This is a genomic window from Candidatus Mycoplasma haematohominis (genome assembly GCF_902712995.1).
Taxonomy (GTDB): Bacteria; Bacillota_I; Bacilli_A; order Mycoplasmatales; family Mycoplasmoidaceae; genus Eperythrozoon_B; species Eperythrozoon_B haematohominis.
Genome location: NZ_CACTIB010000008.1, coordinates 230,686 through 273,969 on the forward strand (window position 1 = coordinate 230,686; position 43,284 = coordinate 273,969).

General features: G+C 31.6%; 46 protein-coding genes, 5 tRNA genes and 1 pseudogene (1 of these 52 only partly in view). 28 read left to right on the forward strand and 24 right to left on the reverse strand.

Annotated features, from left to right (window positions below):
* Both H6411_RS01890 and H6411_RS01895 read right to left on the reverse strand, forming a co-directional pair.
* A protein-coding gene (locus H6411_RS01890) for a DHH family phosphoesterase (protein WP_216082943.1) crosses the window boundary here: on the reverse strand, nucleotides 1–527 show its 5' portion. It extends 532 nt beyond the left edge of the window; 527 of the gene's 1,059 nt are visible here — the first part of the coding sequence; it begins with the start codon at nucleotides 525–527; its stop codon lies beyond the left edge, outside the window.
* Nucleotides 527–1,423, reverse strand: a complete 897-nt coding sequence (locus H6411_RS01895; protein ID WP_216082944.1) for an MPN551 family DNA-binding protein — start codon at nucleotides 1,421–1,423, stop codon at nucleotides 527–529. The genes H6411_RS01890 and H6411_RS01895 overlap by 1 nt, the downstream gene beginning before the upstream one ends.
* 33 nt (nucleotides 1,424–1,456) lie before the next feature.
* Between H6411_RS01895 and H6411_RS01900 the strand changes: the two genes are divergently transcribed.
* Together H6411_RS01900 and H6411_RS01905 are read left to right on the forward strand one after the other, a co-directional pair.
* Complete coding sequence (locus H6411_RS01900; RefSeq protein ID WP_216082945.1) at nucleotides 1,457–2,002, forward strand: hypothetical protein; 546 nt, start codon at nucleotides 1,457–1,459, stop codon at nucleotides 2,000–2,002.
* A 16-nt stretch (nucleotides 2,003–2,018) separates the two neighbouring features.
* Entirely contained in the window at nucleotides 2,019–2,579 is a 561-nt protein-coding gene (locus tag H6411_RS01905) for a hypothetical protein (RefSeq protein ID WP_216082946.1), read from the forward strand.
* Here the strand turns inward: H6411_RS01905 and H6411_RS01910 are convergent.
* The 4 genes and pseudogenes from H6411_RS01910 to H6411_RS01925 form a co-directional block, all read right to left on the reverse strand.
* A complete protein-coding gene (locus H6411_RS01910) occupies nucleotides 2,532–4,784 on the reverse strand; it encodes a class I tRNA ligase family protein (RefSeq protein ID WP_246307729.1) in 2,253 nt (750 codons plus the stop codon). The genes H6411_RS01905 and H6411_RS01910 overlap by 48 nt on opposite strands.
* Nucleotides 4,785–4,797: 13 nt before the next feature.
* Nucleotides 4,798–6,498: pseudogene (aspS, locus tag H6411_RS01915) on the reverse strand (aspartate--tRNA ligase).
* Nucleotides 6,488–8,275, reverse strand: a complete 1,788-nt coding sequence (locus H6411_RS01920; protein WP_216082947.1) for a UvrD-helicase domain-containing protein — start codon at nucleotides 8,273–8,275, stop codon at nucleotides 6,488–6,490. The pseudogene aspS and the gene H6411_RS01920 overlap by 11 nt, the downstream one beginning before the upstream one ends.
* A complete protein-coding gene (locus tag H6411_RS01925) occupies nucleotides 8,276–9,145 on the reverse strand; it encodes a hypothetical protein (protein ID WP_216082948.1) in 870 nt (289 codons plus the stop codon).
* 122 nt (nucleotides 9,146–9,267) lie between these two features.
* On the opposite strand from H6411_RS01925, the gene H6411_RS01930 reads away from it, so the two are divergent.
* From H6411_RS01930 to H6411_RS01950, 5 genes are all read left to right on the forward strand, one after another.
* Nucleotides 9,268–9,341: transfer RNA gene (locus H6411_RS01930), tRNA-Cys, on the forward strand.
* 2 nt (nucleotides 9,342–9,343) lie between these two features.
* Nucleotides 9,344–9,419: transfer RNA gene (locus H6411_RS01935), tRNA-Arg, on the forward strand.
* Nucleotides 9,420–9,439: 20 nt separating this feature from the next.
* Nucleotides 9,440–9,516, forward strand: a tRNA-Pro gene (locus H6411_RS01940).
* 4 nt (nucleotides 9,517–9,520) lie between these two features.
* Nucleotides 9,521–9,597, forward strand: a tRNA-Met gene (locus H6411_RS01945).
* Between the two features lies 1 nt (nucleotide 9,598).
* Nucleotides 9,599–9,688 (forward strand) — tRNA-Ser (locus H6411_RS01950).
* Nucleotides 9,689–9,707: 19 nt separating this feature from the next.
* Here the strand turns inward: H6411_RS01950 and H6411_RS01955 are convergent.
* Entirely contained in the window at nucleotides 9,708–10,766 is a 1,059-nt protein-coding gene (locus H6411_RS01955; RefSeq protein WP_216082949.1) for a hypothetical protein, read from the reverse strand.
* A gap of 868 nt (nucleotides 10,767–11,634) precedes the next feature.
* On the opposite strand from H6411_RS01955, the gene H6411_RS01960 reads away from it, so the two are divergent.
* Both H6411_RS01960 and H6411_RS01965 read left to right on the forward strand, forming a co-directional pair.
* Nucleotides 11,635–12,144: a hypothetical protein gene (locus tag H6411_RS01960; protein WP_216082950.1), complete on the forward strand. Its 510-nt coding sequence runs from the start codon at nucleotides 11,635–11,637 to the stop codon at nucleotides 12,142–12,144.
* A 38-nt stretch (nucleotides 12,145–12,182) separates the two neighbouring features.
* On the forward strand, nucleotides 12,183–12,626 hold the full coding sequence (locus tag H6411_RS01965; protein ID WP_216082951.1) for a hypothetical protein: 444 nt from the start codon (nucleotides 12,183–12,185) through the stop codon (nucleotides 12,624–12,626).
* A gap of 2 nt (nucleotides 12,627–12,628) precedes the next feature.
* Here the strand turns inward: H6411_RS01965 and H6411_RS01970 are convergent, their stop codons facing one another.
* The 4 genes from H6411_RS01970 to H6411_RS01985 are packed head-to-tail and all read right to left on the reverse strand — an operon-like array spanning nucleotide 12,629 to nucleotide 17,094.
* Nucleotides 12,629–13,777: a hypothetical protein gene (locus H6411_RS01970; RefSeq protein WP_216082952.1), complete on the reverse strand. Its 1,149-nt coding sequence runs from the start codon at nucleotides 13,775–13,777 to the stop codon at nucleotides 12,629–12,631.
* Nucleotides 13,778–13,794: 17 nt separating this feature from the next.
* The gene (locus H6411_RS01975) at nucleotides 13,795–15,012 is read right to left on the reverse strand and encodes a hypothetical protein (protein WP_216082953.1); all 1,218 of its coding nucleotides are present in this window, start codon (nucleotides 15,010–15,012) and stop codon (nucleotides 13,795–13,797) included.
* A gap of 41 nt (nucleotides 15,013–15,053) precedes the next feature.
* Nucleotides 15,054–16,280: a hypothetical protein gene (locus H6411_RS01980; RefSeq protein ID WP_216082954.1), complete on the reverse strand. Its 1,227-nt coding sequence runs from the start codon at nucleotides 16,278–16,280 to the stop codon at nucleotides 15,054–15,056.
* 7 nt (nucleotides 16,281–16,287) lie between these two features.
* Nucleotides 16,288–17,094 (reverse strand): DUF6856 family protein, encoded by an 807-nt coding sequence (locus H6411_RS01985; protein ID WP_216082955.1) that lies wholly within the window; start codon nucleotides 17,092–17,094, stop codon nucleotides 16,288–16,290.
* Between the two features lie 58 nt (nucleotides 17,095–17,152).
* On the opposite strand from H6411_RS01985, the gene H6411_RS01990 reads away from it, so the two are divergent.
* Complete coding sequence (locus H6411_RS01990; protein WP_216082956.1) at nucleotides 17,153–17,659, forward strand: inorganic diphosphatase; 507 nt, start codon at nucleotides 17,153–17,155, stop codon at nucleotides 17,657–17,659.
* On the opposite strand, the gene H6411_RS01995 is transcribed toward H6411_RS01990, so the two are convergent.
* A complete protein-coding gene (locus tag H6411_RS01995) occupies nucleotides 17,601–18,305 on the reverse strand; it encodes a hypothetical protein (protein ID WP_216082957.1) in 705 nt (234 codons plus the stop codon). The genes H6411_RS01990 and H6411_RS01995 overlap by 59 nt on opposite strands.
* 135 nt (nucleotides 18,306–18,440) lie before the next feature.
* Here H6411_RS01995 and H6411_RS02000 point away from each other — a divergent pair, with 135 nt between their 5' ends.
* Nucleotides 18,441–18,821 carry a hypothetical protein gene (locus tag H6411_RS02000; RefSeq protein WP_216082958.1) on the forward strand — a complete coding sequence of 127 codons (381 nt, stop codon included), beginning with the start codon at nucleotides 18,441–18,443 and terminating at the stop codon, nucleotides 18,819–18,821.
* 196 nt (nucleotides 18,822–19,017) lie between these two features.
* On the opposite strand, the gene H6411_RS02005 is transcribed toward H6411_RS02000, so the two are convergent.
* On the reverse strand, nucleotides 19,018–20,247 hold the full coding sequence (locus H6411_RS02005) for a DUF31 family putative serine protease (RefSeq protein WP_216082959.1): 1,230 nt from the start codon (nucleotides 20,245–20,247) through the stop codon (nucleotides 19,018–19,020).
* Between the two features lie 259 nt (nucleotides 20,248–20,506).
* On the opposite strand from H6411_RS02005, the gene H6411_RS02010 reads away from it, so the two are divergent.
* The 5 genes from H6411_RS02010 to H6411_RS02030 all read left to right on the forward strand — a co-directional run bounded on the left by H6411_RS02010 (nucleotide 20,507) and on the right by H6411_RS02030 (nucleotide 25,760).
* The gene (locus tag H6411_RS02010) at nucleotides 20,507–21,028 is read left to right on the forward strand and encodes a hypothetical protein (RefSeq protein ID WP_216082960.1); all 522 of its coding nucleotides are present in this window, start codon (nucleotides 20,507–20,509) and stop codon (nucleotides 21,026–21,028) included.
* 197 nt (nucleotides 21,029–21,225) lie between these two features.
* Nucleotides 21,226–22,131 carry a hypothetical protein gene (locus tag H6411_RS02015; protein WP_216082961.1) on the forward strand — a complete coding sequence of 302 codons (906 nt, stop codon included), beginning with the start codon at nucleotides 21,226–21,228 and terminating at the stop codon, nucleotides 22,129–22,131.
* A gap of 378 nt (nucleotides 22,132–22,509) precedes the next feature.
* A complete protein-coding gene (locus H6411_RS02020; protein ID WP_216082962.1) occupies nucleotides 22,510–24,105 on the forward strand; it encodes an APC family permease in 1,596 nt (531 codons plus the stop codon).
* A 90-nt stretch (nucleotides 24,106–24,195) separates the two neighbouring features.
* A complete protein-coding gene (locus H6411_RS02025) occupies nucleotides 24,196–24,471 on the forward strand; it encodes a hypothetical protein (protein ID WP_216082963.1) in 276 nt (91 codons plus the stop codon).
* A gap of 149 nt (nucleotides 24,472–24,620) precedes the next feature.
* Nucleotides 24,621–25,760, forward strand: coding sequence for a hypothetical protein (locus tag H6411_RS02030; protein ID WP_216082964.1), 1,140 nt, complete (start codon nucleotides 24,621–24,623; stop codon nucleotides 25,758–25,760).
* Between the two features lie 19 nt (nucleotides 25,761–25,779).
* On the opposite strand, the gene H6411_RS02035 is transcribed toward H6411_RS02030, so the two are convergent.
* Genes H6411_RS02035 through H6411_RS02045 form a run of 3 tightly spaced genes read right to left on the reverse strand, consistent with a single transcriptional unit; the run spans nucleotide 25,780 to nucleotide 26,482 of the window.
* Complete coding sequence (locus H6411_RS02035) at nucleotides 25,780–26,103, reverse strand: hypothetical protein (RefSeq protein ID WP_216082965.1); 324 nt, start codon at nucleotides 26,101–26,103, stop codon at nucleotides 25,780–25,782.
* A gap of 3 nt (nucleotides 26,104–26,106) precedes the next feature.
* A complete protein-coding gene (locus tag H6411_RS02040) occupies nucleotides 26,107–26,376 on the reverse strand; it encodes a hypothetical protein (protein WP_216082966.1) in 270 nt (89 codons plus the stop codon).
* Nucleotides 26,336–26,482 carry a hypothetical protein gene (locus H6411_RS02045; protein WP_216082967.1) on the reverse strand — a complete coding sequence of 49 codons (147 nt, stop codon included), beginning with the start codon at nucleotides 26,480–26,482 and terminating at the stop codon, nucleotides 26,336–26,338. Before H6411_RS02045 ends, H6411_RS02040 begins: the two co-directional genes overlap by 41 nt.
* Before the next feature lie 212 nt (nucleotides 26,483–26,694).
* Here H6411_RS02045 and H6411_RS02050 point away from each other — a divergent pair, with 212 nt between their 5' ends.
* The 6 genes from H6411_RS02050 to H6411_RS02075 all read left to right on the forward strand — a co-directional run bounded on the left by H6411_RS02050 (nucleotide 26,695) and on the right by H6411_RS02075 (nucleotide 30,717).
* Nucleotides 26,695–27,714: a DNA cytosine methyltransferase gene (locus H6411_RS02050; protein WP_216082968.1), complete on the forward strand. Its 1,020-nt coding sequence runs from the start codon at nucleotides 26,695–26,697 to the stop codon at nucleotides 27,712–27,714.
* Nucleotides 27,705–28,445, forward strand: coding sequence for an Eco47II family restriction endonuclease (locus tag H6411_RS02055; protein WP_216082969.1), 741 nt, complete (start codon nucleotides 27,705–27,707; stop codon nucleotides 28,443–28,445). The genes H6411_RS02050 and H6411_RS02055 overlap by 10 nt, the downstream gene beginning before the upstream one ends.
* A 61-nt stretch (nucleotides 28,446–28,506) precedes the next feature.
* Nucleotides 28,507–29,004: a hypothetical protein gene (locus tag H6411_RS02060; RefSeq protein ID WP_216082970.1), complete on the forward strand. Its 498-nt coding sequence runs from the start codon at nucleotides 28,507–28,509 to the stop codon at nucleotides 29,002–29,004.
* Nucleotides 29,005–29,123: 119 nt separating this feature from the next.
* Nucleotides 29,124–29,618 carry a hypothetical protein gene (locus H6411_RS02065; RefSeq protein WP_216082971.1) on the forward strand — a complete coding sequence of 165 codons (495 nt, stop codon included), beginning with the start codon at nucleotides 29,124–29,126 and terminating at the stop codon, nucleotides 29,616–29,618.
* A gap of 120 nt (nucleotides 29,619–29,738) precedes the next feature.
* Entirely contained in the window at nucleotides 29,739–30,218 is a 480-nt protein-coding gene (locus H6411_RS02070; protein WP_216082972.1) for a hypothetical protein, read from the forward strand.
* Nucleotides 30,219–30,363: 145 nt separating this feature from the next.
* The gene (locus H6411_RS02075; RefSeq protein WP_216082973.1) at nucleotides 30,364–30,717 is read left to right on the forward strand and encodes a hypothetical protein; all 354 of its coding nucleotides are present in this window, start codon (nucleotides 30,364–30,366) and stop codon (nucleotides 30,715–30,717) included.
* Here the strand turns inward: H6411_RS02075 and H6411_RS02080 are convergent.
* The 7 genes from H6411_RS02080 to H6411_RS02110 all read right to left on the reverse strand — a co-directional run bounded on the left by H6411_RS02080 (nucleotide 30,688) and on the right by H6411_RS02110 (nucleotide 35,997).
* A complete protein-coding gene (locus tag H6411_RS02080) occupies nucleotides 30,688–31,356 on the reverse strand; it encodes a hypothetical protein (RefSeq protein WP_216082974.1) in 669 nt (222 codons plus the stop codon). The two genes, H6411_RS02075 and H6411_RS02080, sit on opposite strands and share 30 nt — an antisense overlap.
* A 95-nt stretch (nucleotides 31,357–31,451) precedes the next feature.
* Entirely contained in the window at nucleotides 31,452–32,033 is a 582-nt protein-coding gene (locus H6411_RS02085) for a hypothetical protein (RefSeq protein WP_216082975.1), read from the reverse strand.
* 95 nt (nucleotides 32,034–32,128) lie between these two features.
* Complete coding sequence (locus H6411_RS02090; protein WP_216082976.1) at nucleotides 32,129–32,776, reverse strand: hypothetical protein; 648 nt, start codon at nucleotides 32,774–32,776, stop codon at nucleotides 32,129–32,131.
* A 62-nt stretch (nucleotides 32,777–32,838) separates the two neighbouring features.
* The gene (locus H6411_RS02095; protein ID WP_216082977.1) at nucleotides 32,839–33,507 is read right to left on the reverse strand and encodes a hypothetical protein; all 669 of its coding nucleotides are present in this window, start codon (nucleotides 33,505–33,507) and stop codon (nucleotides 32,839–32,841) included.
* 14 nt (nucleotides 33,508–33,521) lie between these two features.
* Nucleotides 33,522–34,181, reverse strand: coding sequence for a hypothetical protein (locus tag H6411_RS02100; protein WP_216082978.1), 660 nt, complete (start codon nucleotides 34,179–34,181; stop codon nucleotides 33,522–33,524).
* A 228-nt stretch (nucleotides 34,182–34,409) separates the two neighbouring features.
* Nucleotides 34,410–35,162: a hypothetical protein gene (locus H6411_RS02105; protein ID WP_216082979.1), complete on the reverse strand. Its 753-nt coding sequence runs from the start codon at nucleotides 35,160–35,162 to the stop codon at nucleotides 34,410–34,412.
* A 196-nt stretch (nucleotides 35,163–35,358) separates the two neighbouring features.
* Nucleotides 35,359–35,997, reverse strand: a complete 639-nt coding sequence (locus H6411_RS02110; RefSeq protein ID WP_216082980.1) for a hypothetical protein — start codon at nucleotides 35,995–35,997, stop codon at nucleotides 35,359–35,361.
* A gap of 892 nt (nucleotides 35,998–36,889) precedes the next feature.
* Between H6411_RS02110 and H6411_RS02115 the strand changes: the two genes are divergently transcribed.
* The 6 genes from H6411_RS02115 (at nucleotide 36,890) to H6411_RS02140 (ending at nucleotide 42,844) form a co-directional block, all read left to right on the forward strand.
* Nucleotides 36,890–38,305: a hypothetical protein gene (locus H6411_RS02115; protein ID WP_216082981.1), complete on the forward strand. Its 1,416-nt coding sequence runs from the start codon at nucleotides 36,890–36,892 to the stop codon at nucleotides 38,303–38,305.
* A gap of 97 nt (nucleotides 38,306–38,402) precedes the next feature.
* A complete protein-coding gene (locus tag H6411_RS02120; RefSeq protein ID WP_216082982.1) occupies nucleotides 38,403–39,512 on the forward strand; it encodes a hypothetical protein in 1,110 nt (369 codons plus the stop codon).
* 103 nt (nucleotides 39,513–39,615) lie between these two features.
* Nucleotides 39,616–40,785: a hypothetical protein gene (locus H6411_RS02125; protein WP_216082983.1), complete on the forward strand. Its 1,170-nt coding sequence runs from the start codon at nucleotides 39,616–39,618 to the stop codon at nucleotides 40,783–40,785.
* A 94-nt stretch (nucleotides 40,786–40,879) separates the two neighbouring features.
* Complete coding sequence (locus H6411_RS02130; RefSeq protein ID WP_216082963.1) at nucleotides 40,880–41,155, forward strand: hypothetical protein; 276 nt, start codon at nucleotides 40,880–40,882, stop codon at nucleotides 41,153–41,155.
* Between the two features lie 149 nt (nucleotides 41,156–41,304).
* Nucleotides 41,305–42,468 (forward strand): hypothetical protein, encoded by a 1,164-nt coding sequence (locus H6411_RS02135; RefSeq protein ID WP_216082984.1) that lies wholly within the window; start codon nucleotides 41,305–41,307, stop codon nucleotides 42,466–42,468.
* Between the two features lie 100 nt (nucleotides 42,469–42,568).
* Complete coding sequence (locus H6411_RS02140; protein ID WP_216082963.1) at nucleotides 42,569–42,844, forward strand: hypothetical protein; 276 nt, start codon at nucleotides 42,569–42,571, stop codon at nucleotides 42,842–42,844.
* Here H6411_RS02140 and H6411_RS02145 read toward each other — a convergent pair.
* On the reverse strand, nucleotides 42,829–43,284 hold a 456-nt coding region (locus H6411_RS02145), incomplete at its 5' end, for a restriction endonuclease subunit S (protein WP_216082985.1). The two genes, H6411_RS02140 and H6411_RS02145, sit on opposite strands and share 16 nt — an antisense overlap.

Here is a 43,284-nt window from a genome sequence, read left to right on the forward strand (position 1 = left end):
GATAAGCTTAAAAAATTGTTTGTATCTGTGATTATCCCTGCGTATAAATATTGAGCTATTTTTTCTTTAAAGGCATATTTTCCTCCTTCTTCGCTTTCTCAATATATGAACATTTCAGATAGTATTTGTGCAGTTGCAGGATAAGTAGGATCTATAAATTCCAGATCTGAAAAGGGTTTTGATTTAGGGTGGTGATCTATAACTACTAATTCTTTGCAGTATTTATATAAATCAGTCAATATTCTTTCTTGATTGGGAGTGTCTACAACAATCCCTAGGCATTTTTTTAATTCTTCTTCAGAAGGCAATTCATCTTCATGTTGAAATAGAAATTGTTCTTCTGGTTTTATTACCCTAGGAGGTATTATCAAATAGACAACTTTTCCTGGAAAGTTATCTTTTAATCAACCCTTTAAACTGAACGCTGATGCGAAAGCATCAAAATCTGGTTGCACATGCACAAACAGTGCTATACAGTGATACTCTCGAAATTTACTTAGTAACTTAGTAGCAAATAATTTGAGCATTATCCAAGTTCTGGATAACCGTATCTAAATCAAGTTAGATCTTTTTCATCAAGTTCAGGACTTACACCTTTTAATACGTGATCTTCATATCATTTTTTTGCGTAATCTATTGTTTTTTGAAATTCTTCAAGGTTTATATTGTGTTCTTTTCAAATCAAAATATGTTCATTTCTAGGTAGAGATATTTCTTTGTCTACATCATAATTTTTGTAGCTGTTGAATTCGGAAGTAAATTGAACTTTTCTTGGGTCTTCATAATCCTCGTTTTTTATGAATGCAACACAGAAAAAACCCTTATTTATTTTTCTTAGATAAAGGTATAGAGAGAGTTGATCTTGATAGTTTTTGGGAATTATTACTTCTCCGTTTTTGAATCACTTAACTAGCCCACCTCCGTTTGTTTTTACTGTTGGCTTTCCATCTGTTAAATCTAGCATGTATTGATTGTTTTTGAAAGTTCAGTTGTATTTATCTAATTGAGCAGTTTTAATCTCCAATATTGAGACAACTTTGCCCTGAGAATCTATTTCTTCTCCGTCTGGTATTCCTCCGAATATCTCATTGTCTGAAAAAAGATCAAACTTTATTTCTCTGGGATTGTAAGATATGAATTTCTTGCCTATTTTTTTCTCAGCATAATCCTTTAATTTCGGCTCTATTATTTGCCCTGCATCTAGAAAATATCTGTCTGATTCATCTTGATACATTCCTAAAATATCGCATCAAAGTTGAAAAGGGGATTTAAAATCATCGTTACCTAGAGCGGCGCCTAGTCTGGAACCAGTTAATTTCTTTAATTTTTTAATTTTTGACTTTCCTGACGGGGTTATATGTATTCGGTTATTCTTAAATATGAAGTCTTGATTGAAAATGAATTTATCTGTATTAAATTTCATTTTTAGTTTAGGATAAAGAAAATAGATTTTACTATGTCAGATATTTATACCAATTTAGGGAAAGGCGAGTTGAACAGGCTTGCGGTTTTAAAAAGATATGCTGTTGTTGCTTATGAGTTGCCTTTGTGAGCTAGAACTGCGTTGGAATCTAGAATGGGCTCAGTAGAGGTTAGTGTTAAGGATAGTTTTGAGCTTTATCTTATTAGTTTAAAGGGAGCTGTTCCAAGATTTGATTACGTAAGTTTTCAGAAGAAGTTTGTTGAAATATTTCAGAGAAGAGCTTTTAAAGTTCTTCAAACAATAATCGATAACAGAGAGAAGCGTCAGGATTATTTTGTTTCAAATGATTATTTTTGGCAAGAGTTCAGAGAATTATTTGATGTTAATCCGAAGACTAGTGGAAACACTTTTTTAAGTAATCTAGAGAGTACTGTTTGAAATGCTTGGAATAAGTATGTTAAGGGAGTGTTTGGATTCCAGAAAAATGTTGCTAAAGTTGGAGTTTCAGGTTTACCTAAAGGAAGATGATTGGTTAGTCCAAAGAGCAAGACTCAGGTTCAAGAAGTAAAATGAAATTAATTCTTAGTTGTCTTAGATGGTTGAAGACATTAGAGAAGAAGATTTAGAAGATCCGATACAGAAGGGGAAGAAGAGTCCCGTAAACCTTAAAAGGTTTGCTTTTTATCTGAATCCTGTTTGTTGTTTTTTTACAGCTTACTTCTATGTAAGAAGAAATATCTTTTCTTATAACTGAGACAAAGCTATTGAAATGAGTGGAGTTGTTGATACTTTGCCTCCTGAAATTAGAAGAAAATTAACTGTTTGCATAAATTCACATTTAATTCTTCCTCAGCAAAGTTTTATTTATTATTTCAACGGATTTAATTTGTCTAAAGTTGATATAGATGCTTTTAAGTCTAGGTTTGTTGAACGATGGTGTTCTAGAGGAGATGAATTTTTAAAGACTTTTGAAGAAGCAGAAGAGAAGAATGAAGATACAATTTTGAATTTTTGAAGGAACTTTGAACCTATTTTGCAGGCTCCTCCATCTTTAAATTCAATTCATTCAATGCGTTCTCAGATATTTTGAGTTTCTTTTTTCCAAAAACTAAGAAGGTTCAAGAGAACTATCTTCAGCGGTTCTGGGATGTACTAATATTATTTTCTTATCTTGCATTATTGTTAAATCTAAGTCGGGAATATTTAATCTTGAAGAGATAATATTTTTTATTTCTTGTTCTTCCATTTCTGAATGATGTAGTTTTAAGGAGAATTTGAATTTTCCGTTTAGGAATGTTCTAAATTCTAAAGCTGAGTCCTCTCCTATTTCGTTGATTGTAGGCCATTTTGATTTGTAAAGGCTTTCAGTATTGTGCAGTTTGGTGGTTCATATTTCTTCTGCTAATGCTGGAGCGTATAAGCTTAGTATTTTTATGAAGCTGTTTAGAGATTTAGTGTTGTATTTTTTTACGCTTTGTATGCTATTCATGAATATCATCATTTCTGAGATACCCAGGTTTATTTTTAGATTGGGAATGGCGTTTTCTACATTTTTAATAAGCTTATTTTCTATTTCTGCAACAACTCTATTTCTTATTGTTACTTCTTCTAATTCATCTAGATTTGAGAAAAATATGAAGATTTTGTGTAATCATTTATGGCTGCTTTTTAATCCTGAATCTTCTCATTTGAAAGATAATTGAGTCGGACCTGAGAAAGCTTCATAAACTCTTAAAGAATCTGCTCCGTATTTATCTACTATTTCATCTATGCATACATAATTTCCTTTAGATTTAGACATTTTTGTTCCATCAGCACCTAATACCATTCCCTGATTCAGTAAAGTTCTAAATGGTTCTGGAGTGTCTACTACTCCTATCTTCAATAAAAATTTGTGCCAGAAACGAGCGTATAAAAGGTGAAGCGCTGCATGTTCCTGACCTCCTACATATATATCTACAGGCAATCATCTTTTAAGTATTTTTTTTGCTTCTGGAGAATTTAAATGGTGGTACGTTCCATCTGGTTTTTTTAGAAGATAGGCTATAAAGTATCAGGAAGATCCTGCTCAATTGGGCATGGTATTTGTTTCTCTTGTATATTGTTTTCCATCTTTTTTTATGTTTAGTCACTCGGCATCATTTGCTAAAGGAGATTTTCCATTTCTTTTGGTGTTGTAATCTACTTTTGTAGGAAGAACAACTGGCAGATCCTTGTCTAAATATGGAATTCCTTCAGAATCGAAATAGATAGGTATTGGTTCTCCTCAGAATCTTTGTCTAGAGAAAACTCAATCTTTTAGCTTGTATACTGTCTTTTTTTCTTCTAGTCTTTTGTTTTTTGTATACTGTCTTTCTAATTCTTCATCATAGAAATCTTCTTCTGGTTGGTCAAAAATGGGAATTAATTCATCAGCTCTAAAGTCTATGTCTCATAGATAGAAAACATCTACTTTTTTGTAGTCATCTAAATTTACTAATTCAATTCCTTTAACTAATTCTTTATTTCCGATTGTTAGGTTGCTTATTTCTAGATCTTTACTTATTTGTGAGAACTGATGAATTCCTATTCCTTTTAGTTTTCTTATGCTGGAAGCATATTTCAAATATAGGGAATAAGTTTTTCCTGCTCATTCGAATTTATATTCATATTTAGTTGATTTTCCGATTCAAGATTGTTGTATTTTTTTAACGTTATCCGGCCATGACAAACTTGCTATGTCTTCCAGTAATTGATCTGCATATTTAGTTATTTTTAGGATTCATTGTTTCATTATTTTTTTCTCTACTGGATGATGACCTCTCTCAGAGTAAAGCTTTGTTCCTTCTTCTACTAATTCTTCGTCACTTAATACTGTGTTTAACTCTTCGCATCAATTAACTTGCGTGTCTTGTAGTACAGCCAAACCTCTTTCATACATTTCAGAGAAAATTCATTGTGTATGTTTGTAATAGTTTGGATCAGAGGTGTCTATTTCCCTGTCAAAGTCATAAGTAAGCATTAATTTCTTTAATTGTTTTCTGAAGGAATCAATGTTTTTCTTGGTAAATTCTGCTGGAGAATTTCCTGTTTTTATAGCGTATTGTTCGGCTGGTAAGCCAAAAGCATCTCAACCCATAGGATGAAATACTAAATATCCTTTCATTGTGTAGAACCTAGTTAGGATATCTGTAGACAAATATCCTTTTAAGTGTCCTACATGTAGCCCTGCTCCTGATGGATAGGGAAACATGTCAAGAATATATAGTTTTTTTGGATTATCGTCATCTTCAAATTTGTAAGTTCCTTCTTTTTCCCATATATCTATTCATTTCTTTTCTACGTCCTGAGGGACATAGTAATCCATTTCTTTTCTTTGCATAATTCCTTTCTATTTATATTTTCTCAGATGAGTTAACAGGAGTAGGAGAATTGGTTAGTGGACAAAATCCGCTGTTGTTTTTAGGAAAAGCAATCACATCTCTTATGCTGGAATAGCCAAGTAAAGTTTGTATTAATCTGTCTACACCTATAGCTATTCCCATGTGCGGAGGAACTCCATAATTCAAAGCTTCTAAGAATCAACCAAAGTTATCCTCTGTATCTTTTGGTGTTAAACCTGCTACTTCAAAAACATATTGTTGAACAGATAAGTCATAATTTCTTTGAGAACCGGAGCCTAACTCAACACCATTTAGAACTAAGTCATATCCTAAACTTCTTTCTGTTTCTTTATCGAAACCTACTTTATTGCTTTTAGGTCTAGTGAATAAATGATGTGCTATATCTCATTTGTTTTGTGTTTCATTTCATTCAAATAAAGGCCATTCAACTACTCATAAAAATTCAAAAGAATCTCTTAGTTCTGGTTTTGTTTTTTTTGTGAAGAATGGTCTTAAGTTTCCGAGAGTTGTTAAAGCATTTTTTTTAGTTTTCGGACATGTAGTTAGTACTATTCAAACTCCTTCTCCTTGCTTTCCTTTATTTATCGATTTAGATTTAATTTGTTCATAAGCGGGCATATTGGGACTCATTAAGTTTGTTTTTGTGATGTTGTCTTGATTTGCGTGAATTATGTAGATTTGGTTTTTGGTTTGCAAGGATTTAAGTCATTTTTCTTCAACTGTTTTTATTTCGCATTTTTCTATGTAGAAGCCATAAGCTTCTGTGTGATTATTGGCTGTTACTAAGTCTGATAGAGAATCTGTCAGTTTTTCTATTTCTAGTTCGTATCTAATGTCTGGTTTATCGCTTCCGTATTTTTCTAAACATTCATCGTATGGAATTCTTTTGAAGGGAGTTGTTAAATCTTTATTTAAGACTTCTTTGAACATTTTTTAAAAAGCTGCTTCTATTGTTGCGAAAAATTTTTCTTGATTAGAGAAAGCTGTTTCTATGTCTAGTTGTAAGAATTCATATTGTCTATCTGCTCTTAAATCTTCTAGTCTGAAGCAATTGGCAAATTGAAAGTATTTTTCTAATCCACTCATCATTAATAGTTGTTTGTATAGTTGAGGAGATTGAGCGAGTGAAAATTTAAGTTTTTTTTGATCTTTTTCAATGAAAGCATCAAACGTATTGGCTCCTTCTTTTGAGGAGACAGATAATATGGGCGTATTTACTTCTGTGTATCCATCTTGTAGAAGGTAGTTCCTTAAAGAGTTAATTATTTTTGATTTGATTATTAAAGATGCACAGTTGGTTCTTCTTAAATCTAAATACCTATATTTAAGTCGTGTTGGTTCGGATGCTGTATCAGCAACATCTATTAATTCGAAAGGTAGAGATTTAGTTGCTTCATTTAATAGTTCATATTTAGAAGCTATTAATTCTCATTCTCCTAGAGGTATTTCAGTATTAGGGTTTTTTCTTCTTACTAATTGACCTTCTATAAGTAAGATTGATTCTTTTTTGAAAGGGATCTCTTCTTTAAAGAGAACTTGTATTTTTCCTGAGGAATCTGAAATAGTTGTGAAGAATAGTTTTCCTACCTTTTTAGATACTCTTAAAAAACCTCCTATGACTCAAGTTTCACCCTCTTCTAATTTGTGATTAGAAATAAGCTTTCTTTGGTTTAATAAGGAATTACTTGTCACTGTTTTTAATTAGGAGTAGTTTGTTTCTTGCTCTAGTGTATGCAACATATGGAAGATTTTTATCCTTTTTTCTGTTTTTGGTTCATTCGTCAATCACTATTAAATTATCTCACTCTAGTCCTTTTGCTTTGTGGACAGTGCTTATTATTAATTGATTCTCATTGGATTCAGCTAATTTAGCAGTTTCTTTATTTCCTGGATTGATAAGGAACATGATGTTAGCTGCTAATTCTTCTGAAGTTAGATTATTTTGTTTTTGCGTGCAGTCTATTCAATACATTAGAAGCATTATTTCTTCTGAGAATTCTGGTTCATAGGATTTGTTTCTGAAATAAGGGAATATATGTTTTTCTATGAATTCTTTTAAATTGGTTTTTTCGGCCATTTTTAGACTTTGTATAAAAGCTAGGTGTTGATAGAAAAAATTTCTATCTTCATACGGTATCGAAATTTCTTGTATGTCTATATCTCTGTCCAATAAAGCTTGCAAAACTGTTTTGTTTTTTATATTTTTTGATAAGTCTTGGATTCCTTGTACTAATTGTCAAGTGGTATCTTTTTTTCCGGTAGGAAAGTCTAAAGTTCGTATTATTTCATAGAGTATTTTTTTGTCATCAAAAAAACTTATTTGAGTAAATAGGATTATTAATTTAGGTTCTTTTTTTATTCTTTTGTATTTCGTGGGGTCTCTTAATAAATCGTGGAATTTGGTTAATTGGAAAGGGATTTTTTTCTTCATTGCTGAAATTAGAAAAGATACTGTAGGTTTGTTGATACTTCTTGTTAAACATGCTCATTTTCCTAGATTGCTGTTTTCTGATTCTTTTTTCAGTATTTCCAATACTTGTTCTTTAGAGATCTCTCTAATTTCTCCTTTTTTTTGGCTATGTGAAATAGATAGGGGTATACCTTCTTTTATGCTTCTTACGTCATTTCCGTAACCAACTATAAGCTGATCTGATCTGTAATTTACGTTTAGGTTTACTTTTGTTGGTTGTACTTTCAATTCTTGCTCAAAAAAATTATCTAGTTCTTCGAAGGTGTTTTCTTTGGCGTATGCGAATTGGAAAATGCATTGATTGGGATCTCCTACTGCAAAAAAGTTAATGTTCGGTTGTCCTTTCAATATTTTTTTGATTATTTGAAATTGAACTTCTGTTATGTCTTGTACTTCATCTATGAAAATGGCTTTGTATTTATTTTGAATTTGTTTTAGAAAATCTGGCCTTGTTTCTAATAATTCAAGAGTGTTAGTCAGGATATCGTTGAAACTAAGTTTTCCATGCGCTGACATTATTTCTTTGTAGTTTTTGAATAATTCATCGTCTTGCTTGTCTCATTCTGTATCTATTCTTAGCTTCTTTTTGTTGAATCTTTTTATTGTTTTGTTAGGACTTTCTTGTTCCTTTTTTAATTTTCTTTTGCATTTATTTAGTAGTCTGATTTCATCTTCTTCGTCGATTAGTTCTATGTAGTTTGAGTTGAGATTCAGATGAGGTTTAATTCATGATTCCAATATTGAGTGTATGGTTCCTACGTATGGAATAGACTCGTTTAGTTCCTTGTAGATTTTTTGTTTCATGTGTTCTGCAGCTTTGTTTGTGTATGTGAAAGCAAGTATTTGGTTTAAGGGGATTCCGGATTCCCTCAGATATTTAATTCTTTCTACTAAGATGGTTGTTTTTCCTGTACCTGCAGCAGCTTTAACTATTACTGGTTTATCTATTGGGGCTTTTATTGCTTTTATTTGTTCTTTGTCTAAGTTAATCTGCCCCATTTAAATGATGTCGACCTTTTCTATGTAATTTATTATCTCCTCTATTTGTTTTTCATTCATTTCTGGGCTTTTGGAGTATTTTAGGCATGATAGGTAGTCGCTTATTTCCCTCATCATGCTTAAAAAATAGTCTTTATCTATTTGTATTTTGAATAGAGATATTTTGTCGCTGGGCAATCCATTATTGTCTCAGTGTTCTAGTATTCGATATTTGTAGGTATATTCCTTATTGCTTAGTCAACATACTATTTTTTCTTCTTTTCAGGAGTCATCTATTTCTTTTTTTGTTAGTGAGCCAGTAGGGTTTAGTTTCTCTGTTTTTTTGGTGTATTTAGGATATCTACATAGGCATAAATATCCTGTATCTATCCCTCTTAGGGACATGTAAAGAGATAATTGTAATTGGTGATTTATATAAGGTTTAGAAGGATAGAAATTATCTTCTTCAAAGATGGTTGTTTTTATTTCTAGAGTATTTATTACTTTATTGCCTATTGCTTCTTCTCCGTCTGGAACTCCTCCTAAGTTAGGTTCGTTTATGAAAACATCGAATACATCTACATTGTGTCATTTAAAGTTTTTGTTTAATTGAGAGTTTATGTATTCAATTATTGGAATCTCTTTATTCTCAAGGTTCAATATTTTTTGTTTGTAGACATCCTTATTCGGTTTAGTTTCAAATCTAAAGACTTTAGCTCATTTTTCGTATTGATCTTTGAATTTTGGTTTAGGAGAAAGAGAAGAAGGGTTTATGTTGAAGAAATAGGGAACAATGGAACCAGTTATTTTGTGTAAACCCAATAATCATCTTCTTGTTAAAGAGATATTTTTTCCTTGTATGAAGAAATCTCTTATCGGTCGAAATATCACTGATTTTTAAGTGCGAGAAAAAGAAAATACAAATTAAACACAAGCATTACAAATATTATCATTTATAGGTGTAAACTCATATAATGTTCTCAAGATAAGCTGGAATATTAGCATATAAGATTGGTGTCTTAGCCAAGAGGAAAGGCCTGGAGCTGCAACCTCCATATCGTCAGTTCGATTCTGACAGACACCTCCAATCTGTCTATAGCTCAATGGATAGAGCATTAGCTTGCGGAGCTAAAGGTTATAAGTTCGAATCTTATTAGACAGGCCATAATTAAATTTATATATATTCGGGATATAGCTTAGCTTGGAAGAGCGCCTGGTTTGGGACCAGGAGGTCACAGGTTCAAATCCTGTTATCCCGACCATGAAGGCAGGATACCTCAGCTGGCTAGAGGGCTCGGCTCATACCCGAGATGTCGTGGGTTCGAGCCCCACTCCTGCTACCAAGGAAGCTTACCCAAGTGGTTGTAAGGGGTCAGTCTTGAAAACTGAGAGGCATTAACGTGCGCGGGGGTTCGAATCCCTCAGCTTCCACCATTTTTTATTTTTCTGAACCTTAATTAGGTTCAGATGTTTCTTCTTGTTTTGCTGTTTCCTCTTTTTCTTTTTTGTCGCTTGAACTTATTGGTTTTTCATCATCATAAGGATCAATAACTAGGTCTCCAAAGTTTTTTCAGAATGTGTATCTAGCATCTACTTGCATCACTAGAGGAATTGAAGTTAGGAATCCGATTGCTAGGTAAACATATTTAAGCTCTTTTTCAGGAAATTCTCCTAATAACCAAATAGAAAGAATTTCTGCTGTTATCAGAACAAGATTTAGCAGACAAAAAGAAAGTATTTTCTTAGTTTGTCTAATGATTTTTGCTCTTGTGCCATCATCTACCTCTAACTCAGGGTCATTTATCGGTCTTCAAATATTGAAATAGTGAATGTATAGGTCTATTAATAGGAATATCAATACTACTCCTAGAGGGGACAGTAATATTCAAATAGATACATTCTCTAACCCATTTTTAATAATAGATGCAACAACTAGTATTAGGGATATCAGCTTACTTAGGGAAGCAAGAGGAACTAATGCATTGAATAATTTAGATCAGACACTTTCTATTCCTCCTTTAACTTGCTTGAAAACACTTACTACTTCTTGAATGTTTTCTTTCTTGGTGATATCAGTTACTTTTTTCTGAGAAAGCAGTTTAAGAACGAAGGCACTTACGCCTGTAGTTAATTCAGAATAACGAAGTACACTTTTCAAGACTTCATGATCATAAACAGTAGCTCATATGTATCCTAGAAGTGCTAAACAGCAAAAGATTTCTAGTCCGGCAATTATGGTTGCATTTTTCTTAATATCTCTAAGGTTTAGTATCGGTTTTAGAACAATAGCTTTATCTACTCTTTTTCTTACAGATGTTGAATAGATGAAGATATCTAATAGATAACACATCATTAGCAGGAAAGCTGCCATTCCTACTACTGCAACTTCGGGAACCTTTAACGCATGAGCAATTAGTTGGCTAAATCCAAATATAGGTATAAAAATTGCTGAAAAAATCAGCCAATGCAAGGGAATAGTGGTTGCTCTACTGCTAGAGTTTCGTATGAACATTTAAAACTGTTTAGCTTTTAAATCATCTTTTTAAATTCATGAGATATTATTTATTGGCTTTTTGATAAGTATACGAAATTCTTCTCTTATTAATTGATTGTGTTTTCTTTCCTATAAGTTTTTAGTGGTTACTTTTAGTTTGGCTCCTTATATTTATGTGACTGATATTATTTCAAAGAAAATAGAAATGAATGAGCCGATCTAGGTTATTTTTTTATATAGAAAATTATATGTTTTGAAGATATGTAATGAATTGGAAGATCGTATAGCAAAAAATATTGGATATTACTTATATTTATGCAGGAGAATATTAGTTTTTACTAGTTTTTTTCTGTTTGGATTTCCTTCTTTAATACTTATAAGTCTTTCTTTAAAGAGTCATGGATTGTGACTTGTGCCTTTTTTGCTAGTAATTTCTGTCTGAATTTTTTTTCAGACAAGAGCAATAAATAGAAGTTATTCGTTTCTTCTGAGCTTTATTGATACTGTTGATAGGAAAAAGGACGAAGATCTTTTTTTTGTTTTGAAGAACATGAAAACTTGTTCTTATTGGCAAGTGGTAGCTTTTTATACTTTTATTTTGTTTCCTTTTGGGTTATCTGCTACTTTCTATTTTGGTTTTTTGTATCACAAGTTGAGAGCTATCTATAATCGAGATGTTTCTTCCGGGAAAGAGGGGTTTGATATTGAAAACAGTTTATTTAAGGATTACGAGAATTCAGGCAGATTAGTTAAGGATTAAAAAAAGATTTGTTTGTTTTTTGGAGTTTTTCTTTTTAGGCTTGTTTTTGTTTTTTCTAAACTGTGCAAGAATAGCTAGAAAATTTGGAAAAATCAAAATAATAGGATGATATAAATTTGCTAAATTGTGGATGATATAGGTGTCAGATATATAAACCAATATCTGAAAAATAGTGGTTGAATGATTCTCGTTTGAGGGATTGATATTCTCCTAGCGATTGTGAAGATGGTTGCTATTTATCGTTTTTCTTATTTTGAGCCAGAACAGATCATGTCTAAATTGTTTGACGGGTCAAGTGTAACTAAGATTTTTATTTTTTTAATTCTATTTTTCTTTATTTGAAAATTAATCTATATTTCCGTGGATGGTTTCAATATTTATTCTTCTTCTAGATTGCATTCTTATTTAATTTTTTTAGATGCATCAGATTCACATTTTTTAACTACAAAAGTAAAACAGGCAAAATGGTTAGTAATAGCCGATTTAATCCTTAGCATAGTTTTTTTAAATTCTCCCATTTTTAATGTAATCTTGATGGTAATTGGTTGAGCAGTTAAGGTTGTTTTTGTGATTAGTTATTTCCACTTGAAAAAGTTACTGCATTGAAAAAATAATGATGATTCAATTGTTGAGTAAATAGTTAAGATGATTTTTCTATTGGATTCTTAAGAACAGTGGTTTTAAGTAAGGAGATTAAAGATCGAGTAGTCAAATACATGAACTTGAGTAATTATTTACTTATGTTTTGATGATTTATCTTGATCTTTATTTTTATGTTTCCTGTTGTAATAATGATGTTCTGAAAAGATGTAAACGAAACCGCTAATTTTATTTACCCTTGAATCATATGTTTACTTATTTTTATAGTTATTTTCTTGCTTGCTACTATTCATAATTGTTTTGCGGCATGGAAGTGTTATTCGGGTTTGAGAGCGGAAGATAAGCAATTTAGACATCCTTTCACTGTTAAGTTGAGACAAATGAAGTGGTGTGTTTTAATAACAGTTCTTTTTCCTATTTCTGTGCTTACTATGTTTTTGTTTACCTTCTTGTTCTTTGATCTAAAGAAAATTAATGATTTGGAGAATAAGGGTCTTTTGGATAGTCCAACTGAATAGATTTATTTAGTTTTATTTGGGCAAGTTTTTGAATCTTTGATTTTGGAAGCTATTTGTTCTAAACCATTATCTTTTTCTTCTGCGAAAACATAGTTTCTTTTTATTAGGCAGTTAAGAAAATTATCTTTATCTGTTGTAGTGCTAGTATCACATAAACAACAATTCTTCAAGGGTTTATCTTGATTTTCTTTGAGCCACTTAGTTTTTTCTATTCTTACTTGTTTTTTTTCAATTGTTTTTAAGATTTTGTTTATGTGATCTTCTGGTTCGTTGCTATCTTCTTTAGGTGAGTTAGATTGTTTTTTGTAGGTAAATTTAAATTTGTTAGGGATATTTGCGAAATATTGTTTTTTGTTTAAGTCGTTATTGTTGGTTGCTGATGTTCCACTGCTTTCTTTAATTAATTGGGTTATTTCTTCTTTGTATTCAACTGGTTTATAGGAGTAATCTATGAATCCATAGATAAGAGTTCCTGTAAATGATTTGTATTCTGCATTAGTGCTTGTTGTATTGTTTTCTAATTCTGTGAAGGTGTTGTCTTCTAATTTGATGTGAGCTTGAACAGGGCTTAAATAGATATTTTTTTGCGCGGAGTATATGTTTTTTATTAGGTAGGAGAAGTTAGTTTGGGTTTGTTTTAGTGTTTCAAATTGACAATTGTTTTGTGTACAGCAACAATCTTGGTTTGTGCTTTGATTATCAGAGTAGCAACATATACAGGAAGAAGAGCATGTTTGTGGTTTAGTGCAGGTTGTGGAAGAAAAGTTTGAATTGAATTTACTTGCATCTCAACTTAGACTTCTTATTACGTTTAATCCGTGTTGTACTAATAGAAATTTCTTGGCTATCTCGTAAAGAGCGTTGTGCTTAGTATTGCTTTTGTCGAAAGGTTTTCATGTTTCTTTTTCTTCTTTTGAAGAAGAGGTTGAAGCTTTAGTGGGAGTAGATGTTTTTTCTCAGAACTTAACTTTATGTGATTGTGATAAGTCATCTATAGCTAATTGAATTTTTTCGTTGTTGTTTCCATCTTTGTCATAGAAATAGACCTCTATGTACTGTAGGTATGGATAACTGTTAGATAGAGTTATTGATGCGCCTCCGGCAGTTAATAGGGTAGTAGTTCCTAAAACTAGTAATTCTCTGTAATTCAATAAATTTAATTTTTTATTTAAGGAGGAGAGGCGCTACAACACCCTTCAGCTTCTTTTATTTTTTTTGAAATATTTGTTAGTCCATTACTTTTCTCTTCTGCAAAAAAGTAATTCCTTTTAATTATGCAATCTAGATTGTTTTTCCCTGGGGATGCGGGATCGCAACAACAACAATCATCTATATTGGCTTCATTTTTCAATAAGTCAATTTTGTTTTTTAAATCTTGAGTTGTTTCCAGAGCTTTAAATACTTTATTTATGTGATCTTCTGGTTCAGAGGTTGTATTAGTTGTTTTAGCATCTGATTTAGTTTTGAGAGTGAATTTAAATCTATTTGGGATGTTAGAAAAGTATGCTTTGCTGTTATCTGTTTTAGGATCCAATAATTGAACAGATATTCCTGGATTTTGTTTATTTATGAAATTTTTTATGTCGTCGATGTAGTCTACTTCTTTATATTGATAGTCTACAAAGCCATAGGTCATTGTTCCAATAAAGGATTTGTATTGATCTGTTGAAGCTCCGCTGCTTCCGGATGATCCAGATTCATTTGTCGGTTTTAATTTTGCGAATTCAACATCTTCTAATTTGATGTGAACCTGTATGGGATTGAAATAAATGTTTGTATGTGGAGAATATCCTCCGCCTTTTCAATAGCTGACGCTTATTTGTACTTTTTTGAAGTCATCAAAATTACAGTTGTTTCCGTTTTGGCAGCAGCATTGATTGTTTGCATTGTTGACATAACAACATAGGCAGGTTGCGCATTTTTCTGGCGTACATGACCCCCCCTTCGCTGTACAACAACATTTATTTCCTTTAGAACAATTTGGAATTGTTACGTTGGTTGTGCTATTGTTCTCTAGAATGCTAAGAACCCTAATTAGATTTAGTTTGTGTTGAACTTGTATATATTGTCTGGCTATTTCATAAAGTGCAGTATATTTCTCTTGTTCGCTAATATCTGTTTCATATTTGATGTATTTTCATTCTCCATTTTCCGTAGAAGGAGTAGATGTTTTTGCGGGCGCTTTTTTTCAAAATTCAGCTTTGCTTATTTGAGATAGATCTTCTATATCTAGTCTTATTTTTTCTGTGGTATTTTTATTTTGATCATAAAAATGAACTTCTATTAGTTTTAAATAGGGTCATTTATTAAGCAGAGTAATAGAAGTTGCGGCAGTAGCAACAGATGACGTTAATAAAACCCCTAAAATTTCCTGCGTTTGATTCATTTTTAAAGGTGTTTTTTATTTAATTTTTTCGTCTTTTATTTTTAAGGAGGGGTAGCGCAACAGGTTTTAGAGTTTTCTAATTTTTTAGAGATATCTGACAGTTTGTCTTTTCCAACCATAAATACTAGATTTCTTTTGATAGTGCAATTTAAGAAATCTTCTTGAGTGCCGTTGTTATTGTCGCAACAACAACATTTGTCTATTGCTGAATTGTTAGTTAACCAATCGACTTTCTCAGTAACTTTCTTTTTATCTTTTATTTCATCTCATACTTTCTTTATGTGATCGTTTGGCAGTGCAGAATCACTTCCTGAGCTAGTGCCATTTTTCTTTTTGGTTGTGAATTTGAATTTGTGCGGGATATTTGCAAAGAATGTTTTGCCATTATTATCAGGTTCTATTAATTCATTATTCGAATCTTTATACCCCCCCTTTATGTCAGAAGAATAATCTTGTGGTTTATATTGATAATCTATAAAGCCATAAGCTGTTGATGCAGTGAACGATTTGTATTCAACTGATGCATTGTTTGAATCTGCATTTGTTTCTAAATCCGAAAAATTAGTGTCATCTAGTTTTATGTGTATCTGTACAGGACTTAGATATCTATTTACTTGAGATGAAGAAATGTTTTTGAAGTAATAGCTGAATCCGTTTTGTATTTTTTTAAATTCATCAAATTTACAATCAGTTCCATTTTTACAGCAGCAATCATTGCCATTTGCACTATTTTTATCTGCATAGCAACATAGACATGTTGCACATGTTCCATTAGTGCAAGTTGATCCCGCCGTTTGACAACAACATTTTCCATTTTTACAAATGTTTTCTATCTTTAGATAATCAGTTGTTCCGCTTTGTTTAGCTTTACTTCAACTGAAACTTCTTATTAGGTTTAGGTAATGTTGTACTTCTAAATATTGTTTTGCTATTTCATGAAGTTTTAGATATTTAGATTTTTTTGTTGCTTCTTTTTCTTCGGTGATGGATTTTCATTTTTCTGGTTGAGGGTTTGTATCGGTAGCAGTCAACAAAAGTGTAGTTGTGACAGCAGATGAAGTAGCAGAAGTTGTTTCCTGAAATTCTACTTTGTTGACTTGAGAAAGATCATCTATAGGTATTTTTATTTTTGTAGTTGCATTACTACTATCAGTAAAGTGAACTTCTATCATTCTTAGATAGGGCTCTTTGGTTGGTAAAGAGGCAAAAACTGCTGTAGTAAGAGCAGGAGGAACTAATAAGCTTAGAATCCCTTTTTGACTAGCCAACTAAAAATTATTCGAGTCCTGTGAAGTAGTATTTAATGTATCTTTTTAATTCGATTTCATTAGATAGAGACTCATCTTGTTCTTTGTCTTTTAAACCAGGCAACTTATCTTTATAAAAAATTTTTGGTACTCCATTCTTGTAGATCAAGATAGTTGGAGTACCGGAAACATTTTCTCCAAATCTTTCTATAGCTGCTTGAAATACTTTTCTGAAATCTCTTGCAGATTTATCGTTTCTTATATATGTTCCTGCAATTCTTCCTTTTGTAAAATCATCCGCTTCCCATCTAGCTCAAGGTAGAGTTCAAAATTCATCGCTTGTTGAATCTTTTGTGGCTTCTGGTTCGTCTTCAAACATTAAAAATTTGATGTTCAGGTTTTTTAGTTCCTCATCATTTCTTGTAAATTCAAAAGCTGACATTCAAGCTCCATTGCTCATCTTGTCTCTTTTCAATCATAAGTTTCCCCTTGCGATTGTTTGGTCTCCGAATAAGAATCCTGTACAGTGTGGACAGGCTTCAGAGCCGTAATAAATTAAGTAGTTCCCTTCGTTATATGACTTGTCTCCATGTATAAGTTTTTTGTAAGAATGCGCCACCAATGTTGCATCATGAAATCTTTTTCCATCCATTACTTCAGATCATCTCATATTTTCTGCTTTACCACTTTCAGGAACAGCTCTTAATAGATAATGACTTTCGTTTACACCTGCATCGCTTGCATAAACTATTCCACTAACAGAAACACCTATCCCGACTGCCCCTAAACCACAGGTAACTCCTGGATTAGCAACTAGTAAATCTATTAATGACATTTAATTTTTGTTTAATATTTGATTAAGTAATATATATTTATTTATATTTAATCCTAATATGTCTTCCAATAACGAATTGATAGCAATAGTAGAAATTTCTAAGAATAGTAGATTGAAATATGAAATTAATAAAGATACTGGCAGACTTTACTTAGACAGAATAGTTAGTGGTGCATGTGTTTATCCACATAACTATGGTTATATTGAGGAGACTTTGGATGGAGATGGAGACGCGCTTGATGTAATGGTTGTTTCTCAAGAAGCTTTACATCCTGGAGTAGAGGTTCCTGTGAGAATATTAGGAGCTTTGAGAATGATAGATGGAGGAGAAAGAGATACTAAGTTGATTGGTGTAATTTCAGTTGATGCTAGATATAACTCTTTAAAAACATTTAAAGATTTACCTACAGGTATGGCAAATGAGATAGTTGACTTTTTTAATAATTACAAAAAACTTGATAATAAAGAAGTTGTTACAAATGGTTTTGTTGAAGATCCTGTTGAGATTAGCAAGATCATCCAAGACGCGAAAAAACTTTATTTGGAAAGTTGCGGTAAAAAATAGATAATTTATCAGCTATTAGTCTTCATATGCCGATAGATGATTTAAGTTCTACAGAGTTGTCTATATTTCTTATTACATCTTCATTTACGCTTTTGAATACCAACAAAGGCAATGAAGATTTTCTTGTTACAGAATCAGCTATTCTTCAATTTTTAGGATAGTCTTCGTTTTCGCCTATCAATACAACTCCCGCTATATTTCTAGTTAGGTATTGAATTCTTTCTCTTGGCGCTTGGATTAGAAATTCGTGTATTTGATCATTTGTTTTTAGAAAATCTTTATTTTTAATTTGAACAAAGAAGTCTTTATAGTCTTGATATAGATCCGTATATTTTGGAATCATTGCAACGTCTATATTGGACTTTCTCAGCTTATCCCTTATCCATATAAACTCTGCTATCTTTTTTGCGTGAATAGGAGGAAAATAGAACTCTTCTTCTAGCAGATTTTTTATATTTCTAACTGTATATTCTTGTCTTTTTATTAAGTCTTGTAAAGGAGGATTCAGATAAGATCAGTCGTCAATTGTTTGTATTTTTTTATTTAATTTTTTAGAAAGCTCGGCAAACTCCTTTATTTTTTCCGGATTCGCTATAAGAATTAGCTTCTTTTTCTTTCAACATGGAATGTATTTTTGATTATTCATTAATCACAATTTAATTTTGACATGTTTTTGATGTAATTGTTTAAAAAATTGAATTGTTTTGATAAATTTTTCATCTAATCAATTTTTAAAAATGTTGAATTCTGTTAAAATCTGTAATTCTTTCCTGGTTAGATATTGTCGTGAATCATGGAGATAAGTGCAAAAAATAGAGAGGAATTTTTGTCTTATTTCGATGATTCTCAAAGAAAATTTATTTCTTTTATTTTTGATTATCCTGAGAGGGAACGACCAATAAATAGTTTTTTGTTTAATTTTTCTAAAGATTTGTTTGCTAAAGAGTTCGGTTTAGAGGAAGAAGAGAAAGTTAAAGAAGAATATAAGAGAATTGTTAAAAGTTTAAAGAAGTTTAAGTTTTTTACTGTTGAAGGAGCAAAAGGCAATTTTTTGATTTATGAAAAGTGAAATGATGATTTTACTTGTTCGATTGTTATAAATCCTTTACTTATTCCTTATATCTTCTCTTTTTTTGAGTTTAATGCCGGAGAACGAATATAGTTGTTTTGCAAACTCTAGAACTTATAGATAGTTTTTTCTGTTTTATTTATTAAAGGATTTGGTGTTTTTCTCTTTCTTATCGCGGGAAGGTCAGGATTAGACATTTTTTGTATTTTCGGTTCTATAAAAATTACCAAACTAGTTTATTTTATTAAGTTTTCCAAACTATAAATCCTGTGAATGAAATATTTATCCTTTAACGTTTCTTGGATGTTTTGGATTTAGAACTGACTATTTTTATTCAGCCCATTTTTCTAGCCATTCAAGTTTTTCTTTTATTTTTTATTACTTCAGACTTAAAGGAAGAGGTTTGATCTTTAGATCCAGATAATAAGTCATGTTCAGGAGATAGATCTGGATGATTATTTGTTGATGTTTTAACTGTTCTCAATGGTTCAATTAAACCTCAATTTTTTCCTTCTCTATCTATAGCACTATATAAACCTAATACATTTCCATTGATGTCAGACACTAAAGATCCAGATGCTCCTGCGCCAGAGAAACTGTTTTCAAGAACATGTCTGTAACCTCAGTTTCAATAATCTTTCTTATTCCATGTAATTTTCAGCCAATCTTTTCATGAATCAGATACGAAATTACTTTTTAATTTTCCTGCTCTTCTTTTTGAGGATGAATAATTACTAAAAGGCAGATGACTTGATCAACCGTTTGTTGGATATCCTACAGTGAAGAAAGCTTTATTATTTAATTCTGAACTGGTTGCTGATTTAAATCCAGAATGAAAGAAGTTTAGAGGGTTTCTATATTTAGTAGAAGATGAATGATATTTTCCGAACAGATTATTAGTTATTATCCTCGCCTCGTTCTCATCTTTAAAAGTAACTTCTATTACCGTAAAATCTTTTGTGTAGTCTTTTCCTTTCCTATTAGCAGAGGTTTTTATGAAATTTCTTGGTTGGTAGAAAAAGTTAGCTTCCTTGGGTTCTGTGGAAACAAATTTAGGGGCATTATCCTTTATATTTGTGTTTAGAGAACTTGCGGAAACTTTTGCCAAATTGTAATTCTTCTTTTCTTTTTTAGATTGAGCAGCGTGTCAGAAAGCAGCATCTTCTAATCTATCTCTATTTCTTGGCTTGTTGTTAAATGATTCATATGATCATCTTCTTCCTAGGTGAATAGGAGTTTGTTTTTTATTGTTGTAACATTTTTGATCCAGAGAACTTGAATTTATTGGATTTCCAACTTTGTACTTATCTCCTAATAAAAATTTACTTGCAACATGAGAATTTGTCCCTACATATCAAGTAGTTGGATATCTACCTTTGTTTGGAATATCAAAGTCTAGAAACCATCCTGTACCTCTATGGCAGCTTGTACTAATGAGAACTGTGTAGTCCTCAAGAGTTTCAATTATTTCTTTTGCTTTTTCTGATTCGACATTTAAAGTTGTTGCTGGTGTGAACATCTTTTAAATTGGATTGCATTCTATAATAACTTTTTCTAAAAAACTCGCTAAATAGTTAACTTTTTTATATTTTTTTCTTTATTTCGTTCCTGACGTGCTTAAAAAAATAGCTAATTTCCGCATTTAATTTGGTATTTTTTGACCTTGTCAAACAATCGGCTGGCTTGTTTATCTACAATCACCTTGTATATTTAGGTTCAAAGTAATTCACATCGCAAGCCAAATAAGTATAAAGGAATAAATTCAGAAAAATAAAATTATGACCCCCAAAATGAAGGCCATGGCCTTTAGTTCTACCGTGACTGCCGGAGTATTTACTACTACTTTATTCGGTTTGTTGACTTATCAAGATAATGGTTCTGTAGAAGCTCCTTCTAAATTAAGTAGTATTTCTCCTCAGTTAGATTCATTATGCAGGACATTCATGAATTTATTTGATCTAAACGACGAAGACATTACTGAAGATTTCATTAATAACGCACAGAAAAAGAAAACTCAACCAAACAATCAGCTATTTTTAGAAGTTCACTGAGTATGCAAGGATTTGGTGAAGGATAGTAGTTCTGCGAATATAGACAGAGCTAATAAATCAATGTGCTACATATGAAATAAAGGGATTGAAATGAATAAGTTAATTGACAAAGATGGAATTTCTTCATATTGCAGCGCCCACCAATCTAATGGAGATGTCTATAAAAATCGATATGGTGAACAATCTCAATCTTTAGATGACTACCTTAAATCTTGAGAGACTTCAGATAATGTTCAGGCTTCGGCTTAAATAACTATATTCATACAAACCCCAACTAACTATTAGTCTATTGAGAAAGAATTTTTAATTTAAGAATCAAAAGTTTAAAGACCGACGCCAATTCTTTGGACAATTTACAGGCTTCTTGTTTTGTGAGCTTTATCCCTATTTATTATTATTATGATCAACATAGCTAATCGGCTGTGTGATTATTAAATTAACGACCCATGTCAAAAACAGTTATAGGTGCAGTAGCACTTACCCTCGTTTCAGGTGGCTCTGCCTTAACTGCTCATGTTACAGGAGCTTTTGTTTCTAATGTTGATTCTGAGAAGAAAGAACCTTTAGTAGGCGGATTTGAAAATTCTCCAGTTGTTTTGGAGAATGTGTCTGCTCCATCAGATGAAGATTCCCAAGAGTCTGATGATTTAGTTTCTGCTCCAAATAATTCACCTTCAGTATCTTTTGTTTCTGATGATGGTGGAGTAAGTGATGTTTCTAAACCCACATTTCCTGCGAGACCTAAACATTTAAATAATTTGGGTTATGGATCGGTAAGAAGTTCGTCTACTGTTTCTAGAAGAACTGTGGTTATGCCTTCTCCTAGAGTAAGTGTCTCTTCAGGTTATGAATTCTCTTTGACTTCTTCTGTTGAAGCAATGAGAAAAGAGAGACAAGAGAGGGGAATTTTGGGAGATGGTAATGTTTTGAGTTATTCAGGTTCGTGAACAGCATTACTAAACGCCGATCCTACCTTCATTGAAGATAGTAAGTTTGTAGATGCTTGAGGAAAAAAATGAGATTACTTGGTAACTCAGAAAGATAATAATCTGGTTCAAGGGAATGTTTTCTCAACTGTTTCCACAACTGATAAAGTTGCAGGATATAAGTATTTATCAACTCTTTGTTGAGATGCGTATGTTGGTTCTAAGGGAATGACGAGAAATGGGCAAGCTAGTCATTGATCATTGCCTATAGCTGCGCAAAAATCTAATCTTGTTAATGTTTATGGAAAACAGCAGTCACATATTGGCGCGTACTGACAGGCAGTTTGGAGATTCTGCACTAAACCAGATTTAAATACTGTTCAATTAGTTCCTACTGACTGAGGTACACAAGTTTTTTCTAGATAGTTTGCTTTTCCTGAATGATTCAGGAAATACGCTTATTGGATTAGGTAAGAGTTGGTTTTTCTTAACTGATTGCAGATAACTTAAATTAAAGATTTCTTATTTAAGTAATAAACTTATTTTTAGGTAGCTTTCTGTTAGATAAGAGCAATTGATTAATAGTTTATAGGGTTTAGAAATGTCTTTAGTAAGGAATATAGAAGTTGCTTTTTTAGAAGATTGAGAATTTAGGAGGAAGATCTAATATTCAAGGAGTTTTTATTCTTTTTATGTTTTCAAAGCTGTTTAATTTATTTTTCTTTGGTAAGCATAACTTAATTGGTCAGAAATTAATTTTTTAGTTAAATAACTTATTTTTTCTTAAAAATTAAGGTAATTTTTGTGCCTCAAAGTCCACAGAAAAAACATTTAGATCCGTTTACGGTAGTAGCGGGAGTTGTTTGTACGGTAATAGGAGTTGGTATTTTTTATAAGAATGATTCAGTTTTTACTATTGCAGGAAATAATTGAAAAACTGTAATTTTTGCTTGATTATTAGTAGCTTTTATATGCATATGTACTGCCTTTTCTTACTCTAGAATAGCTCTTTATCATCCTACAGATTTAGGTTTTTGTGGGTGAGCTTCTCCAGTAATAAATCAAAAGTTTTCTAATTTCTTTAGTCAATTATTCATATTGTTTAAGTTAGGTATTTCTATACCTGCATATTGCTTTTACGCCTCGTCTACTTTCCTCAAGATTTTGCCTGAGGATAAGAAACTTTTGAGTGATGGAGCCGGATCTTATTCTACTTTTGGAATCGTAGCTCTTTTAGGTTTATTTATTTTGATTGGAATAATTTTGTTCAATTATTTGAAGCCTGATTTGGCTATTAAAGCTCAGAAATTATTTTTTTATTGTAAGTTTATACCTATTTTTATAGCTGTGATATTTGGTTTGCTTATAAGTGTGGTTAATTGAAAAGCTGGTTTGTTTTCTAGCAGTCCTCAAATTATGAAAAAAGGGGGCATAACAGAAAATGCAATTGTTTCTGATTTTTCTTTTCAGAGAGTAATACTTGCTGTTCCTGGAATTATGTTTGCATTTGATGCTTTTTTAAATGCCGGTTTTTTTTCTAAGAGACTTCAAAACCCTAGAAAGTCTTTGCCAAGAATATACATGGTAACTATTTGCATATTTACCTCTCTTTATTTGATTATTACTTTGAATCAGTTATTGAATGGAACTGGGAGCATACATGAAATATTTAATGCTAAGAATTTATGGGGATCTGAAACAGCTTCGCGTATTATTCAGGGAATTTTTTTAACTTTCATATTTCTATCTGCATTGGGTTTAGTTAATGGGTATGCAAATACTGCTCCAACAATAATTGGACAAGCGTTTAAGGATGATGTTTTTTATATGAAGAGATATTTCTTAAAGAAATTTAAAAATGAAAAGAAAGCAATATTTATGTTTTGAATTATGGTTACTTCTTTCTGAACAACTGTGATGTTGTCTGCTTCTGCTGCAACTAACTCAGATGCTTTTTTTGATGGTTTAACTAATATTCCGTCTTTATTTATTTTTGCTGTGTATGGGGTATTAGCTGGAGCTTATGCATATAGAAAGTGGCAAACAGCAAACTTTAGAAAAGCAAATGTATCAGAGAAGAAAGAGTTGATTCTTGTTTCGATTGCTTCTTCTATTGCTGCTTTTTCATGGGTAGGAATTGTTTTATTTCAATTTATACACCTTTGTTTGTATAGGCCTGTCAGAGATTTCAATGGTGTATTTGAAGTTTGGAATGGCCCTTGAGGAACGAATGGAACTCAGATTCGTAATTGGCAGGCGGCTTTAATAATGCTTATATGTCTTACTTCTATATTTGTTTTTTACTATGTGGACAAGATGTATAAGAAAAAAGAAATGAGTGGTCTGGATTGTTGAAAACTTGGTTCAAAAAGATCTTGATATTTCAGCTTTAATGACTAGTTTTTAGAAAATTTTTAAATAAAAATAAAAAAAATTATTCATTTTTTTAACTTTGTAGCTAGAATAATTCTCGTAAATTATTAATTAATTATGTTTTTTCTTGATTCATTCCCTTGTGGAACAGTTTGTGATTCATATCCTCATATATCTGAAATTTTTTCTGATGCAGAAAAAGATGAAAGATATGCTGAAGAAGGGCCAAAGAAACCTGGTAGATGTCTTCTAGACAGTTACAGAGAAACAGAAGAAGAAAAACAAAAACCAAGAAAACTATGTTGAAAAAATTTAAATCTGAAAGATGGAGATCAAACTTGAGTAACTAAAACAAGATATTCTTCTAGATTAGCTGATTATTGTCAAGAGTAGTTGAATTGTTTTAGTTTTTTCAAGCTAATTCATTCAATTTGTATTTTTCTTTTTTAAGACCTATATTTTTATTTTTTTGAGATCTTTTTAAAGTGGTCATTTCAAAATAGATTTGGTTTCTATAATGCCGAGACCAAATCTAAAAAACAATGTCTATATTTTCAACTATTGTTAAGGCTTTAACGGCTACTGGTGTTGTATCTGGAGCAGCAGGTGTAGGTTCCAAAATATATCTAAAAAATGGTCATGGTTTTGGGACCATGGATGTGGTTTCTAAGACTGATGAAACAACGCAGCAATCACCAACTGTTACTCAAGAAGAGCAAGCATCAGAAAGAACTAATACTCCTAGAACTTATGGAACTGAATTGACTAAGAAAAGTTTTACTTTGGTTAGTGAATCCACTGAAGATAGCATCATTTTGAATATCATGATGGAAAGATTGGATCCAACCAAAGCTAATTTAACTTATGGCAGCGGACAGAGATTTAAAACTAGCTCTCAGGTTGTATTTGGTCATAAAACTTTTACTAGTACAGTAGGAAATAGTAACTACTCCCTTACTGTACTTCAGAAACCTGATGTTTTATACGTAGCTGCTTGAAAAACAGCTTGCGTTACCGCTTTAAATACAGTTGTTACAGCAGAAGTTGAACAACATGGTAAACCTGAATACAACGAGCTTGCAAGATTAAGAGAATGATGTACTGTTCCTAAAGTAGATGATGTTTTAAAGAGACATAAACTTAAACCTTTAAGTACAACTGATGAGAAGGATGATTCTAAATGAAAAGAAGTAATAGCTGGAGGTTGATTTAAGAAAGAGAATAATAAGAATAATTGAGAAGATCAGTCTTTTATTGATGGAGAAGATTTAGATAAAGTTATTGGAGCTAATAAAGAAGGAATTAAAGATAAAGAATCAATTACTAAAGAACAAATTGATGTATTTAAAAATAAGTGTAAAGCAGTATTAGGACAAGCGTTTGTAAGAGATAACTTCTATTTAACTACTCAATTCATTAAGGGAATGAGCAGTGATACAACTAAACCTACAATAGATCCTTTTCAAGAAGCAGCTTTATTTTGTGTAGAGCCAATGACTGCTACAACATATATAACTGGCTCTTTACAGGGTTCAGAAAGTGCCGATATAGTAGTAGCTAATACAGACTACTGTTATTTGACTGATAATCAAAGAGAAACTTGAACAACTAATAATCCTTTGGGAGGTAAATCTTTCTGATGCGCTGTTAAGGCTTTATATAAGAATAGGACTGCTAGTTAATTTTTTATAAATAGTTGAATTAGGTATTTTCTCTTTTTATTTCACAATTATCACCATCTTGATTTATTTCAGATCCAGGAGATATTAATCTAACTATTGTTTTTGCTGCTTCTATATGTTTGCCTGTTATAGTGCCGTCTTGAGCTGAAACGTATTCACAAAACTTGTTTAATTCTTTTTGGTTTTCTTTTATTTTTCTTGAAAGATTAGCGCTTTTCTTTTCCTTTTCTTCTATTGATTGACTTAATTCCTTTATTGTTGTAGTTGTTTGAGTATTGAAGTAATAAATACTTGCTCATCCTGAGATTAGACCAATTGAAGAAGAAGCTATTTCTTTTCACATTATCTATATTTGAGGATTATTAGAAGCTTCACAACTAATGGCATCGAAGTTGGAGTCTTTTAGGTGGGTTTTTATTATCTTGTTTACAAACTCTAGATATTTGGATTTATCTTCAGGTTTTCCTGTTCATTGTTTGCATAGATTCTCTAACTCATTTGTAGTGGGTTTATGAAACTTATTTGCTGCTGCTTTTTTCTCTAAAAGCAAAAGATCTTTATCTAATTGACTATTCCTATTTTTTCAATTCTTGTATTTCTTTTTCTTGATTGACAAATATTTTGCTTACTGTTTGATAACCGAAACTTCCTCCTGCTCCAGTAATTGCTCCAATTCCTCCTAATTCAAGTGATTTAAATATATCTTTTGTGCTTGTTTTCATTTTTTGTCATGCGCTTATTTCAGATAACGAATTATAGAATTTGCTTTCTACGTATCTGTAATATTTGTATATTTAATTTATTTATAGGGAAGTAAATAGTTTTGGCAGGAGTTTCTCTGGTTATTTAGAACTAAAAAGGGCTCATAAGTTAGATAGATATTTAAATTAAGTGCTAATTAATTAAAGTCCTAAATGGAGGATATTAGATCTGGATGAATAAAGAAAAACCAAAGTCTATAGAGTTGTTTGCTGGTGCAGGAGGTTTGGCTTTGGGATTAGAGAAATCTGGGTTTTTTCATATAGCTTTAAATGAAATAGACAAATATGCTGTTCAGACACTGAGAGTTAATAGAGAGAAGTGAAGAGTATTTGAAGAAGATATTAGGGAGTTAGTGGATAAGAATGTATGTCAATTATTGGGAATTAAAGAAAAAGAATTAGATTTGTTGTCTGGAGGTTTTCCTTGCCAGACATTTAGTTATGCAGGAAAAAAGGATGGTTTAGAGGATTCAAGAGGGCAGATGTTCTATTACTTTGCTCTTATGCTTAAACAACTTAAACCTAAATTGTTTCTTTGCGAGAATGTAAAGGGTTTAGTTACTCATGACTCAGGCAAGACTTTTAAAAGGATATTAGATACTTTCTCAGAGATAGGATATAGGGTTTCTTACAAGGTATTAAATGCTTTAGATTATGGTGTATCTCAGAAGAGGGAGAGAGTATTCATAGTTGGGATAAGAAACGATTTATATAAAAAAGATTTTGTTTTTCCTGAAAAGTTTTTATCTAAGAACTCGATTAGGGATGCGCTTAAAGATGTTCCTTTGTCTATAGGAGCTAAGTATTCTGAGAAAAGAAGCAAATTATTTAAATTAATTCCTGCTGGAGGTTGTTGAGTAGATTTGCCAGTTGAATTAGCTAAAGAGTATATGGGTAAGTCTTACTATAGCGGAGGAGGAAAAAGAGGAGTTCTTAGAAGGATCTCTTGAGATGAGCCTTGTTTAACACTTACTTGTTCTCCTGTACAGAAGCAAACAGATAGGTGTCATCCAGAAGAGGAGAGGCCCTTTACCGTAAGAGAATATGCGAGAATACAGAGTTTTCCTGATGATTGAAAATTTGTTGGTTCTATACATTCTCAATATAAACAGATAGGCAATGCTGTTCCAGTTAATTTAGCTTTTGCTATTGGTAGAGCTTTGATGGATTATTGGAAAGAGATATGCAGTTAAGTTTTATTTCTGATGATGATTTAAGGAAGCATTTATTGGAAGTAGTTGATAAGTACTTAAGAAATAAAAAGATATTTGGAATTCTTGAATTTAATGCAAATATTATTGATCCAATAAAAATTACTTTAGATTCAAAGATTTATGGGAAAGATATATGTGATGTTGTGAATGAGGAGGTTCATAGGCAGATAGATAAAAGCAATAACAATGCTATTGGTTATTTACATCAAGACATATTTCAATATATAGATAACTGTCAAGTTCCCAAGAAAGGATTTGATGTTGTTTTTGATGATGGGAAGAGGAGGGTATTTGTTGAATTGAAAAATAAACATAATACTATGAATTCTTCTAGTGCATCTAAGACTTATGAGAGGTTTAGAGAGAAAATTAAAGAAGATGAGAATTGTGTTTGTGCTTTAGTTGAAGTAATTGCTGTTAGATCGCAGAATATTCCTTGAAAAATGAAGATAGATGGAAACACTTATTTAGATGAGAGGATTAGAAGAATATCTATAGATCAGTTCTATGAATTAATTACAAATGATAAATATGCTTTTTATAAATTGTGTCAAAAAATAATTGAGTTATTGGGTGAGATAGTTATTGATAGAAAGAAGAATTTTTCTATTGATAATGAAGTAGTTAATGCTCTTAAGAAGATAGATTTAGATCCTTATAAGGCTTTGTTTAAATTGGCTTTTTCTAAATATATGGGTTGAAAAGAATAGTATTTTTTTATATTTGTTGTAGGAAATTAATGAAAGAATAAAATTCACTCTTTAACAATTAATGACAACGGCTCAGAAAGCAGCTGCAGGTTTAGCCACAACAGGGATTGTAGGAGGTGTTTCTGCAGCTGCAACTAAAAAGTCTCCGGTTGAGGAAGAATTGAAAATTGAGACCGAGCATCAGCAGCCAGAAGAGCAGAAAAAGGAAAAACCTAAAGTTCCAGAAAAGAAATCTAAAAGGCATTTCAAGGATAAGGTAGTTTGGCGACATGATTCTTTCCGGTTTAGGAATAATTTGCACAATAATATTAGGGAATTATTGATTCGTCCTAGCACCTCTCATGTTTTTTTAGAAAAGTTAATGAAAAATTTGAGTGTATTTCATAAAGATCATTTTTTGAATTGAGGTCATCGCATTTTAAATTTTCAACAGAATGTAAACAAAACTGTAGAGGATATAAGTGATTGATGTAGATCTAAATATGACTTGGAATCAGAAAATGAGCCAAACCAAGAAGAATTAAATGTATTTGGAGAATTTTGTAAGCCTACCAATTAGTTCTTTTAGAAAGCGAATTTAGATTTTCTATAAGGTTTTTTAAACATATGAGTTGAAATTTTTTTGTATTCGCCTCAAGAGTTTCATAAAGAAATAAAGTACTTCTTTTAATAAAAATAATGACAACGACTAAGAAAGCAGTAGCGGGTTTAGCTACAACAGGGATTATTGGCGGTGTTTCCGCAGCTGCGACTAAAAAGTCTCCTGTTGAAGAAGAATTGAAAATTGAGACTGAGCATCAGCAGCCAGAAGAGCAGAAAAAAGAGAAAACTAAAGTTTCAGAAAAGAAGTCTAAAAGGCATTTCAAGGATAAGGTTACTTGGAGCGGAAATCATCAATTTTTTCAGAATAATTTATTTAACAATACTTGAGCTTTGATAAACAATCCTACTACTCGTTCTAGTTTTTTAGAAAAATTAACGAAAAATTTGAGTGTGTTTCATAAAGATGGTTTTTTGAAGTGAGGAAGTCATAGTTGAGATTTTCACAGCAAGATAAGCGAAACAGCAGATGGCATAAGTAGTTGATGTAAATCTAAGTATGACTTGGCATCAGAAGATGAGCCAGATAAAAAAGATTTGGAGGTATTTGGAGAATTTTGTATGCCTAAATAGTTTCTTTTCTTAAGAAGATAGATTTAGATACTTATAAGATTTTTTAAATATGTGGTTTGAATTTTTTTGGATTCGTTTCAAGAGTTTCATAAAGAAATAAAATCCGTTTTTAATAAAAATATGACAACAGCTCAGAAAGCAGTAGCAGGTTTAGCTACAACAGGGATTATAGGAGGTGTTTCTGCAGCTGCAACCAAGAAATCCCCTGCTGAAGACGTTTTGAAAAATGAGGTTAAACCACCAGAAGAGCAACCGAAGGCTCCAGAAAACAAATCCACTAGAAAACATTTTCAATCTAGAGTTAATTGATCAACGGGCTCTCTATTTCTTAGAAACAGGCTGTTAGAAAATATTCAAAAATTATTAAATAATCCTTCTACTCGTGATGATTTTTTAAATAAATTGATTGAAAGTTTGAGAGCGTTTCATAAGGATGATTTTTTGAAATGAGGATGAACCAGCTTGCATTTTAGAATGGATGTTCCTAAAACGGCATATGACATAAGTAATTGATGCAAATCTAAATATGATTTAGCAACAGAAGATGAGCCTGATGAAAGAGATTTAAAGGTATTTGATGAATTTTGCAAGGCTATTTAGTTAATAAGCCCAGAATTAGCTATAAATTTAGTCTTCTGGGCTGTTTGATACAATAAGTGGGCGCAAAAATTATTGGAAGAGAGTTTGTTTTTTCTTTCTAATTTGCACACTTAATATAGTTTTTAGACATAAACGAAACTTGTTTATGTTTTTGCCGATAAAGGATTATCCTAAGTCTTTGTTTGCTGCTATTTCTGTAGCGACAATAGTTGTTGGAACAGTAGTAGGGTTGCAGTTAAATAAGGATCCCGGCAGCCATTTTAGGAATCATATAAAAGATTTACTTGCAAAAGAGCATGAATCTGAAGATGGCAAATTCTTAGAGAAAAGAAAATCAGAATATAGAAATAAGCAACACTTTACTGAAGATTTGTTGAATGGCCTGATTCCTAATGAAGATCTAAAAAGATTTGGTGTCGATCCATCGAAGGTAGATCCTGACAAACCTCTTGAGCAATGGGAAGAATATCTAATTTATTTTTTGCTTGGATTTTGGTAGGTAGAGGTGCTTATTTTCTTTAGTCATTCATAGAGAAGGTAGATTGTTTTTGTCTCATTTGTTGTAGCAGGCTATGTAAACATCTTTTCAGTAAGCATAGTTTTCATCATCAGTTATTGATTTTTTAGATTTTTGTTCTAATGCTTTAAATCAAGATTCTTTTGGATTAGCATCGGGATTTATGTATTTACCATAGGCATATTTACATTCTTCTCTTAATTTTTCGATTTTTGGTAATAAAAATGGCTTGTTTTCTGGTTTTTTGGCTAAAGCTTTTTTCTGATCATCATTTTCTTTCTTGTATTTATCGTCGCCTGTTATGTTTGGTATAGCTTTATTTAAGAACTGTTCGTTCTCTTTTTCTTCTCCGATTTCAATGACTTCATTCATTCAGTAATTTGATTTAATTTTCTTGTGATCTGGACTCTTGTGGGAAAGAACTAAATCTACTCACCTATCTACTCATTCATCCCAAACTCCATCGTCATTTAGATTCTTTAGAGGTTTTAGCTTTTCTCCAAATTGATCTCAAACTCTTACTCCATATCTTCCGACGCCATCAGTTGTGGCAGCATAAGTAATTGATACGGTTCCTATGAAGAGAGCAACAAAATTAGCTCAAAAATTATTTAGTGCCAAATTAATTAAGACTTTTTATTTTTCTTCTTTGTAGAGTTCTTTTTCTTTGTATAGCTTTAAGTTAGTTGAGCTTAATCAGCCAATAGGCATTTTGTCTACATCTCCCTCTTTAGAGCAAGCTCTAAAAACGTCTCTCCAATATTCAAAGTTTTTTCTTTTTTGTTGTCTTTTTCTTCTAATTTAGTTCTTTGAGATGCTGAATTAAATCAAGATTTATATCAAGAACTATCTCTGTTTATGTGTCTGCCATAGGCATATTCACACTCTTCTTGTAACTTTCTGACTCTCGATCTTATTTCTGATTTTTTACTTTGGGCATATTGAATTCTTTTTTCGTCATTTGTGCTGGAGAAATTATTCTTTTGATCGTTCCCCAAACTTTCACTTACAAAACTTAAATTGCCTGTTTGATCAATAACTTTTTCTTTTCAGTAATTGCTTTTTAATTTTTTGTTTTCGCCGCTATTTTCAGCAACAACTAACAACACTCATCTTTTTGTCCATTCGTTTCAAACTTCTTCTTCATCTAAATTTCCTATAGTCATTAAATTCTCTCCGAATTGGTCTCATACCCTTATCTCATACCCGTTTGATCCATCATTTGTAAGAGCATAGGTTGTAGATGCTGTTGCAATAAATAGAGCAGCGAAATTAACTGAAAAGCTATTTAGATCCATAAGAAATAAATATATACTTATGGATTTATTCTTTTACTGTAGGCATATAAAGGCGCAGGAAACTTTACAAGGAGTAGATAATTGAAAATTTGTTTTTAATTTTTTGTCGGATCATAATATTGCTTGTATAAATAAAGGTTTTCTTGTGATAGTCAGCCAACAGGCAGGGTTTTATTGCTTTCTTTTGGCGAACAGCCTATATATACATCACTTCAATATTTATAGTTTTCTGCATCATCGTCTTTCTTTTCTTCTCCAGTTGCTCTTCTAGATAAAGATTTGAATCAAGATCTGTCCCAGTTAATAGCTCTGTTTATGTATCTACCGTAAGCTCACTTACATTCATCCTGTAATCTTCTTACTAGATTTAATAGTTCTCCTCTTTGTGATGTTTCTTTAGCTCAATTCTTTTTTCCTGTTTCATCGCTTTTATTGCTTTTCTTTAAGGCGTCTTTACTTGATTGACCTATAACTTTATTTTTTCAATAATCAGTTTGAAGTTTCTTATCAGCAGCAGTTGAACTTGTTTCTTCGTTGTGAACTAGAGTAGCTCATTTTTTAGCCCAAAGTTTTCAATTTTCTTCATCTGTTTCTAAATTCTCTATTGGATTTAGTTCTTTATGAAATTGATCTCAGACTCTAACAGCAGTTCAATCTAGACTTTCTCCTGTAGATACATAAGTAATTGCTGAGGATCCTACAAATAGAGAAACAGCATTGATGATTATGTTGCTTGTTTTCATGAAAGTAAAGAAAATGTGCTATTTAAATATCTATAAATGAAGGCTAATAAGTAAAAAAGTGATTATTTAGTGGATTTATATAGATTTTTAGATTCATAAATATGAATAGTTTCTTTAGATAACCAACCAAGAGGTAAATTATTATTAAGTCCTAATATAGAACAAGCTCTATAGACATCTTTTCAATATTCGTAGCTTTTCGTTAATTCTTCTCCTACTTCTACTTTAGTTCTTTTAGATATGGCGTGGAATCAAGATTTTTCGTGAGATATGTCTTTATTTACGTATCTTCCATAGGCTCATCTACATTCATCTTGTAGTTTTTTAACTTTGTCAAATAATTCTTTCTTGCTGTTTAAAGCCAATTCTTTCTTTTTGATGTCATTGTCTTTTGAATATTTTTGTGCTTCTTCTACTTTAGGAATAGCTTTATTTAAAAACAATTCATTAGGCTTATTTGCTCCGATTTCAATAACCGTATTTTTTCAATAATCGGATGTAAGTTGTTTTTCTGCAGAACTCTTATGAGAAAGGACTAGATAAACTCATCTTTCAGTTCATCAGTCCCATTCTTCTTTATTATTTAGATCATCTATTTTTCTTAAATTACTTCCAAATTGATCTCATACTCGGATTGCATAGCCATCTGTGCTGTCTGTAAAGGCGTAAGTAGTAGATACTGTACCTATAAATAAAGCGGCAAAGTTAGTTGCGAAACTGTTTAGTCCCATAATAAGAATTACCTTTACTTAATGTTTTTTGTATGTATATGTTTCATACTTTCAGATAGCCATCCAGCAGGAAGAAGCTCGTTGCTTCCTGTGTTAGAGCAAGCTATATAGACATCATTTCAGTAGTCATAATTGCTGTTTTTATCTTTTGATCATTCCTGTTTATTTCTATCTCTTAAAGATAATGCTTTAAGTCAAGACTTATCTCAAGAACTATCTTTATTTATGTACCTGCTATATGCAAATTTACACTCCTCTCTTAGTCTTTCTATTTGTGATTTAACGTAATCTTTATTTTCTGGTTTTTTGGCTGCTGCAATTCTTTCATCATCTGCATTTTTAGAATGATCAGTTGTAGTTTTGCCACTTTTATCGTTTAAGAACTTTTCATTCTCTGTTTCTTTAATAACTTGTTGTCTTCAATAATCACTTTTTAGAACCTTTTTGTATTGGTTAACGTTGTTATATGTGTGTTGGGAAAGCACTAAGATAACTCACCTATCCACTCAAGCACTTCAATTCTCATCTAGATCATCAATTTTCTTTAACTTGTCGCCAAATTGATCTCAAACTCTTACTGCATAGCCATCTGTGCCGTCTGTAAGTGCATAGGTGGTTGATACTGTACCTATAAATAAAGCTGCTAAGTTAGCAGAAAAACTATCTAGTTGCAAAATGAGGGAGGTTCTTTATTTTTTGTATATGAAGTGTTTTTTCTTCTGTTATCTCAGATAGTGCTTTTATATAACTGAATAGATTCGTCTGATAATCGGTCTGTACGCAAAAAATTACTTTTTTCTACTTAAGTATGAGAGATATATACACAATTTAGATGTTTACAGTTTACTTTTGCCATCCGATTTTTCTGTTTAATTTTTTTGAATTTGATGAGTAAAAAATTTTTATCTAGAGGCTTGTGTAGTTGAACTACTAGATTCTTGGGATTTTTCAGTGGTTTTTACTTTTGGAGAAAAGTATGATTGGTGGAGATGCATAGTGTCTTTTGCTAATCAACCTGGAGGCAATGGATCATTTACTCCCGATAGGGAGCAAGCAACATAAACATCATTTCAATATTTCCAGTTTTCTTCTTGGTCTTCTTTAATTTCTTTTCCGGTTCTGATAAATCATGAATTAAGTCATGATCTATTTGATTTCTGAGATCTGTTTATATATCTGCCGTAAGCTCACTTACATTCGTCTTGTAGTTTTTTTACTTTAGGGTATAGAAATTTTTTATTTTTTATTTGTTTAGCTCATTCTTGTTTTTTGTCATCGTTTGCTTTGGTGTAAGGGTTTTTATTTGCATCTTGTTCTGTGTAACTTATTGCTTCTGTAATGTTCAGTACTTTATTTAAGAACTTTTCATTATTTCTTTCTGATCCTATTTCAATTACTACGTTTCTTCAATACTCTGACTTTAGCTGTTTTTTCTCTTCGCTTTTATGTGACACGACAAGTAAGACTCATTTACTTACCCATTCATCTCAGACTGATTTCTTGTTTAAATCATCTATTTTTCTTAGGTATTCTGAATATTGGTCTCATACTCTTACAGCATAGAAATCAAGACTTTCGCCTGCAAGGGCAAAAGCGGTACAAGATGTTCCTATGAATGAAAAAAATAGGTTTGTGATGAAGCCGTTTAGTCCCAATGAGATGTTAAAAAATTATTTCTTATTTTTTTTATTCTTGTAGGTATTGTTTTTTTATAAATATTTGTTGTTTTTTGGTTGTTATCTACTTGATGCGTCTTTCTTGTTACTTTTTTGTAAAAAAGCTATAGGTAGATTGTTTGAATATTTGTATTTTTTGTTCTTGTGCAACTAAAGAAAAGGAGATAGAAATTTATTATTTTGTTGCTGGTGGATTGTATCATTGCGAGTATAGACGGGCATTTTCTTTAGATAATCATCCTACTGGTAAGGTTGTTGGACTGGTTGATTTTTGGCAGGCTGTGTATACATCTTTTCAGTATTCGTAGTTTTTGTCATCTTCGTTGGGTTGTTCTGGATCTCTTCTAGATAGAGATTTGAATCATGATCTATCTCAATTAGGAGCTCTGTTTATATATCTTCCATAAGCTCATTTACATTCGTCTTGTAGTTTCTTTACTAGTTCTAGTATGGCGCTTCTTTCTTCTGGTTTTTTGGCTCATGTTTTTTTCTGTTCATCTCCACTCTGTCCACTTGCATCTAAAGCGGTTTTACTTTCTGTTCCTATAACTTTATTTTTTCAATAATCGGATTTAAGATTTTTGGGATCACTTGTTGAATCTTTTTTTAACGTCAATTCTGCTCATCTTTCTGCTCAAGTGTTTCAATTAGCATCATCTTTTTCTAAATCTCCAATTCAATTTAGATCTTGATAAAACTGGTCTCAGACTCTTACAGCTGTTCAGTCTAGACTTTCTCCTGTACATATATATGTAATTGCTGAGGTTCCTACGAATATAGAAACAGCGTTAATTATTATGTTGCTGGTTTTCATGGTTAGTTATTTATTGATGATTGTGGAATCTTATATTCATAGTTCTCGTAATAGATTTACTTAAAGTAACTATTTGTATGTTTTTGTTGTTCTCCATTTAGTTAGGTTTATTTAGATTCTTGGTTGCTTTAGTGGTGAGTAGTTTTTAGTTGATATAGGTGTTTTTTTATTGTTCTTATAGAAAGTTTTGAGTTGAAAACTGTCTGGAGTTTTTATCAAGAAAGTATTGAAATTCAAGGCGAAAAATATTATGTTCGTTAGATAAGCGAGATTAAAAGAGGATATTTAGAAAATAGTTAAATAAAGACATTGTTGTAGGGATTAAATAATATTGTTAAACTTGGTGTAATAATATGTGTAGAGATTAGTAATTTGGATTTTTATGTATTTGACAGAGATCATTAATTCTTGCTATTAGCTTTCTAGTTGTGTTCTAGTAGTTAAGAGTGTTGTTTATGAGTTCTAGTTTTTTAAGTGATATGTCTTGGCTGTTTCTATTCGTGCTGTTCTTTGCAGTTTGTTTTTTTATTGGAATAAACAATATTGTTTTCAATAGAGAGAATCCTCAAAAGAGGAAAAAACATTTGTGATTTACTCTTTGGATGCTTTTATGTTCTTTACTGTGCCTTCCTTCTTTATGCGATGAGAGTTTTTCTTTTTTATTTCAACTTCAATTTAGAGGAGCTTATGCAATTAGTAAGTTTTTTATTTTGTGGGGATTAATAATATTTGATGTCTGTTTATTTTTCCTTTTATGGAAGTGGATTTTAGAGAACAAAAGGGAGATTGAAAGTATGAAAGAAAAGGGTGAAAGGATTAATAATTAATGTCGCTGTAGTGCTTGGTTTTTTTGATTTTGTTATTATGCCTGAGAAATATTTTTTAGGCATATATGAAATTGAATTTAGAGGCCTTAATTGAGAGACTTAAGGTAGAGGTATCTGATATTGAATCTATTCTTGATAGAGAAAAGATAGCTGAAGCTGAGAGAACAGGAGTACTGGATGAAGGTTGGTTGCTTAAACATATTAGAGATGGAAAGAAAGCAAAGGCAAGTAGTGATGTTACTGAGAAGTTAGGTTGCCTTTCTACTTCTTTAGTAGATGGTTCTCTTACTTCTTTAGTTGGTTGTTTTAGGGATTTCGATAGTTTTATTTCTGGTAGCGTGAGCACTTTCTTATTGGATGAAGAAAAGATTAGCAAAATAATTTTTGATTATTTATTGGAGTCTAGAAGTAAAGATTTTGCAGGGATTAAGGAAAGTGTTGAAGCTTCTAAGAAGTTTTGGGAGTCTGAAATAGATGAGTTGTCTAGAGCGAAGGAAAAGGATATAGATAGTTGTTATCTGCAGTTGATTAGTGCTGTTAGGGATTTCAGTGATGATAGTTATCAAAGATTGGGCTCTACTGTCAAGAATCAGATGGATAAGTTTAAGGAGGAGAGTCGCAGAGCCGCTAAAACTCAGAAAGAGTTATGGGGAGATTGTATTCATGATGTTCTGAAGGGGAAAGTAGAGAAATGGGAGCAAGAAGGAAGAAGTTTGAATTTAGAGGAGAAAGAATTTGAGCTTACTAATGAGGAAAAAGAAGTTGTTAAGGAAAAGATTAAATCGGCATTGAAGGATGATGTTGCTAATCAAAGAAGAATTAGAAAAGAGACAATGGATGTTCTTTCTGGTGAGGTGCTTGGAGTTAGTGGTAGTGATAAGGTAGTTGAGTTTTTGGAAGGAGTAAGTGTTATTTCTAGAGAAGATAAAGATTTACTTGGTTCTTTGGCTAAGGATGACTATTTGACTTCAGAAGAAATTAAGAGAAGTGTATTGGGGCAAGATGCTGATTTGTATAAGTTTTCTAGATTGAAAAGTGAGATGCATGTTCTTGAGAATGATTATCAGAGAAAACTGGATGAGATCTATGAAAGTAATATGTGGAAGTTTTGTAATGGGGGTTGATGATCTCCTTTTTCACATGTAATTAGTTTTGGTTTCTGTAGTGGATATTCGGCAGTTATTGCTTTAGTTTCTCTATACAACAATAATCAAGAGTTATTTAGAAAGATAGCTACTTGAGCTACTATAGTTGCAGTGTTTGCTGGTTCTGCTCTTCTTTTCTGGAAAGCGAGACTTCCTTTTGTTGGCGTTTTGGCGGCTCAAGGTATAGTTGAGTCATTTAATTGCGCTTTAAGAGAGATTTCTTATGGGAATTGTGATCCTTTGGAACTTGTATATGATGTGTTAACTATTTTTGCTGAGGGAATTGTTAAGAATTTTTTTGAGAAATTAATGGAATTTAAGAGAGCTGTACAGTAGATTTGTTTGGTTTTTTGAGATTTATTTTTGATAGTCATTTATAGATAGTTCTTGTTTCTATAATGGCAGCCACTTTTTTGGATACTAAGGTGGTGTTATGAAGGTATTTAACTATTTCTTTAATAAATATGGGATACCTGTATTGTTTGTTGGTTCTACTGGAGTTGGAGTAAAGCTATATTTTAGGAATATAGAGTTTGTTTTAGTTTCTGATAGTGGTTTTGTAGAAGTCTTATTGCCCTATAGCTTTTCTAGCGAGTTAACTAATAAGAAATATAAGGTTGTTACTAATGATACTTCTGATGACATAGTTCTTAATATTATGTCTCAGAGGTTGTTCCCTAATAAGACACAGAATTTTGATTATTCAGAAGGGCAGATATTTGAAGGCAGTAAGAAGATTTCTTTTACTGTTAAGAAATTAGAAATTAAAGACAAGAAACAAGAGTTAACTATCTTAGAAAAACCAGATAAGAAGTTTGTAAATGAATATAAAGAAGCTTGTATTAAAGCTTTAGCGGTTGAATATAGAGTAAATGAGAGTGATAAAGATAAGAAAGAAAAAGCAGAGAGTCAATTAGCTAGGTTGAGGGAATGATGTACTGAGCCAACTATAAAGGATGTTTTAGGTAGACATAAGTTTCAATTATTGACTGAGACCAATAAAGGAATCATTGATGATGATTGGAAAGATGTAATAGCTGGAGGTTGGTTTAAGAAGAAAGGAGATACTAAATATTGAGAAAAACAATCTTTTATTTCTGAAAGTGAGATTGAAAGTTTTTTAGGAGGTAAAGAAAAATTGAATGGAGAAGGTATCAAGAGCAAGACAGATGTAACTGATGAACAAGTAAGTAAATTTAAAAAGAAATGTCAAGAAATATTAGAGAAACCATTTACTAGAAAAACTTTTTATGCTCCAACTATGTTTTGGAAAGAAATGGATCCTAAAGAGAAGGATGGTATAGATGAATTCCAAGAAGCAGCTTTATTTTGTTCTAAACCTATGAAAGTTGATGATTATGTAGATAAATCTATGCAAGGATTGCCTAAGTCAAGCTTCAGTGAAGCAGATAAGAAAGATTATTGTTATGTAGAAAAAGGAATAAAAGAATATAAAAATCTGAAAACTAATGGACCTATAGAGGGAAAATCTTTCTGATGTGCTGTTAAGTTACTCTACGATAAAAACAAGCATTCTAAATAGAACATAAAAGCTTTTTCTTTCGCTACAAATTTTCTTTTTTTAGTAAGTTTTTGAAAAAAATAAGAGAAGCTTTTTATGATGGTCGCCACTTTCCTAAAAAACAATGTCTATATTCTCAACTATTGTTAAGGCTTTAGCAGCTACTGGAGTTTTATCTGGAGCAGCAGGTGTAGGTTCCAAAATATATTTAAAAAATGGTCATGGTTTTGGAACCATGGATGTGGTTTCTAATTCTCTTGCTCCAGCATCTGAAAATGAAAATACTTCAGAACAGTCAAGTCAAAACCAAAGTGAATCTCAAGCAGCAACTAATTCAAGCACTTCTAATCAGGAAACATTTGGTTCTAAATTGCAATCTAGTCGTTTTACTTTGGTAGATAACAGTACAAGCGATGATGTCATTCTGAACATCATTATGGAAAGAATGGATCCTACTAAGGATAAATTGACTTACAACAATAAACAAAGATTCCAGGAGAATCCAAAAGTTGATTTTTTAACTAAGACATTTTCTAGTTCTGTAGGAGGAGTTAGTTATTCATTGACCGTATTGCAGAAACCAAATAAATCTGTAGTAGAGCCTTGGAAAAAAGCATGTATTGAGGCTCTTAAGAAGCCATATGTAGATGATTCAACAGGAACTAAAGTTAACTACAATGAGTTGGCAAGATTGAGAGAATGATGCACTATTCCAACTATTGAAGATGTTTTAAAAAGACATAAATTAACTCCTTTAAGTACTGATGTTTCTCAGACAAAGGATGATGAGACATGGAAAGAGGTAATAGCTGGAGGTTGGTTTAAGAAAGATGGAGAAACTAAATATTGAGATAAACAATCCTTTATTACTTCTACTCAGTTAAGTGATTTAGTTGGGACAGATGGGATTTCCGAGAAATCATCAATTGATTCTTCAAAGATAGATATTTTTAAGAATAGATGTAAAGATGTTTTGGCAAAGCCTTTCTTAAGAACTAATTTCTATTTAACAAAGGAATTTATAGATGGAATTGCTGATTCTGATAGTCCAAAACCAACAGTAGATGAGTTTCAAGAGGCAGCATTATTTTGTGTTAAGCCTTTTAAAGCTTCTGAATATATAACTCTTTCTCTGCAAGGTCAAGTCAGTTCCACTTTAGCTACTAAGACAAATGACTATTGCTATATTTCGGATACTAATGATAGAGATACTTGAACAACTAATAATCCTTTGGGAGGTAAGTCTTTCTGATGTGCGGTAAAAAGTTTATATGTTCCAAAAACATCTAGATAAAGGTCTATTTTTATTATTTTTCTATTTAAAAAATTTTTTTATTCATTTTTTTAACTTTGTAGCTAAAATAATTTTCGTAAATTATTAATTAATTATGTTTTTTCTTGATTCATTCCCTTGTGGAACAGTTTGTGATTCATATCCTCATATATCTGAAATCTTTTCTGATGCAGAAAAAGATGAAAGATATGCTGAAGAAGGGCCTAAGAAACCTGGCAGATGTCTTCTAGACAGTTACAGAGAAACAGAAGAAGAAAAACAAAAACCAAGAAAACTATGTTGAAAAAATTTAAATCTGAAAGATGGAGATCAAACTTGAGTAACTAAAACAAGATATTCTTCTAGATTAGCAGATTATTGTCAAGAGTAGTTGAATTGTTTTAGTTTTTTCAAGCTAATTCATTCAATTTGTATTTTTCTTTTTTAAGTCCTATATTTCTATTTTTTTGAGATCTTTTTAAAGTAGTCATTTCAAAATAGATTTGGTTTCTATAATCCCGGGACCAAATCTAAAAAACAATGTCTATATTCTCAACTATTGTTAAGACTTTAACGGCTACTGGAGTTTTATCTGGAGCAGCAGGAGTAGGCTCCAAAATATATCTAAAAAATGGTCATGGTTTTGGAACCATGGATGTGGTTTCCGAAGCTAACGAATCAGAAGGAGTAATTAGTGCAGAGAATAAATCTCAAGATGATTCAGCAGCAAAAAAAGTTGATGATACTCCTGAAGTAGAACCATATACATTTGGTTCTGAATTGAAAAGCAAGAACTATACATTGGTTGACCAAAACACTAGCGAATCAATAGTGTTGAACATACTGATGGAAAGATTAGATCCAACAAAATCTTCTTTGATTTATTACGATAATCAAAGATTTCAAGGCAGTCCAAGAGTTGAATTTAAAACTCAGACTTTTAATAGTCAAATAGGTCAAAAAAGTTATGCATTGACTATTTTGCAGAAACCAGATCAAAAGTATGTTGAGCCATGAAAGCAAGCATGTATTGAGTCTCTTAAAAAACCATATACTGATGATTCTCAAGGCAAAAAGACAAATTACAATGAACTTGCTAGATTAAGAGAATGATGTACAGTTCCAACTATTTCTCAAGTACTTAAGAGACATAAGTTAACTCCCTTAAATACTGATGTTGCACAGACAATTGATGATAGTAAATGAAAGACGGTAATAAATGGAGGTTGATTTAAAAAAGATAACGATGTTAAATATTGAGAAAAACAATCATTCATTGAAGGGACTGATTTAACTTCTATTGTTGGAGAAGATGGAATTTCTTCTGAAGAACAGATAGATACAAACAAAATAAATGTCTTTAAGAAAAGATGTCAGGATGTATTAAGTCAACCATTTGAAAGAACTAACTTTTATTTAAGTAAAGAGTTTGTAGATGGAATTACTGTTGAAGATAAGACAAAAATTGATTTATTTCAAGAAGCTGCTTTGTTTTGTGTAGAGCCATTTAAAGCAACTGATTACATTGTTCAGTCTTTACAAGGAGAAGTTAGCCCTAAGGTAGTAATAGAGGATACAGATTATTGCTATTTATCAGATATTGATAAGAAAGATACTTGAACAACCAATAATCCTCTGGGAGGTAAGTCTTTCTGATGTGCAGTAAAAAGTCTATATATGCCAAAAACACCTAAAAAACCTTAGCTTTTTTCTATTTTTTTTCTAAAAGTAATTTTTTTTAAAAATTTTTATTCATTTTTTTAACTTTGTAGCTAAAATAATTTTCGTAAATTATTAATTAATTATGTTTTTCCTTGATTCATTCCCTTGTGGAACAGTTTGTGATTCATATCCTCATATATCTGAAATTTTTTCTGATGCAGAAAAAGATGAAAGATATGCTGAAGAAGGACCTAAGAAACCTGGTAGATGTCTTCTAGACAGTTACAGAGAAACAGAAGAAGAAAAACAAAAACCAAGAAAATTATGTTGAAAAAATTTAAATCTGAAAGATGGAGATCAAACTTGAGTAACTAAAACAAGATATTCTTCTAGATTAGCTGATTATTGTCAAGAATAATTGGGATTTATTAGTAGATCCTTATAGTATTCATATTGCTTCTTAGCCATTTCTATTTCTTTAGCAATACCCGTTTCATATTCACATAATTTTCTGAATCTATCAAGAATATTTACTATTCTTTCTTGTACTTCTAGAGGGGGTAAAGGGATTTTTATTTGTTTCAGTTTGTCGGCAGTTATATTGGCCATTGTGCTGGTTGAAGCTAGCATTTGTTTTTGTTGTTGAACGTTAGATGTTGATAGAGCATAAGCTAAATATTTTGGGTTTTGGTTGTGTTTAAGTACAAATAGACCTCATCCTGCAATGCATTTGTCTTTTCCTAAATAAGCAGATGTTGTGGCTATTTCTTTAGGGTTTTCGCCAGTTAAGGTAATTAGAAGATCTCCATATTCACAGTATTTTTTCTTTGAGATTAGATCTGGATTTATTGAGGAAAT